This window comes from Streptomyces sp. NPDC060027 (assembly GCF_042737005.1).
In the GTDB taxonomy this organism is placed as follows: domain Bacteria; phylum Actinomycetota; class Actinomycetes; order Streptomycetales; family Streptomycetaceae; genus Streptomyces.
Genome location: NZ_JBHWVI010000050.1, coordinates 1 through 46,351, shown reverse-complemented (window position 1 = coordinate 46,351; position 46,351 = coordinate 1). Strand labels below are relative to the sequence as shown.

The following is a 46,351-nucleotide window of genomic DNA, read 5'->3' as shown; positions in this document are numbered from 1 at the left end:
GGCAGTTCGTGTCTGCCAGGCCCTGCTGATCTCGACTACGAGAGAAACCATAGCCAGACGATCTCCCAATGTCTACTCCAGCCAGCATAGATTTTCGTGTCCCTTGTGAGGAGCAAGTCGCTCTCGAACAACGACGACGGCCGGTGCACGCGAGAGCGTCCGGTCCTTCCTCAAGGATGGCGGGACGATGCTGCGGACACCGTGGTCCTGGTCGTGTCCGAACTCGTCACCAACGCCCTGCGCCACGGCGGCGGTGCCTACACCCTCGACCTGGCGGCACACCCGGACGGCATCGAGGTGGCCGTGCACGACCACAGCTCGCAGGCACCCCGCATCCGCACCCGGGACCTGAACGGCGGCGCCGACGGCTTCGGCTGGCCCATGGTCCACCATCTCGCCCGCACCACCACGGTCACCCGCCACCCCTCCCGCGGCAAGACCGTGAGCGCCCTCCTCGACCGGTAGGGCCACGCCGCCGCCCGAGGAACGTCGGGCACGGGCCACCACGGCCTTCACCGACACGGCATCCCGACGAGTCGGCGAGGCCCGTGTCGGACCACGCACGCCCGATGGGTTAGCCTCCCTTCCGCCTTCGCTCCTGAGGCGGGATCACGGAGTGGCGGATCCACCACGGAATTTCCTGGCATGCATGCCTCAAGTGGGGGTACGCCGTCTCTGGCCGCTCAGGAGCAGGCGGCATCTGAGGCTGGACCACGCAGGAGGGGACGAGCATGACAGTGACCGAGACGACCGGGGCGCGGACCGTCGTGCTGCCGGAGATCAGCGACCCGTCGCAGATCGCGCCGAAGGACGCCCGCGAGCTGTCGAAGCTGTTCTTCGACCAGCTCGCCGTCCTCGAAGAGGGCACGCCCGAGTACCAGTACGCGCGCAACACCCTCATCGAAATGAACATCACCCTCGTCCAGTTCGCCGCCTCCCGCTTCCGCAGCCGAGACCGGGACGAGATGGAAGACCTCGTCCAGGTCGGCACCATCGGCCTCATCAAGGCCATCGACCGGTTCGAGCTGACCCGCGAAGTCGAGTTCACCTCCTTCGCCGTCCCCTACATCGTCGGCGAGATCAAGCGCTTCTTCCGCGACACCACCTGGGCCGTCCACGTCCCGCGCCGCCTGCAGGAAGCCCGTGTCCAACTGGCCAAGGCCACCGAGGAACTCCGCAGCCGGCTCGGCCGCACTCCCACGGTCAAGGAACTCGCCCAGCTGATGTCCCTGTCCGAGGAGGAGGTCATCGAGGCCCGCAAGGCCGCCAACGGCTACACCTCGGCCTCCCTCGACGCCGCCATCACCTCCAGCGAAGACGGCGAAGCCGCCCTCGCCGACTTCATCGGCATCGACGACACCGCCCTCGAACTCGTCGAGGACTTCAACGCGCTCGCCCCTCTGATCTCCCAGCTCGACGACCGTGAACGCCGCATCATCCACATGCGGTTCGTCGACGAACTCACCCAGGCCCAGATCGGCGAACACCTCGGCGTCTCCCAGATGCACGTCTCCCGCCTCCTCAACCGCACCCTCGCCAAGCTCCGCGAAGGCATGCTCACCACCAACTGAGCACAGCAGCCCACAACACACCGGCGTTGCTCTCCTCCCCCCATGCGGCGGAAAGGGGACAACGCCGGTACACGCCACGACGCGTCGGCACGGACGCTCCCCCTGCTCGCGGTGCGGCACTTCGCCGCTGGCAGCAGCCGGACTCAGAACCTTCCTGGCCACACCGCCCGAGACCAACCGGGCCACTCCTGGGCTGAGTCACCATCCGGCAACAGCCCTGTTTGCGCTAGCCGGAGCAGGCGCCCCATGCGCGTCACCGGGAGACGAACGGCCTGTCGACGACCGTCTCTCTGCGTCGTTCAGTCGGCAATCCGCTCGCGTTTCCTGCCCCCAATCCCTCGCGCTCCCTGCCCGGCCTGCGACAGCACGCTTACGTGGCATTTCATCGGACGTCTTCCGTGAGACGGAAGTCGTGTTGCAGCCCAGTGATGTCTGCCCGAACGATGCCACCACCATCAGAGACGGGAGCCGGCCTTCATGCCTCACATGACGTCCTTCGCCAGGAACCAGTGGTACGTCGTCGCCTACACCTACGAAGTCGGGCGCGCGTTGCTCGGACGGACGGTCCTCGGTGAACCGCTCGTCCTCTACCGGGCCGAGGAGGACGGGTCGGCCGTCGCCCTGTCCGACCGCTGTGTGCACCGGCGCTTCCCGCTCTCGGAGAGCCGGCTCGACGGTGACCGGATCGTGTGCGGCTATCACGGGTTCACGTACGACACGACGGGCACCTGCGTGTACGTGCCGGGGCAGAAGCGGATCCCGCGCACCGCCCGTGTCGCCGCGTACCCGGTGGTCGAGCAGGACCTGTTCGTCTGGGTCTGGATCGGCGACCCGGCCCTCGCCGACCCGGCGGCCGTCCCGCGCGCCCCGCACATGGACTCGCCGGACTGGACGACGGTCAGCGGCATGGAGCCCATCGACGCGGACTACGGACTCCTCGTCGACAACCTCCTCGACCTCTCGCACGAGACGTATCTGCACGGCGGCTACATCGGCACGCCCGAGGTCGCCGAGACGCCGATCGCCACCGAGGTCGACGAGGGCGCGGGCATCGTGCGCGTCTCGCGGCACATGGACGACGCGGAGTGCCCGCCGTTCTACGCCCGTTCGACCGGGATCGAGGGCCGTATCACTCGCTGGCAGGACATCGAGTACCACGCGCCCTGCCTCTACCTGCTGCATAGCAGGATCGCGCCGACGGGTGTGCTGCCGGAGGCGGACGGCAGCGACCCGAACGCGTTCCACACCGAGATCACGTACGCGATCACGCCGTCCGGCGACGGCAAGGTCTACGACTTCTGGGCGGTCTCCCGCGACTTCGCCCGCTCGGACGACGAAGTCACCACCTTCCTGAGGGACTTCAACCACACGGTCGTGATGCAGGACGTCGACGCGCTCAACCTCCTCCAGAAGACCCTCGGCACCGAACGCGACGGCTACCAGGAGCTGAGCATCAACATCGACACCGGTGGCCTCGCCGCCCGCCGTATCCTCGCCCGGCTGGTCGAGCAGGGCGAGAAGCCCGTGGAGAGGGTCCTGTGACCGCCCCGACCGGCGAGATCTACCGCGTGGACTGGGTACCGGGCACCGACGTGCTGCACGGAACCTGTCACTGCGGCGCCGAGCACACCGCCGAGGACCCGATCGCGATGTGGGAGTGGATGCTCGCCCACCCCGAGGGTCACGAAGCACCGGGGAACGGCCTCGGATCACGGGCGGGCGACCGGGGACCGCGGGGCGGCGAACCCGGGCCGCGGGGAGACCGGGGCGGGCCGCGTGAAGGCGGCCCCGCACCGTGGGGGAAGGCATCATGACCGCGCACGGAGCCGAACTCGTCGTCGGGCGGCGGGAGTTTGTCGCCGACGGCGTGCTCGCCCTGACCCTGCGCCATCCGCTCGGCGCGGAACTCCCGTCCTGGGAGCCGGGCGCCCACATCGACGTCGTCCTCGGTCCGGACCTGGAGCGGCAGTACTCCCTGTGCGGTGATCCGACGGACCGCAGGGCCTGGCGGATCGCGGTGCTGCGCGAGCCGGACGGACGGGGTGGATCGGCGTACGTCCACGGGCAGTTGGCGGAGGGTGACCTGGTCCACGTTCGCGGTCCGCGCAATCACTTCGCGCTGGCGCCCGCCTCGCGCTACCGGTTCGTCGCGGGCGGCATCGGCATCACCCCGATCCTGCCGATGCTCGCCGCGGCCGAGGCGGCGGGCGCCGAGTGGTCGCTGCTGTACGGCGGGCGCACCCGTGGATCCATGGCGTTCACCGGGGAGTTGGGACGGTTCGGGGACCGGGTCACCCTCGCTCCGCAGGACGAGACCGGGCTGCTGGACCTCGCCCCCGTGCTCGACGAGGTCCCCGAGGGCACCCTCGTCTACTGCTGCGGCCCCGGGCCGCTGCTCGACGCGGTGGAGGAGCGGTGCCCGGCCGGACCGCTGCACGTGGAGCGCTTCCGGCCGAAGCCCGGGCAGGAGGGCGGGGAGACGGGGTTCGAGGTCGTTCTCGACCGGTCGGGGCGCACCCTGAACGTCGCCCCCGGCGTCTCCGTCCTCGACACCGTGCGCGCCGCCGGTGTCGAGGTGCTCTTCTCCTGCACCGAGGGCACCTGCGGGACCTGCGAGACGGATGTGCTCGAAGGGACGCCGGACCACCGGGACTCGGTGCTGACGGACGAGGAGCGGGAGGCGGGCGGGACGATGCTCATCTGTGTGTCCCGCTGCCGCGGGAAGAGGCTCGTGCTGGACCTGTGACCGCGAGGTCCCCCTCGATCCGCGCGACCGTCGCCAGCAGGTGGGGAAGCAGGTCGCGGCGGACGGATTCGAGGCTGTTGCGGCTGGCGTGGACGGGGATGTTCGCGGCCGCCACCACGGTGCCGTCCCGGTCCCGCACCGGGGCGGCGACCGAGCGCAGACCCTCCTCCAGCTCCTGGTCGACGATGGCGTATCCCTGCCGCCGCACCCGGCCGAGTTCCGCCTTCAGAAGGGCCCGCGAGACGATCGTGCGCTCCGTCAGGGACCGCAGATCGGCCCGCTCCAGCAGGGCGTCGATCTCCGCGTCGGCGAGGTGCGCGAGGATCACCCTGCCCACGGAGGTGACGTGCGCGGGGAAGCGGGTGCCGACGGTGATCGTCGCCGTCATGATGCGCCGGGTGGGGACCCGTGCCACGTACACGACGTCGTCGCCGTCGAGGACGCAGAGCGAGCTGGACTCCCCCACCTGTTCGGCGAGTTGCTTCAGATGCGGCAGGGCGATCTCCGGGAGGGTGAAACCGGAGAGGTAGGCGTAGCCGAGTTCCAGCACGCGCGGGGTGAGCCGGAAGACCCGGCCGTCCGTGCGGACGTACCCGAGATCGACCAGGGTCAGCAGAAAGCGGCGTGCCGCGGCGCGGGTCAGGTCGCAGCCGCGGGCGACCTCACTGAGTGTCAGTTCCGGTCGGTCGGGCCCGAATACGCGGATGACGGCGAGTCCGCGTTCGAAGGATCGGACGAAGTGGGGCGCTCGGGCTGCTGCAGGCATCGTCGCCTCCAGAGGGACACACGGAGCGCTCCCGCGGGTGCCGAGAGCGCGTTTCAGTAACTGTCAACAATATTGTTAGCCAAGGCCATTGACCCGGCACGGACAGGGTTCTACCTTCGCGCTGAGCACCATTGTGCGGTGTGCGCACAACCTGTCGGAACACTTTCGTCTGCACAGGAGGAGCCATGCGTCGTCTGCTCGCCGGTATCGCGGTCGGAGCCTTCCTGGTCGCCGCGTCGGCCTGCGGTTCGTCCGACGGCGGTGGCGCCTCGGACAAGAACTCTTCGTCCGGCGGTACCACCACCGTCAAGGTGGGGATCATCCCCATCGTCGATGTCGCCCCGGTCTATCTGGGCCAGAAGAAGGGCTTCTACAGCAAGCGCGGCCTGAAACTGTCGATGACGGCCGCGCAGGGCGGCGCGGCGATCGTGCCGGGTGTCGTCTCCAGCCAGTTCCAGTTCGGGTTCTCCAACATGACCTCGCTGATGATCGCCCAGTCCAACGGCGTTCCCGTGAAGGGCATCGCCAACGGCGTCGCGTCGACGGGCGTCGACGGCAAGGACTTCGGCGCCATCACGGTCAAGAAGGGCAGCGCCATCACCTCCGCGAAGGACCTGGAGGGGAAGAAGGTCGCCGTCAACACGGTGAAGAACATCAACGAGACGGCCGTCCGCGAGTCGGTGCGCAAGGCGGGTGGCGACCCGTCCAAGGTGAAGTTCGTCGAGCTCGACTTCAACCAGATGCCCGCGGCCCTCGACAGCGGCCAGATCGACGCCGCCATGGTGGTCGAGCCCGCCCTCGCCACGGTCAAGAGCCAGGGCGGCACCGAGATCGCCTCGTCCCTGGTCGACGTGGCCAAGGACCTCACCGTCGCCATGTACTTCACCTCGAACCAGTACGCGACACAGCACCCCGACGTGGTGAAGAAGTTCCAGGAGGCCACGGCGGAGTCCCTGGCCTACGCCGACGCCCACCCGGATGAGGTCCGCGACATCGTCACCACGTACACGAAGATCCCGACGGCCGTGCTGGCGAACGTGACCCTGCCCAAGTGGCCGGCCGAGCCGAACCGGACCTCGATCGAGGCGCTGGAGAAGCTGGGCGAGCGGGACGGCCTCTTCAAGTCGGCGCCCGATCTGGACAAGCTGCTGCCGTGAAGCGGAAGCAGGCGCGTGGCGGTGGCTCCGCCGGGTGGGCCGTGAACGCCGCTCTGGGCGCCGCCGGGCTCGCGGCCTTCCTCGCCCTCGGCGAGGTGGTGCCGCGGCTCGGCGTGGTCAAGGAGGAGTACTTCCCTCCGACCAGCCGGATCGCCCGGGCCCTAGGCGACGAGATGTCCGACGGCGCCTTCTGGACCGACCTCGGCGACACCCTGACCGGCTGGGCGCTGGGCCTGGCGATCGCGGTCGGTGCGGGCATCGTGGTGGGCGTGGTCGTCTCGGTGGTGCCGCATCTGCGCGAGGTGACCGCCTCGACGATCGAGTTCCTGCGTCCCATCCCCTCCGTGGCCCTGATCCCCCTCGCCGTCCTCCTCTACGGCACAGAGCTGCGGTCGGTGCTCCTCCTCGTCGTGTACGCGTCCTTCTGGCAGGTCCTCGTCCAGGTCATGTACGGCGTGCGGGACGTCGACCCGGTGGCGGAGGAGACGGCGCGCTCGTACGGGCTCGGCACCTGGGCCCGGGTCCGCCATGTGCTCTGGCCGACGGCCCTCCCGTACGTCATGACGGGTGTCCGGCTGGCCGCGGCGGTCGCGCTCATCCTCACCGTGACCGCCGAACTCGTCATCGGCGCACCGGGGTTGGGCGCGCGCATCGCGGTCGCCCAGACCTCGCAGGCCGTACCCGAGATGTACGCGCTGATCGTGGTCACGGGTCTGCTGGGACTGCTGATCAACGTGGGTGCGCGGTCGGTGGAGCGGCACGCGCTGGCCTGGCACCAGTCGGTGCGCGGGGAGGTGGCGGTATGACGGACGTCCCGCCCGAACCGACCAGTCCGAGCATGTGGGGAAGCCTCCCCCTGCGGGTGCTGTTCGTGGCCGCGCTCCCGGTGCTGCTGCTCGTCGTCTGGTGGCTCGCCTCGGACGGCAGCACCGACGTCTACTGGCCGCCGCTGCGCACGATCCTCAGAACGTTCCCCGACGTCTGGACCCGCGACCGGCTCCGCGCCGACCTGGTGCCCAGCCTGCTGCGGCTGCTCGCCGGCTACGCGGCGGCGGCCGTCGTGGGTGTCGCCCTCGGCACGGTCATCGGCTCGTACCGGAAGGTGCGGGCGGTGTGCGAACCGGTCCTGGAGTTCCTGCGGGCCGTGCCGCCGCCGGTCCTCGTTCCGGTCATCATGCTGTTCGCGGGCATCGGGGACACGATGAAGATCGTCGTGATCGCGAGCGGCTGTGTCTGGCCGATCCTGCTGAACACGGTCGAGGGCGTGCGCGCCGTCGACTCCGTGATGTCCGAGACGGCCCGCTCGTACGGCATCACCGGACCGGCCCGGATGCGCTCCGTCGTCCTGCCGTCGGCGAGCCCGCAGATCTTCGCGGGCCTGCGCCAGGCGCTGTCCATCGGGATCATCCTGATGGTCATCAGCGAGATGTTCGCGGCCAGCAACGGACTCGGCTTCACCATCGTTCAGTTCCAGCGCGGCTTCGCGATCCCCGACATGTGGACCGGAATCCTCGTCCTCGGCCTGCTCGGCTTCGTCCTTTCGGTCGTCTTCCAGCTGGTCGAGCGCCGGGTGCTCGGCTGGTACCACGGTCTTCGGGAATCCTCCCGGCGGTCCTCGTGACGCTCGCGAAAGGGCGGTCCATGCACGCGTCTTTGTTCGTATCCGGCCTGCGGAAGGTCTACGAGGGGTCAGGGCGCCGGGTGGAGGCGGTCCGGGACCTCACCTTCACGGTGGACGCGGGTGAACTCGTCTGTCTGGTCGGCCCGTCGGGCTGCGGCAAGACCACGCTGCTGAAGTGCATGGGCGGGCTGCTGACTCCGACTTCGGGCGAGGTGCTGCTCGCGGGCCGGCGGGTGAGCGGTCCGCCGCCCGGCATGGCGTTCGTCTTCCAGGAGTACGGACGCAGCCTGTTCCCCTGGATGCGGGTCGGCGAGAACGTCGAACTGCCGCTGAAGCAGAAGAAGCTGAGCAGGACGCGGCGGCGGGAGCTGGTCGCCGACGCGTTGGAGTCCGTCGGGCTGGCCGATGCCGCGGGGGCCTATCCGTGGCAGCTGTCCGGCGGGATGCAGCAGCGGGTGGCCATCGCGCGGGCCCTCGCGTACGAGCCCGAGGTCCTGCTCATGGACGAGCCGTTCGCGGCCGTCGACGCGCAGACCCGCGCCGATCTGGAGGACCTGGTGCGGCGGCTGTGGCGCCAGCGCGGCATCACGATCCTGTTCGTGACCCATGACATCGACGAGGCCGTCTATCTGGGCGAGCGGGTGCTGGTCCTCTCGGCCTCCCCCACCGTCGTGCAGGAGCAGCTGAAGGTCGATCTCCCGGAGGAGCGGGACCAGTTGCACACCCGCGTCGCCCCGCGCTTCGCCGAGTTGCGGACCCATGTGTACGAGCAGATCCAGGCGGCGAAGCGCGGGGAGCCGGTCACGAAGACAGATGCTCCTCCACCTCACTGAGCCGGCCGGTGCCGGCGGTGACGTTCAGCCGCCCGGCACGGGCAGGGTCCTGGTGCGGGCCAGCGGTGGCCGGTCCGGTGGTCTCAGGCGCGCAGCCATACCGCCGTGTCCGGCGGGAGGAACCCGTCGGCGTCCAACGGGCCGCTGCCGAGCAGGAGTTCGGCGTGCTCCGGCAGCTCGACCGGTCCGTCGGCCAGATTGACGACGCAGCGCAGACCGTCCGTACGGGCGAAGGCGAGGACGCCCTCCGGTGCGGGCAGCCAGCTGAGGGGGCCGTCGCCGAAACCCGGTTCGGTGCGGCGGATGCGGAGCGCGCCACGGTAGAGGCTCAGCATCGAGGCGGGGTCCTCGGACTGGCGATCGGCGGCGTGGGCGGGCCAGCCGGCCGGTTGCGGCAGCCAGGGGTCGCCGCCGAATCCGGCGTACGGCGCCTCGGCCGCCCAGGGCAGCGGGACCCGGCAGCCGTCACGGCCCGGGTCCGTGCCGCCGGACCGGAAGTGCATCGGGTCCTGGATGCTTTCGAGCGGCAACTCCACCTCGGGCAGGCCGAGTTCCTCGCCCTGGTACACGTACACCGAGCCGGGCAGGGCGAGCGAGAGCAGTGCGGCGGCGCGCGCCCGGCGGGTGCCGAGGGCCAGGTCGGTGGGCGTGCCGAAGGCCTTGGCGGTGAAGTCGAACCCGGTGTCGGTGCGGCCGTAGCGGGTGACCGTGCGGGTGACGTCGTGGTTGCACAGCACCCAGGTGGCGGGCGCACCCACGGGGGCGTGCTCAGCGAGGGTCTCGTCGATCGAGGTGCGCAGCCGCACGGCGTCCCAAGGGCAGGACAGGAAAGAGAAGTTGAACGCGGTGTGCAGTTCGTCGGGGCGCAGATAGCGGGCGAAGCGCTCGGTGTCGGGGAGCCAGACCTCGCCGACGAAGACCCCGTCGTAGGCGTCGGCGACCGCCCGCCAGGAGCGGTAGATGTCGTGGAGTTCGTCGCGGTCGACGTAGGGGTTCGGGTCGCGGCCCTCGACGAAGTCGGGCAGGTCGGGGTCCTTGGCGAGCAGCGCGGCCGAGTCGATGCGCACCCCCGCCACCCCCCGCTCGAACCAGAAGCGCAGGATCTCCTCGTGCTCCTGGCGGACGGCCGGATGGGCCCAGTTGAGGTCGGGCTGCTCGGGGGTGAAGAGGTGGAGGTACCAGTCGCCGTCGGGCAGCCGGGTCCACACCGGTTCGGCGGAGCCCGCGAACTGGGACGGCCAGTCGTTGGGCGGGAGTTCGCCGTGCTCGCCGCGGCCGGGGCGGAAGTGGAAGAGCTCGCGCTCCGGTCCGCCCGCCAGCGCCGCCCGGAACCAGGGGTGCTGGTCGGAGACGTGGTTCGGCACGATGTCGACCAGGGTGCGGATGCCCAGTTCCCGGGCCTCGGCGATCAGTTTCTCCGCCTCGGCGAGTGTCCCGAAGGCCGGGTCGATGGCGCGGTAGTCGGCGACGTCGTAGCCGCCGTCGGCCAGGGGTGAGAGATACCAGGGGTTGAACCACAGTGCGTCCACGCCGAGTTCGGCGAGGTAGGGGAGTCTGGCGCGGACGCCCGCGAGGTCGCCGGTGCCGTCACCGTCACCGTCCGCGAAGCTGCGGACGTACACCTGGTAGATGACGGCGGAACGCCACCACGCGGACTGATTTCGGGCAGGGCGGGGCTGTCCCACGGTGCGTTGCCTTTCGTTCGAGGAGGTCACGTACAGGCGTCAGCCCTTGGTGCTGCCCGCGCTGATTCCGGCGATGATGTGCCGCTGGAACACCAGGAACATCACGACCATGGGGATGCTGGCGATCACCATCGCGGCGATGAGCACGGTCAGTTGGATGTTCTGCGACAGCTGGACGAGTGCCACGCTGATGGGCTGCTTGTCGGTGTCGGAGAAGACCATCAGCGGCCAGAGGAAGTCCTGCCAGACGGCGACCAGGGCGAAGATCGACACGACTCCGAGGACGGGCCGGGACATCGGCAGCACGATCGACCACAGGGTGCGCAGTTTTCCGGCGCCGTCGATCTCGGCGGCCTCCAGGACGTCGCGCGGGATCTGGTCGAAGAAGCGTTTGAGGAGATAGAGGTTGAAGGCGTTGGCGACGGCCGGCAGCCAGATGCCCAGCGGGTCGTTGAGCAGGCTGGTGTGGATGAGGGGCAGGTCGGCGACCGTCAGGTACTTCGGGACGACCAGGGCCTGCGCCGGGACCATCAGGGTGGCGAGGATGCCACCGAGGATCACCTTGCCGAAGGCCGGCTTCAGTTTGGACAGGGCGTACGCGGCGGCGGTGCAGAGGACGAGCTGGAGGATCCAGGCCCCGGCCGCCTGGACGACCGTGTTCCACAGGTGCGTGGGGAGGTCCATCAGGTCCCACGCGTCGGTGTAGCCGGACAGGTGCCACTGGTCGGGTACGAGGGTCGGCGGTGTGCGCGTCACCTCGTCCGGCGACTTCATGGCGCCGGTCACCATCCAGTAGACGGGGAACAGGAAGGCCAGCGCGAACAGCAGGACGACACCGCAGAAGACGGTCCAGTAGACGGCCTTGCCGCGGGGGCGGGCCAGGGTGAGCGGGGAGACCAGGGTGCGGGTGCTCATGTGTCGTCCCCTTCCGAGCGGGTCAGCCGCAGGTACAGGGCGGAGAAGGCGCTGAGCAGGACGAGCAGCATGACGCTCAGCGCGCAGGCCCCGCCGAAGTCGTTGTAGAGGAAGGCGTACTTGTAGATCAGGTACAGCACCGTGACGGTCTTGTCCTCGGGTCCGCCACCGGTGATCACGAACGGTTCCGTGAACACCTGCATGGTGGCGATGATCTGAAGGAGCATCAGCATGAGGATGACGAAGCGGGTCTGCGGGATCGTGACGTGCCGGATCCGCTGCAGGAGGCTCGCGCCGTCCAGCTCGGCCGCCTCGTACAGCTCGCCGGGGATGCTCTGGAGCGCGGCGAGGTAGATGAGGACGGTGCCGCCGAGATTGGCCCAGGTGGCGACGATGACCAGCGAGACGAGGGCGGTGTCGGCCCCGTTGGACCAGTTCGAGGTCGGCAGGTGCAGGAATCGCAGCGTCTCGTTGGCTAGGCCCGCTCCGGGGTCGTAGAACCACTTCCACAGCAGGGCGCTGACCACCGGCGGGATCATCACCGGCAGATAGACCACGACTCTGAAGAAGGCCTTCGCGTGCCTCAGTTCGTTGAGCACCAGCGCCATCACGAAGGGGACGGCGAAGCCGATGAGCAGGGCGAGGACCGTGAAGGTGAGGGTGTTGCGCCAGACGGCGGTGAACTCCGGGTCGTGGAAGACCCGGGTGAAGTTGGCGGTGCCGACCCACTCGCCGCCGCTGCCCGGCGTGTACTCCTGGAACGCGATCACGACCGCACGGATCGCCGGGTACCAGGAGAACAGCGCGAAGCAGAGCAGGCCGCCGATCAGGAAGGCGTAGGCGCGGGACTGGTCGGCCAGGCGCCGGCGCCAGGGGGGCCCGGGCCGGCGTCCCGCCGACCGCGGCGCCTCCGGCACGCCGACGGCGGCCGGAGGGAACGCCGCGGGGGGCTTCGATGCGGTCTTCATGAACGGTGTCAGCCTCGGGCCAGAATGGAGTCGATCTTGCCGGAGGCGTCCTTGAGGAGCTGGTCGATGTCGGCGTCCTTCTTGGTGAGGACCGCGGACACGGCGCCGTCGAGGACGGAGTAGATCTGCTGGGCCTGCGGGGGCTCGATCTTCATCTGCAGGCTCTGGTTGCCGTCGAGGAAGGCCTGGTAGTTCTCCACCGGCACGTTCGCGTTGGCCTTCTTGACCTCCTGGTCCTTGGCGTCCGCGGCGCCGGTGAACAGGCGCGGCTCGGGCAGGCCGACCGGGGCGTCGTTCTGCTTGGCGCGGGCGTAGTCACCGAGGAAGCCGTCGCCTGGCGTCAGGAACATGTGCTCCAGCCACTTCAGGCCGGCCTTGATCTGCTCCGGAGTGGCCTTCTTGTTGAACATGTAGCCGTCGCCGCCGATGAGCGTGCCCTTGCCGCCGGGCATGGGCGCGAGGGCGAGGTCCTTGTAGTTCCCGCCCTTCTCCTTGACGAGGATCGGGATGTTGTCGGGCGCGGAGAGGTACATGCCGAGCTTGCCGGAACCCATCATCTGCTGGACGTCGTTGATGACCAGCAGCTGCTTGGTGCCCATGGAGTTGTCGCTCCAGCGCATGTCCTTGAGGTTCTGCAGGACCGCCTTGCCCTCGGGGCTGTCGATCGTGGACTTCTTGCCGTCCTCGCCGACGACGTTCCCGCCCTGCGAGTAGAGCTCGGCGGTGAAGTGCCAACCGCCCTGGTTCTGGGCGCTGTAGTCCGCGTAGCCGACCGTCCCCTTGCCGAGCGCGGCTATCCTCTTGGCGTCCGCGCGCAGCTCGTCCCAGGTCGTCGGGGGCTTGTCGGGGTCGAGGCCGGCCTTCTCGAAGAGCGCCTTGTTGTAGATGAGGCCCATCGAGTAGCCGGTGCGGGGGATGCCGTAGATCTTGCCGTCGACGGTGTAGATGTCGCGCAGTTGCTGCTGGATGGTGCTGTAGCTCTTGAGGTCCTTGACGTAACTCGTGATGTCGGCGGCCTGGTTGACGTCGACGACGTGCTTGGCGTCGGTGAAGTACGTGTAGAACACGTCCTCCATCTGGCCGCCGGCCAGCTTGGCGTCGAAGGTCTTGGGGTCCTGACACGGGAACGCGTCGTGGGCGACGACGTCGATGTCCGGGTTGGCCTTCTCGAACGCCTTGATGTCGGCGTCGAAGAACGAGCGGTCGACCTTGGCGCTCTTCGGCGGCTCGCAGTTGACCGTGATGCGGGTCTTTCCGTCGGCCGTGTCGTCGTCGTTCGAACCGCAGGCGGTGGCGGCGAGCGCGAGGGAGGACGCCATGAGCATGACGGCGGTACGGCGGAACCCGGTGCTTCTCATTGGTGGACCCCTTTGGGCAGGAGCGAGGAAGGCCCACGGCGGGTGTGCCGCCGTGTTCTGGCGCCGCACACTCAAGCACCGCCGACATCTGTCCGCAAGATGTCGCGCAGAATCTGTAATTATTTGACAGCAGAAGAGGTCCCTGCGGCGGGTGTTTGCGCCCTCAGCCGCGGGGCGCTTGCGCGGTCGACCCGCGCACCACCAACTCCGGTTCGAACAGCAGCTCTTCGGCGGTGACACTGCTGCCGCCGATCTGCGCGTTCAGCAGTTCCACCGCGGCGCGCCCCATCGCCTCGATCGGCTGGCGGACCGTGGTCAGCGGGGGTTCGGTGCAGTTCATGAACGCCGAGTCGTCGTACCCGACGACGGAGATCTCGCCCGGGACGCTGAGCCCCTTGCGCCGGGCGGCCCGTACGGCGCCGAGCGCGAGCGGGTCGCTGGCGCAGATGATGCCGGTCACCCCGCGGTCGAGCAGCCGGGTGGCCGCGGCCTGACCGCCCTCCAGCGAGAACATCGCCCGGGCGACGTGCTCGTCGGGCAGGTCCGGCGCGAGGGCGCGCGCTGCCGCCAGTTTGCGGCCCGAGGGCATGTGGTCGCCGGGGCCGAGGACGAGCCCGATCCGCTCGTGGCCGAGCGAGTCGAGATGGCGCCAGGCCTGCTCGACGGCGACGGCGTCGTCGCAGGAGACGCAGGGGAAGCCGAGGTGCTCGATGGCCGCGTTGACCAGCACCACCGGAATGTTGCGGTCCGCGAGCTGGCGGTAGTGGTCGTGCGGCGCGTCGGCCTGCGCGTACAGACCGCCGGCGAACACCACGCCGGAGACCTGCTGCTGGAGCAGCAGCTCCACGTAGTCGGCCTCGGAGACGCCGCCCTTGGTCTGGGTGCACAGCACCGGGGTGAGGCCGAGCTGCGCGAGCGCTCCGCCGATCACCTCGGCGAAGGCCGGGAAGATCGGGTTCTGCAGCTCGGGCAGGACGAGGCCGACGAGCCGGGCGCGTTCGCCGCGCAGCTGGGTCGGCCGCTCGTAGCCGAGGACGTCGAGGGCGGAGAGCACCGCCTGCCGGGTGGAGTCGGAGACTCCCGGCTTGCCGTTGAGCACCCGGCTGACCGTGGCCTCACTGACCCCGACCTTCTTGGCCACCTGAGCAAGTCGTCGCGTCATGTGCGCAAGAATAGCGCAAGAAATGCAAGCTGCTTGCGTAGAAGTTCGCCCACTTCACGCTCGCGTCAGCGGCCCTGTCAGGGTGCGGCCCACAGACCGCGGACATGGCCCAGGTGGCGCGTCATCACCGCGCGCACGGCGTGCTCGTCGCGGTCGAGCAGGGCGTCGAGGAGTTCCAGGTGCTCCTCGGCCGAGGCCTCCAGACGGCCCGCCTCGACCAGGGCGTTGAGCCCGTACAGGCGCGAGCGCTTGCGCAGGTCGCCGACGACTTCGACCAGATGGGAGTTTCCCCCGAGGGCGAGCAGACCGAGATGGAAGCGGATGTCCGCCTCCACGTAGGCGATGAGGTCACCGGCCGCCGCCGCGGTCACGATCTCCCGGGCGGCCGGACGCAGCGCCTCCAGCGAGACGGGGTCCGCCGTGGTGGCCAGCCGCACGACGGTGGGGATCTCGATGAGCGAGCGGATGTGGGTGTACTCGTCGAGCTGTTTCTCGGAGACCGCCGTGACCCGGAACCCCTTGTTGGGCACCGTGTCGACCAGGCCCTCCTTGACCAGGTCGAGCATGGCCTCGCGGACCGGTGTCGCGGAGACGCCGAACCGCGCCGCCAGCGTGGGCGCCGAGTAGACCTCGCCGGCGCGCAGTTCGCCGGCGATCAGCGCGGCGCGCAGCGCGTCGGCCACCCGCTCGCGATAGCTGCTCTTCTTGCCGCCCAGCGTGGGCAGGTCGGGAGCGGCTGAGGGTGCGCTGCTGCGCTGGGCGGCCATCGGGGTCTCCTCGTACGGGCCGGCGCGTCGTCTCGCCGCACCGGCCATGTGCCATATCACGTGTTACTCGGACTACCAGTATCTACGTCCCGGAGCGGGGCCGCTCACAGGACGAATCCGGCCGGGAACGGGTCCGTGGGGTCGAGCAGGTACTGGGCCGTCCCCGTGATCCACGCGCGCCCCGTGAAGCTGGGCAGCACGGCGGGCGTTCCGGCGACCTCGGTGGTGCCGAGCAGCCGGCCGGTGAACCGTGTCCCGATGAAGGACTCGTTCACGAACTCGGTGTGCAGCGGGAGTTCACCACGGGCGTGCAACTGGGCCATACGCGCGCTGGTCCCCGTACCGCAGGGCGAACGGTCGAACCAGCCGGGGTGGATCGCCATCGCGTGCCGCGAGAAGCGGGCCGTCGCCCCGGGAGCGTACAGGTGGACGTGGTGGCAGCCGCGGATGGACGGGTCCTCCGGGTGCACGGGCTCGCCCTCGGCGTCGATCGCGTCCATCAGCGCCAGTCCCGCCGCGAGGATCTCGTCCTTGCGGGAGCGGTCGAAGGGCAGGCCGAACTGTTCCAACGGCAGGATCGCGTAGAAGTTCCCGCCGTAGGCCAGGTCGTAGGTCACCGTGCGCCCGTCGGCGAGCGTGGCCCTGCGGTCGAGGCCGACGGCGAACGACGGCACGTTCTTGAGCGTGACCTCCCTGGCCGCGCCGTCCTCGACGGCGACCTCGGCGACGACGAGGCCTGCCGGGGTGTCGAGCCGGATCGTGGTGACGGGCTCGACGACCTCGACCATGCCGGTCTCCACCAGCACGGTCGCCACCCCGATGGTGCCGTGCCCGCACATCGGCAGATAGCCCGACACCTCGATGTAGATCACGCCGTAGTCGCAGTCCGGGCGGGTGGGCGGCTGGAGGATGGCGCCGCTCATCGCCGTGTGGCCGCGCGGCTCGTTCATCAGGAGCTGTTTGATGTCGTCGCGGTGCTGACGGAAGTAGAGCCGCCGCTCGTTCATGGTCGCGCCGGGGATCGTGCCGATCCCGCCGGTGATCACCCGGGTGGGCATGCCCTCGGTGTGCGAGTCGACGGCGTGCAGGACGAGTTTGCTGCGCATGGGACTCCTGAGTGGTGTCGGCGAGGGGCTGGAGGTCGGGACGGCTCAGGCGAGACCGGCGGCGACGGCCTGCTCCGTGGCCAGGCGCACGGCGGCCTCCTGCTCGGGCAACAGCGAAACGCGCGGTGGCCGGACCGGACCGCCGTGGCGGCCGACGAGGTCCATGGACAGCTTGATGGCCTGGACGAACTCGACCCGGGAGTCCCAGCGCAGCAGCGGGTGCAGCTGTCGGTAGAGCTTGCCCGCCGTGTCGAGCTCACCGGCGACCGCGGCGCGGTAGAGCTCGACGCTCGCGCGGGGCAGCGCGTTCGGGTAGCCGGCCACCCAGCCCTTGGCGCCGGCGACGGCGAGTTCGAGCAGCACGTCGTCCGCGCCGATCAACAGGTCGAGGTCCGGGGCGAGTTCGGCGATGCGGTAGGCGCGGCGTACATCGCCGGAGAACTCCTTGACCCCCTGGATGGAACCGGCGGCGTGCAGCTCGGCGAGGAGTTCGGGCACCAGGTCGACCTTGGTGTCGATCGGGTTGTTGTACGCGACGACCGGGACGCCCGCCCGGGCGACCTCTTCGTAGTGGGCGAGCACGGAGCGCTCGTCCGCGCGGTAGGCGTTGGGCGGCAGCAGCATCACGGCGCCGCAGCCCGCGTCCCTCGCCTGCTCCGCCCAGCGGCGGGCCTCGGCGGAGCCGTACGCGGCGACGCCGGGCATCACCCGGGATCCACCGATCGCGGCGACGGCGGTCTCGACGACCTTGGCACGCTCTTCGGGCGTGAGCACCTGGTACTCGCCGAGCGAACCGTTCGGTACGACGCCGTCGCAGCCGTTCTCGACGAGCCACGCACAGTGCTCGGCGTACCGGTCGTGGTTCACGGAGAGGTCGTCGTTCAGCGGGAGCGCGGTGGCGACGAGGACTCCGCGCCAGGGGCGGCTGTCGGGGCTGACGGTCATGAGCTGCTCATCCCTCTCGATAGGGTGTGACATTTTACTGTGGTCGACGTCAGGAGCGGGGTCGAGTGGAGCGGGGTCGTCGCGGGGCGGGTCACTCCCGGGCGGGGGGCGAGCCCGCGCCCGGGGTTCCGTCGTCGCCGTCGACACCGGCACGGGCCAGCACGCCGAGCGGCACCGGGCGCGCCAACAGCCTTCGTGCGGGCGTCTGTTCGCAGCCGACGAGCCCGGCGACCGCAGGTTCGCACACCCGGCCCTGGCACCACCCCATCCCGGCCCTGGTGAGCAGTTTGACCGTCCGTACGTCGCCCGCGCCGAGGTCGGTGACCGCCTCGCGGACGCGGCCGGCGGTGACCTCCTCGCAGCGGCACACGACGGTGTCGTCGGTGACCTGGTCCGTCCAGTGCGCGGGCGGCGCGTACACGGTGTCGAGCGCGGCGAAGAAGGTACGCGTCCTCGTACGGGACCTGACCGCCCGGGCCACCGCGCGCGGGTCGGGTCCGGTACCGGAGAGCCGGGCGGCGATCGACCGGCCCGCGAGGTGCCCCTCGGTGAGGGAGAGGGCGGAGCCGCCGATGCCGGTGGTCTCGCCCGCGGCCCAGACGCCGGGCACGTCGGTGCGCTGCTCGTCGTCCACATCGACCCTCGGTCCGTCGATTCGGCAGCCGAGCGCTTCGGCGAGGTCGGTGTGCGGGATCATCCCGTGTCCGACGGCGAGCGTGTCGCAGGGGATGCGGCGCCCGGTTCCGGTCCTGACCCGCCCGTCGGGGCCGAGCCCGGCGACGGTGACGGCTTCGAGCCGCTCCTCGCCATGGGCCTCGACGACGGTGTGCGACGGGACGAACGGCACGCGATGACGCAGGAGTCGAACGGCGTAGCGGGCTCCCTCGGCGAGCTTGCCCGGCTGAGCGGTCAGCGCCCCCGCCCCGCGGACGAACGCTCTCGGGTCGGCGGACTCCACGAGGGCCGCGACCTCCACTCCGGCGGCCGCCAGTCCGGTCGCCACGGGCAGCAGCAGCGGTCCGGTGCCCGCGACGACGGCGGTCCGACCCGGCACGACGAGGCCGCCCTTGAGCATGGCCTGGGCGCCGCCCGCGGTCACGACACCGGGCAGGGTCCAGCCGGGGAACGGCAGCACCCTCTCGTATCCACCGGTGGCGAGGAGCACGGCGTCGGCGCGCACGGTGACGGAGCGTTCCTGGAGCGGGCCGAGGAGGGAATGGACCGTGAATCCGGGTCGGGCGCCCGCCCCGGCCCGTTCCACCAGCCACACATGATGGTCCGTCAAGTGCTCGATCGCACCCGCCTCCAGGTGCCCCGCGAGCCCCTGTTCCAGCCGTTCCCAGGTACGCCACTGGTGGTGCAGCGCACGGGGCCGCCGGGCACCGAGACCGCTCGCGGGCCGGCGGTAGAACTGCCCGCCCGCCGCCGCGGCCGAGTCGATCAGCGTCACGTGGATGCCGCGTGCCGCCGCGGCGAGGGACGCGGCGAGACCGGCCGGGCCCGCGCCGATCACCGCGAGGCGGTGGCGTCCGTCAGTCATCGTGGCCGGTGCCTTCCTGCGTGCGGATCGTGTCGCCCGGCGCCAGCGGGACCAGACAGGCCCGCTGGTTGGGGCGGTCGTTGACGGTGACGAGGCAGTCGAAGCAGACGCCGATGCCGCAGAAGACGCCGCGGGGCCGGCCCGCGTCGCGGGTGGTGCGCCAGGAAGTGACGCCCGCGGCCCACAGTGCGGCGGCGACGGTCCGGCCGGGCAGTGCCTCGATGTCCCGGCCGTCGAGGGTGACGGTGAACGCGGGGCCGGGTTCGGCCCGTACGAGGTCCAGGGGGTTCACGCGGCCTCCTCGGGGAAGCGGTCGGGCCGGAACGGCGCGAGGTCGAGGTCGGGCGTCTTGCCGGCCAGGATCTGCGCGATGAGCTGTCCCGTGCCGGTGGACAGTCCGATGCCCGCCCCTTCGTGCCCGCAGGCGTGGAAGAGACCGGGCGCTCGGGGGTCGGGGCCGATCGCGGGCAGGTGGTCGGGCAGGTAGGGCCGGAAGCCGAGATAGGTCCGCAGGGCGCGCACCTCCGACAGGAAGGGGAAGAGCCGCGTGGCCCCCGCGGCCAGTTCGCGTACGACGGGCAGCGAGAACGACCGGTCGAAGCCGACCCGTTCCCGGCTCGCGCCGATCAGGATCGGGCCGGCCGCGGTCCCCTCCACCACCGGCGAGGTCTGGAGCGCGGCCGAGTCACTCGCGACATCGGCGACGTAGTCCGCGGCGTACACCTTGTGGCGCACCCGGCGCGGCAGGGGTTCGGTGACGAGGACGAAGCCTCGGCGGGGCAGTACGGGAAGGGTGACACCGGCGAGGGAGGCCACCGCGGCGCCCCAGGTGCCCGCCGCGTTGACGACGGCAGGCGCGTGCAGATCACCCCGGTCGGTGCGCACGCCGCGGACCGAGCCGTCCCGGGCGCGCAGCACCTCGGTCACGGTGCGCCCGGTCAGCAGCCGCGCGCCCGAAGCCCGGAGAAGATGCGCGGCGGCCAGGGCGGGCATCACCTGGGTGTCCTGCGGATAGCGCACGGCGCCCGCGAGTCCGGGCGCCAAGTACGGTTCCAGATCGTGGAGTCGGTCGGCGGTGACCGGTTCGGCCAGCACACCGGCCGCCCGCTGGCCCGCGGCGAAGGTCTCCAGCGCGGCCAGGCCCTCGGGCGTGGCGGCCACGACGACCCCGCCCTTGGCCTCGTACTCGATCGCCTCCGCCCGTTCCTGGGCGAGGTCGGCCCACAGGCGCCCGGAGAGCAGCGCGAGGTCGAGCTCGGGCCCGGGTTCCTTGTCGGAGACGAGCAGGTTCCCCTCCCCCGCGCCGGTCGTGCCGCCGGTCACCGGGCCGCGGTCCACCACGGCCACGTCGAGGCCCGCGCGAGCCGCGTACAGGGCGCAGGCCGCGCCCACCATGCCGGCTCCGACGACCACGACATCGCAGGTAAGTGGCTTGCTCACCTCAGTACTATGTCACATGCTTCTCTGGCACGGAACAGTCCACGCCCCGCCCGGACGCCCCACCCCGACGCCCCGTCGGGCGCGCCCCGGACGACGCGACCTGCGCGACACGACCTACACGAGAAGGTGCCTGACGTGGCCAAGGGCCGAAAGAACGGTCTCTACCGAGGAATCTCCGCCGAGCTGTCCGCCCTGATGCGCACGGGCTGGGCCGACACCGAGCAGCACGATCTGCGGCCCGACGAGCAGGCGGCCCACGCGGCCCGCCGCCGCGCCGCGCTCTCCGCCCTCTTCCCCGGCGAGCGACTGGTCGTCCCGTCCGGAGGACTCAAGACCCGGTCGAACGACACCCATTACCCGTTCCGCCCGTACTCGGGCTATGTCCACCTGACAGGCGATCAGACGCGTGACGGCGCACTCGTGCTGGAGCCGCGCGCGAAGGGCGGCCACGACGCGCACTGCTATCAGCTCCCCCGCGACAGCCGGGACAGCGACGAGTTCTGGACGGGTATGACGGCCGAGCTGTGGATGGGCCGCCGCCGCTCCCTCGCCGAGTCGGAGCAGGTGCTCGGACTCCCCTGCCGTGACATCCGCACGATCTCCGAGGACCTGGCGGACTCGGGGGTCCCGACCCGTGTCGTCCGCGGCCACGCCCCCGCGATCGAGGCCGCGCTCGGCACGGACGAGGAGCGGGACGCCGAGCTGGAGGAGGCGCTCTCCGGGCTGCGGCTGGTCAAGGACGCCTGGGAGATCGGCGAGCTGCGCCGGGCGGTGGACTCCACCGTGCGCGGATTCACCGATGTCGTACGGGAGTTGTCGCAGGCGGTCGCCACCTCGGAGCGATGGATCGAGGGCACCTTCTTCCGCCGCGCCCGTGTCGAGGGCAACGACGTCGGCTACGGCTCGATCTGCGCGGCCGGCGAGCACGCCACGATCATGCACTGGGTGGAGAACGACGGACCGGTCCGCCCCGGCGAACTGCTGCTGCTCGACGCGGGCGTGGAGACCCGCACCCTCTACACCGCCGACGTGACCCGCACCCTCCCGATCAACGGCACGTTCAGTCCGCTCCAGCGCGAGGTCTACGACGTCGTGTTCGAGGCGCAGGAGGCGGGCATGGCGGCGGTGAAGCCGGGCGCCCTGTACCGCGACTTCCATGACGCCGCCCAGTGGTCGCTGACCGAGCGGCTGGTGGCGTGGGGCTTCGTCGAAGGACCCGTGGAGCGCGCCTTCGGCCTCGGTCTCCAGCGCCGCTTCACCATGGCGGGCACCGGGCACATGCTCGGGCTCGACGTCCACGACTGCGCCCGGGCCCGCAACGAGGACTACGTCGGCGGCGTCCTGGAGCCGGGCATGGTCCTCACCGTGGAGCCGGGCCTCTACTTCCAGCCGGACGACCTGACCGTGCCCGAGGAGTGGCGCGGCATCGGCGTCCGGATCGAGGACGACCTCCTGGTCACGGCCGACGGCCATGAGAACCTGTCGGGCGCGCTTCCTCGCTCCGCCGATGAAGTGGAGGCGTGGATGCGGGAGTTCGCCGGATAGTCCCGGCCTGCCGGAAGCCCGGCCGTGGCCCGCTCACCGCTCGGAGCGGGCTCACCGGCCACTCACCGCCCGCTCAGATCCTGCTCTCGGCCGCCGTGTCGGCGGACAGCCGCTGTGCCGCGTAGATCGGAATCACCGAGAGCAGGACGAGCACGGCGGCCACGACGTTCACGACCGGTGCCTGCCGGGGTCTGGTCATGTTGTCGAAGATCCAGATCGGCAGGGTCTCGATGCCGGGCCCGGCCGTGAAGGTCGTCACGACGATCTCGTCGAAGGACAGCGCGAAGGCGAGCAGTCCGCCGGCCAGCAGCGCCGAGCGCACCAGCGGGAAGGTGACGTCGGCGAAGGCGCGGAAGGTGTCCGCGCCCAGGTCCATCGCGGCTTCCTCGTACGTTCCGGACGTACGGCGCAGTCGTGCGACGACGTTGTTGAAGACGACGACGATGCAGAAGGTCGCGTGGCCGACGATCACGGTGAACATGCCGAGTCCGACGCCGAGCGGTTCGAGCACCGTGCTGAACGCCGAGTTGAGCGCGATGCCCGTGACGATGCCGGGCAGCGCGATCGGCAGGACGACCACGAAGGAGATGGCGTCACGGCCGAAGAAGCGGTGGCGGGCGACCGCGAAGGCGATCAGCGTGCCGAGGACCAGGGCAATCGCCGTGGCCCCGAGGCCCGCCTTGACCGAGACCCACAGCGCGGCGCGGGCACCCTCGTTGGCCCAGGCGACCGACCACCAGTGGAAGGTGAGCCCGGTCGGCGGCCAGCTCGCGCTGCGGTCCGGGTTGAAGGAGTTGACCAGGACGAGCGCGAGCGGCACGTAGATGATCGCGAAGCCGAGCCCGGCGGCGACGCGCAGCGCGACGCGCGCGGAACGGGAGAGTTGCACAGCGGGCTCCTCAGAGACTGCTCAGGGCGCCCGTGCGGCGCATCGCGAGGAGGTACACCACGATGACCACGACGGGGACCGTGCCGAGTGCGGCGGCCATGGGCAGGTTCAGTTCGATGTTGGAGTAGACGACGTTGCCGATGAGCTGGGTCTTGCCGCCGACGATCTGCACGGTGATGTAGTCGCCGAGGCTGAGCGAGAAGGTGAAGACCGAGCCGGCGGCCACGGACGGCAGGACCATCGGCAGCACGACCGATCGGAAGGTGCGGCCCGCCCCTGCTCCCAAGTCCGCGGACGCGTCGAGCAGGTTGGCCGGCAGCTGCTCCAGCGCGGTGTGGATCGGCAGGATCATGTACGGCAGCCAGAGGTAGGTGAGCGCGATGATCGCCGCGACCAGTCCGTACCCGGGTCCGCTCAGCCCGAAGGGCTTCAACATCCAGTCGGCAAGGCCGCCTTGGGAGAGGATCAGCCGCCAGGCATACACCTTGACCAGGTAACTCGCCCACAGCGGCGTGAGAATGGCGACGACGAGCAGCGGGCGCCGCGCGGGCTTGGCGATGCGGGCGGTGTAGAAGGCGACCGGGAAGGCGATCACCGCGCACAGGACGGTGACCGCGAGGGCGACGCCGATGCTGCGAAGGATGACCTGCCGGTACACGGGCGTGGTGAACAGCTGGTGGAAGTTGTCGGTCGACCAGACCTTCACGACCTCGGAGGTGAAGGAGTTCGTCGTCCAGAAGGCCGAGACGAACAGCACGGCCAGGGAGCCGAGATAGAGGACCGCGAGCCAGAGCAGCGGTGCGGTCAGGAGCAGGGACAGCCGCAGCCGGGAGTGCCGGTGCAGGGTCCCGGCGAGCCGCCGGACGGGGGAGCGTCCGGCGGCCTGCGGGGTGGAGGTCATCGCTTGTTCAGCCCTTGATCTCGGTCCAGGCCTGGACCCACTTCGCGTACGGGACGCACTTGACGTCGGTGCGGCCGTCGAGGCACTGCTCGATGGGCGTGTTCCAGAACGCGATGTTCTTCCAGTAGCTCTCGTCGGTGGCGTGGAAGGTGTCGCAGAAGGTCTTGTCGCTGGTCTCCTCGCACGCCTTTGCGTTGGCGGGCGCCTCACCGAAGTACTCGGCGACCTGGGCGTTCACCTTCGGCGAGATGATCCAGTCCAGCCACTTGTAGGCGCAGTTGGGGTGCTTGGCCTCGGCGGAGACCATCCAGGTGTCGGACCAGCCGGTGGAACCCTCCTCGGGCACGAAGGCCTTGACCTCGGCGCCCTCGTCCACCGTGAGGTTGGCGATGACCTGCCAGGTGGTACCGACGACGGAGTCCCCGCTCTTGAACGCGGAGATCTCCTTGAGGTAGTCGCTCCAGTACTCCCCCACGTTCGCGCTCTGCTTCTTCAGCAGCTCGACGGCCGCGTCGAACTGCTTCTGATCGAGCGCATAGGGGTCCTTGATCTTCAACTCGGGCTTGGTCGCCTTCAGATACAGCGCCGCGTCGGCGATGTAGATCGGCGAGTCGTACGCGGTGACGTGGCCCTTGTTCGCCGAGGCGTCGTCGAAGACCGCCGACCAGGACGTGGGGGCGGGGGTGACCTTCTGGGTGTTGTACATCAGGAGGTTGGCGCCGCGGCCGTGCGGGATGCCGTACATCTGGCCGTCGACGGAGTTCCAGGCGCCCTTCTTCAGGCCGCTGAAGACGTTCTTGTAGTTCGGTACGAGGGCGGTGTTGACCGGGGCGGCGTCGCCCGAGGCTATGAGCCTCAGGGAGGCGTCTCCGGAGGCGGAGACCGCGTCGTACTGGCCGGTCTTCATCAGCTTGACCATCTCGTCGGAGCTTGCGGCGACCTTGGAGTTGACCTGGCAGCCGGTCTGCTTCTCGAAGTCGCCGACCCAGTCGACCGCGGGGTCGTTGGAACCGTCCTCGACATAGCCGGCCCAGGCGATCAGGTTGACCTGCCCCTCGGTCTTGCCGAGTTTCGACTGCGCCTTGAGGTCGGGCGGGTTGAGGCCGGTGGACGAGGAGGAGCCGGTGTCGGACGATCCGCAGGCGGTGGCCGCGAGGAGCACCGCGACGGCGGTGGCGGCCTTGAGGGTTGGGGTGAGGCGCACGGCGTACTCCATACGTGACGGGGGACTGAGCGTGGGAGTCAGCGGGGGTCGGGGACCTGGAAGGTGTGGCGGCGGTGCCACTGGAGCCGGACCCGGGTGCCGCGCAGGGCGGCGACGTCCTCGGAGGAGGTCTCCAGGTTCTGCTGGAGCGCGGCGAGGCGGCCGCCCGCGTCGAGGTCCACGAGGAAGCGGGTGGAGTCGCCCAGGTAGACGACCTCGGCGACGGTGCCGGTGGCGGTGGAGTGGTCCGGATCGTCCGCCTCGGCGGACTCCTTGAGGACCCGGATCTTCTCGGGCCGGATGCTGTAGGTGCCCGGGGCGCCGACGACCTGTTGCGCCGACTGGCCCTCCAGCAGGTTGGACGTGCCGACGAAACCCGCGACGAACGGGGTGGCGGGTCGTTCGTAGATCTCGGCCGGGGTGCCGACCTGTTCGATGCGGCCCTGGTGGAAGACGGCGATGCGGTCGCTCATCGTCAGGGCCTCCTCCTGGTCGTGGGTGACGAACACGAAGGTGATGCCGACCTCGCGCTGGATCGCCTTGAGTTCGACCTGCATCTGTTCGCGGAGTTTGAGGTCGAGGGCGCCGAGCGGCTCGTCGAGCAGCAGGACGCGGGGGCGGCCGACGAGGGCCCTGGCGAGGGCGACGCGCTGGCGCTGGCCTCCGGAGAGCTGGCCCGGACGGCGCCGGCCGAACCCTTCGAGACGTACGTCGGCGAGTGCCTTGCGAGCCCTGACGAGCCGCTCGGCCTTCCGCACCTTGCGGACCTTGAGCCCGTAGGCGACGTTCTGTTCGACGGTCATGTGCGGGAACAGGGCGTAGTCCTGGAAGACCGTGTGCACGTCCCGTTCGAAGGGGGCGAGGCCGGTGACCTCCTGGCCGGCCAGCTCGATCCGGCCCGCGGTCGGGCGCTCGAATCCGGCGATCATCCGCAGGACGGTCGTCTTGCCCGAGCCGGACGGGCCGAGCATCGAGAAGAACTCGCCGTCGGCTATCTCCAGATCGACTCCGGCCACGGCGGTCGTGTCACCGAACGCCTTTCGCAGGCCCTGGAGCCGGATCGCCTTTGCCTCCATGGGCGGGGAACCTTTCTGGTGCAGGTGTGCGTTGCAACACTGACCGGAAAGATATGAAACCATAGTTCAAATCTCAAGACCCCTTTAGAGTAAAGGTTGAGTCAACGCACAAGGTGGTGACCGTGAAGCAACACAGGGGCGACGGCGTCCGCAGAGCCGTCTTCACTCCCGTGGACAACCGCGCGCGCGTCGAGACGGTCGTACACCGGCTCAGCGACGCCATCGAGCTCGGGCTGCTCGCCGACGGCGAGCAGCTGCCCGGCGAGATGGAGCTGGCCGGGCAGCTCGGCGTGTCCACGGTCACCCTGCGCGAGGCCCTCATGGCCCTGCGGCAGCAGGGTCTGGTCACCACCCGGCGGGGGCGCGGGGGCGGCAGCTTCGTGTCACTGCCCGAAGTGCCGGGCGAGGAGCGGCTGAAGGCCCGGCTGGCCGGCTGGAGCACCGAGGAACTGCGGGACTTGGGCGACCACTGGGCAGCCGTGTCCGGAGCGGCAGCCCGGCTCGCGGCGCAGCGGACGGAACCGGACGACCTCAAGGCACTCCGCCGCACGCTGGACGACCTGGCGTCCGCCGAGGACGCCGCCGCCCGCAGCCGCGTCTACGGCCGCTTCCATGTCGAGCTCGCCGCGGCGGCGCAGTCCGCCCGGCTGACCCGTGAACAGGTCGTGCTCCAGACGGAGGTGGGGGCGCTGATGTGCCTCGTGCTCGGGGACGACGAATATCGTGAAGAAGTCGCAGACCGTCACCGCTCCGTAATCTCCGCCGTGCAAGATGGGGCCCACGATTCGGCCAGAGCGCTGGCCGAGCGGTGCGTACAGGACTCGACGGCGCGGCTCATCACCCTCCGCCTCGCGATGCCACGCGCCGCGTCCGGTCCCCGTCCGCTGGAGGGCACCCATGAGCAGGAGCCCAGGCCCGGCCGGCGCGACGGCGACGCTTGACGCCACCCCCGAGGCGGCCGTCGCCGCCCAGGTCCGTTCCACGCTGGAGGCCGTCTTCGAAGCGGTCGCCGAGACCCGCGCCGACACGACCGCTCTCCTCACCCGCGTCGCCGCGCAGGGCCGCCGCCCCGCGACGGCGGATCTGGCGGCACTGCGTCCGGGGCTGCATCTGCGGCTCACCCGGCAGGAGTTGGTGTCCGGCGCCGGCTTCGTGGCCGCGCCGGGCCTGCTCGGTGACGTACCGGCGTGGCTGGAGTGGTGGCAGCAGAGCTCCGACGGGGGCGTACGACCCCTGCTGCTCGACCTCGATCCGGCGCACTCCGCGTACTCCGACTACACGCACTGGGACTGGTTCGCGCTCCCCCGCGACACCGGGCGGCGCGCGGTCGCCGGGCCCTATGTCGACTACCTCTGCTCCGACGAGTACAGCCTGACGCTGTCCGCGCCCGTCCACATGGAGGGCCGGTTCATGGGGGTCGCCGCGGCCGACGTGTATCTGCGGCACTTCGAGGGCACGGTCGTCCCGCTCCTCCAACGACTGCCCGGAGCGGCCTACTTGGTGAACGCGCGGGGACGGGTGGCCGCGTCCGCCGACCCGGGCCATCTGGCCGGATCCCTCACCAGGGGACCGGACTTCGCGTCCGTGCTGTCGGCGGCCCGGAGCACTCGCTTCGAGGGCATGCGGCTCGTCCCGTGCGACGGCGTGCCACTCGTCCTCGTGACACCGGCCGACTGACTTCGACGGCGTACCGACCGGGGAGCGACGGTGCGGGGCGGGTCACACCGCCCGCAGCTCCGCCGCGCCATTGCGCGTGGTGCGGGCCTTGCGCGGCGGGCCCGCGACCGGCCGGACGGCCTCGCGCAGCACCAGGGTCATCCGCGTGTAGCCCATGTTCTGAAGGGTCTTGGGGGTGTCGTCGACGATCCGGCAGTCCGTACGGCCCCAGCGCGGATCGGGATGCACCAGCGGGCGGACGGCTCCGTCGTGCTCGACGGCGCCCGGACCGACCGCGCGGATCCAGTGCGGCAGACCGTGTCGGTAGGCGGCGTCCATGATCGGGTCCTGGGCGATGTCCCGGCGGATCGACTGGAGACCGCGGTCCTGGCCGTGCCGCTCCACCGCCGCGGCGAAGTGCGCGAGCATCGGCAGACACCAGCTCGACTCGTGCTCGCCGAGGATCGACCCCGCGTCCGGATGGAACAGGACGAACCGAAGGAAGTTGTCGCCCGGCATGGCGGTCGGATGGGTACCGACGCCGTCGAAAAGTGTCTCGAATGCGGCGTTGGACAGAACGACGTCCCAGCGGTGGTCGAAGACGACGGAGGGGAAGGGGACGGCCTCAAGCAGCGTGGCGTAGTCCTGGAGGTACGCCTGCGCTTCGAGACTCTCGGGGACAGGTCGCGGCTGGGACCGCTGCCTTCCTGCCTGGTACGCCATCGGGAGGTCACCCCTCTTGCCTCTGCGGCCTTCACGCGGCGCCCCGATCCTGATGCCCCGGGCCCAGGCGTGTCAACTATCGTGGCATTTGGCGCTTGTTGACGGCTGAATCTCGCCACAGTTGTGGCGAGACCTGGATGTGAGTTCGAGCGAGGGGCTACGCTCCGGATGGTCCCCCGGTCTTGGCACCGGGATGGTTTTCCGACCTTCGTGTCCACATGGTTCCCGACCTTCGTGAGAGCCACCTGAGAGAGACGTAGGAGATCTGTCGGTGACGGATGGCTTCGAGGTTCCGGGCGCCACGGCGACGGTTCTGCTGCAGGCCGTCGTGGCCCGGGTCACCGCACTCGCCGACCGGCTCGGCGTGCTGCACGCCGAAGTCTTCGACGTCCAGCGGCTGTCGGCCGGGTCCGGCGTCCCCGAACCCGTGGTGAAGGCCCTGCTCAGCGGCCGCCGCGCCGGGGAGCCCGATCTGCAGGCACGGTTCCTGCAGCGCCTGGACCTGCTGCGCCGCACCCGGCTCAAGCCCAACGGGCGCCGCTACACCCAGCAGGAGATCGCGGACGGCGCCGGCATGTCGCGTCAGCAGGCGGGCGCCCTCATCAACGGCGACCGGCGCCCCACCATGGAGCACTGCGACGCCATCCAGCGCTTCTTCCGGGTGCACGCCGGATTCCTCACGGCCGAGGACTCCGAAGCGCTCGTGGGCGCCCTGCAGCGCTCGGAACAGGAACTCCTGCAACGACTCGCCGACCGCGAACGCGCGGCGGCCACCGTCGCCGACGATCCCCTGGAGCGGCTGCTCCTCGACCACGGGGTCCGCGGAATCGCCTGGCGGGCCGCGCAGTTGCCCACCGACCAGCACCGGGACAAGGTCGCGGAGTGGCTGGACATGCTCCTGGAGAGCGTCAAGCGGCCAGAGTCGTGAGCCGGGGGAGATCAGTGGGCATCGGAAGGGAAATGCGCCGTCTGTGCGGCGAGTTGGTCTCGGAGCTGTCGCTCCCGGCGCCGGCCGCACCCGCCGACCTCTACACGGCGCTGTGCTGCGCGATGAGCCGACGCCGCGGCCGCCCCGTCCAGTTCCGTACGGCCGTGTTCCCGCCCGGCACCGCCAGCGGCCTGTGGCTCGACATGGCCGAGCAGGACCTCGTCGTCATCGAGGAACGCACCGCCCCCGACCACCAGTTGGTCATCCTCGGCCATGAGCTGTGGCACATGAAGGCCGGGCACTGCAGCCATCACGTCGGGGGCGCGGCCGTCGCGGCGCGCTTACTCAGCGACGCCGCGGACCTTGAGGCCACCGTCCTGAGCGTGGCCGCGCGCACCCGCTTCGACCTCGCGGACGAGAAGGAGGCCGAGAGCTTCGGTCTGCTGCTCGCGAGCAAGTGCCGTACCTGGCTGGCCGGTTCGTCGCTGCGCGGCCCCGTGCAGCAGCACGGTCTGGCCGGGCGCATCGAGGCCTCCCTGGGCTGTCGCGGGCCACGGGGCTGACGGTCCCGGAACCATGGACGGATCCAGCTACTACATCCCGGCCGTCGCCATGGGCGCCGCCCTCAGCTTCAAGGGACCCGCGCTCCTGCGCGGTTGGCGCGACCCGCTGCTGCGGTCCGTGGGTGTGCTGCTCGCCCTCGCCGGCCTGGTGTTCCTCTTCGCGGCCCCGCCGACCATCGCCGCGGTCAACGACATCACCGGGATACCCAACGTCTCGGCCCCCCTGGTCTACTGCCTGCTGAGTGCCTACAGCGCCTCATGCCTGGTGCTGATCATCAACTGGCGCGGCGGACCGCCCGAGGTGACCCGCCGGCTCTCACGCCGCTGGATCCTCGCCTACACGGTCGTCGGCGTGGCGCTGATCGTGCTGTTCGCCCTCGGGGACGCCTCCGTCGAACGGCTGCGGGACCTCGACACCTACTACGCCAACACCCCCTTCATCCGCGAGATGATCGTGCTCTACCTCGTCGCGCTCACCGCCGCGGGTGTCGCGATGAACGTCATGTGCTGGCGCTGGGCCGCCCAGGTGCGCGGCCGGCTGCGCGCCGGGCTGGCGATCATCGCGTTCGGTTCTCTGTGCAACATCCCCTACTCGGCGGCCAAGTTGACCGCCGTGGTGGCCCGCTGGAACGGCGGGAACCTCGACGGCCTGAGCACCGACGCGGCGCCCGTACTGGCCTCGGCGGGGGCCCAGATCACCGCCGTCGGGTTCTGCCTTCCGCTCGCCTGGCAGCGCATCGGGGACAGCTGGAACACCTGGTCGACCTATCGCACCCTCGGGCCGCTCTGGCGCGAACTGAGGCCGGTCTCCGTGCCGGAGGACCGCGCGGTGCGGATCTCCTGGTGGTCGCCCGCCGAACTCCAGGTCACCCAGCGGGAGTCCGACATCCACGACGGCATGCTGAGCCTCTACCCCTACTTCGACTCCGCGGTGCGCTCCCGGGCCTACGGCGCCGCGGTCGCGGCGGGCTCCTCCCCCACCGAGGCGCACGCCGAGGCGGACGCCGCCATGGTGACGGTCGCCGTGCGGGCCAGGGCCGCCGATCCGGAGGGCCGGGTCATCAGCTCGGCGGAGGAGGCCTCCGCACCGCCGACGGCCGGATCGACGTTCGCGCACACCGACGGCCCGCGGGACCTGGTGCGCATGTCCATCGCGCTGCGCCGGTCGCCCGTCGTCGCGGCGGCCCGGGGCCGGACGGCGAGCAGGTCGGCAGGCGGCTCCCGCGAACGAACGGGATAGCCCGGCGAGCAGGTCGGCAGGCGGCTCCCGCGAACGAACGGGATGGCCGCTCCGGGCACAGCGCCGCGTCCGAAGGACCCGCCGGTCGCAACGACGGGGTCACGGGTGCCGCCGGGTGCCCGGCGCGGCACCAGGCGCGGGCAGGCCGCATGGCGGCGTTCGCCCGGCCGCCGTCGGAAGCCCTCAGGTCGCGCTGCGTTCGCTCGCCTCGCGCAGGTCCTTCTCCGCCGCGCGGCTCTGGACGGTGTCCGGCTGCCCGGCCGCCGTACCCGGGCGTCCGGCGCGCAGCAGCCCCCGCCAGCGCTCGCGGCTCCAGTCGGCCGCGTTGGTGCCGGTCGTGAACTCCTCGACGAGGGCGAGGAAGCGCGCGGGATCGCTGTGGAAGGGGAAGTGACCGGCCCCCTCGAAGATCTCCAGGCGGCTGCCCGGCATGGCCTCGTGCGCCCCGTGGGCGTGCCGCACCGGAACCACGCTGTCCCGGTCGCCCCAGAGCAGCATGGTGGGCATGCCCTCGGTGAGGTAGCAGCGGTCGAGCATGGTGACCGCCTGGCCGCGCCAGTCGACCACGGCCCGCAGGGTCCGGATGAACGCGCTGCGGGAGGTCGCGTCGGGCAGGGCGTCCACGAGGTGCACCAACTCCGGCGCGTCCTGGGCAAGATCGGTGTCGAGCAGACGCATCAGACGCAGGAAGAGGCCCACTTGGAGGCGCATACCGGGCAGTCGCAGCGCGGAGAGCATCAGATGGGCACCCGGCAGCGACACGGCACGCAGGACGGGGTTGACCTCGCCCCCGACACCGCCCGCGCTGACCAGGATCAGCCGCTCGGTGCGCTCGGGGAACTGGTACGCGAACTGCATCGCCACTCCCCCGCCCAGCGAATGCCCCACCAGGGTGGCGGACTCGATGTCGAGCGTGGACAGCAGATCACGCACGCCGTTGGCGTAGGCCGCCACCGAATAGTCGGCGCGCGGTTTGTCCGAGGCGCCGTGGCCGAGCAGGTCGGGCGCGATCACGGTGTGGGTGCGGGCGAGGTCGGGGATCAGCTCCGCCCAGGTCGCCGAGGAGTCGCCTATGCCGTGGATCAGGACGAGCGCCGGGCCCTCACCGGCCATCCGGTAGGCGCGCCGGTAACCGTGCACGACGCGGTGGTGCAGCCGCAGTTCCCCGTCACCGACGGAACGCAGCCGCGGGACGCGCCGCGGATGGCGGGACTGTAAGTCGACCACGGGCAGACCTCCCGTTCCCAGGCCGCCGCGAAGGCGGCTCCCGAGCCGCCGGAACGACGGCTCCGGGGCCGTCCGGTAGGCGGCCCCGTCTCTCGTCACCAGCGTAGGGCCCCAGTCCCACAAGGGATTTCCGTGATGTTTCGCCTCCGCTAAGCGGGCGAACCTCCCCGCACCGAAACCGGATTGTCAGTGGTGGACGGCAAGCTGGGGTCAGGACCAGTGTCACGACAAGCCAACCGGGGAGAGCTGTCCGATGCCGACCGCCGTACTGACCGAACACGAACGCGCCGCCGTGCAGGCCTACCTCCGCCTCCTCCAGACGGTACGAGCGGCTTTCGACGGCCCGCCGGACGGGTCCCGGCCACCCATGGTGCCGCCCGCCGTGCTCGCCGAGGCGGAGCGAGCCCTGGCGGCGGCCGGCCTCGCGGGCAACGAGGAGTCGTTCTTCGAACTGCTGCACTCGTGGTGCCCGGAACCGGGCTGGGCGTGAGACACGGACGTCCGGTCCCTGCGCCGTACGGCCGAGGCCGGCGACCGGGACGCCTCCGCGATCGCGGGCACCCTCCGCCGGGCGGGCGGGGACAGCGAAGCCCCCGGGGCAGCGCCGCCGCGGGTCTTCGCCGTCATCCGAGTGGGCGGGGTCGGGCGCGCAGCGGACGCCTGGTGGCCGCGGGGCCGTAACGGGCGGCCGGGCCCTACGCGGCACCGCTGACGTCGGGGGCGACGAAGCGCCGGTGGAGCGGACTGAAGCTCGTCTCGGGCGAGCCGGCCATGCCCGCCTTCTGGATCGCGGGGGCGAGCCGCTCGGCGAAGAAGGCCTCGAACGCCTGCTGGGATTCCCAGACGTCGATCACATGCAGGCCCTGGGCGTCGAACCAGGCCACGTGCATCTGACCGCCGGCCCCCGGGACCTGCTCCCAGTCGACCGCGTCGCGCACCGTGTCGTACTGCTCCGGTGTGACTCCCGCCCAGTGCATCGACATCACCATCGCCATGTCCAGCCCCTTACCGCTCGTAGTGGTGTACGCCGTTCTCGGACCAGCCAACATCCACCCGCTGCCGCGCACATCTCCACGGCGGCCAATGGTGTCCCCCTGCGGGTGCCGGGCATCGGGATCGTTGCACCCCGCGAGCGGTGCCGGACAGAGCGTGCGGAGGCACACCGGAGCCCGCGGAATGCCTCGTACGCTCGTCGCGCGGTGCGCCTCTCCGCGCCGGGTCCGCCGTCGCCGACGCGTGCTGTCCCGCGAAGCGGTCCGGATCAGGAGTCTCCCGGTGTCCAGATCCACGGCGTGGCGGAGGTCGCGGCCCGGAAGCCAAGACGTCGGAGGGTCGGGGCGCTGTCCTCCGTCACGCCATCGAGGCGCACGTGACCGTCAGCTCCGTTGTTCCAGTGGCCTGTTCAGGAGTCAGGCCCGGACCGCCGGGCCCGGCCGTGTGTGCGGGACCGTGACCGCCGTCGCGACCAACCCCCGCTGGACGGTCCAGCGTCCGTCGAAGGCCGGGACGGGAACACCGTCCACCACGGGCCCCGGTACGAGGAGTCGGGCGTGGAAGGTTCCCGAGAGGTCGGGGGTGGACGGCGTCGGGCCCACGGAGATGTCGATGTCCGCCTCGGAGAAGTCGAGCCACTTGCCGGTGAGCGGGAACCACGCCTTGTAGACCGACTCCTTGGCGCTGAACAGGAGCCGGTCCCAGTGGACGTGAGGTGCCCGGGCACCGAGGCGGTCCAGGCGGCCCGTCTCGCTGGGCAGGGCGACGGCGGCCAGGACGTCCTCCGGGAGCGTCAGGTGGGGTTCGGCGTCGATGCCGAGGGAGGCCAGATCGGTGGCACGGGCGAGCGCGGCGGCGGCGTAGCCGTCGCAGTGCGTCATGCTGCCGATGAGGCCCGCGGGCCACTGCGGGGCTCCGCGCTCGCCCGGCAGCACGGGGCCCGGGGCCACGCCCAGCTTCTCCATGGCACGCCGGGCGCAGGCACGCACGGTGGCGAACTCGCGGCGCCGCTTCGCCACGGCGCGCGTCACGATCACCTGCTCCTCGGGGTACAGGGTCGCGACCGCGGTCTCATCGTCACCGTGGCTCTCCACCGTGACGACCGACCCCGGAAGCAGCTCCTCCATCACCGGCTTTGACCTCCATCGGCAGAATGCGGCGCAGCGTTCCGGGCGGCCCCGGTCGCTGACGCCATTCTCGGGGATAGCCGACCGACACCTCTTCGAACCGGACACCGTCGTGCCAGGTGGTCCGGGGGATGTGCAGATGTCCGTAGACCATGGCCTCGACGCGGAACCGGCGGTGCCAGTCGGCGGTCGCACGGGTGCCGCACCACATGGCGAACTCGGGGTAGCGCAGGATGTCCGTCGGGTGACGGTCCAGCGGGTAGTGGTTGACCGGGACGGTCGGCAGGTCGTCGGGGAGTTCGGCGAGTCTGCGCTCGGTCTCGGCGACCCGGGCCCGGCACCAGGCCTCGCGGCTCGGGTAGGGGTCGGGGTGGAGCAGGTGCTCGTCCGTGCAGACGACGCCGGTGCCGTGGGCGTAGGCCAGCCCCTCGTCCTTGGTGGCGCAGCCCTGCGGCAGGAACGAGTAGTCGTAGAGCAGGAAGAGCGGAGCGACGACGGCGGGACCGCCCGGTCCGTTCCAGACGGGGTAGGGGTCCTCCGGGGTCGTGACGCCCAACTCCCGGCACAGAGCGACCAGATGCTCGTAGCGGGCGACCCCGCGCAGCTGGACTGGGTCCTTGGGATGGGTCCACAGCTCGTGGTTGCCGGGCACCCAGACGACCTTGCGGAATCGGCCGCTGAGCGTCTCCAGGGTCCACCTGATGTCGTCGACGATCTCGCCGATGTCGCCGGCCACCAGGAGCCAGTCGTCGTCCGACTCGGGTCGCATCTTCTCGACCAGCGCGCGGTTCTCGGCGTAGCCGATGTGCAGATCGCTGATGGCCAGCAGGTTCCCGTCGCCGCCGTCTGTCGGCCGCACGCGCCACCCCCGTAGAAAGCGAATGTCAACACAAGAACACACCCGCCCGGCGCTGGACAAGGAGGCCCTCCGGCCGACACATCGGTGAATCCGTAACATGCCCGTAGCAGCACGGGGGTCCCGCGCCCTCTATGATCGCCCCAACACCACCGCCCCGAATCCGCTTTGGCGTACGGCGGCGCTCGGTGTACCTCCCCTACCCCTGGCCGGGCCCGGCCTGCTCCGCCGTGCCCGCGAACCGTGAAAGGTGGCTTGCATGGGCTCTCGCGTACGCGTCTGGCTCAACCGCACGTACGCGGAGAACGTGTTCTTCATGGATCAGCTGCGAAGTAATCCGCAGCACCGCGCGGTCGAGATCCATGCCACCCACGGCGACGCCGACTCTCCCGTACTGGCCGCCGCCGACACCGCCGAGATGGAGCCGGAGGGCCTGTCACCGCGGGCGTATGTCGAGTACGCCCTCGACATGTGCGCACGGCGTTCCGTCGACGTCTTCGTGCCCGTCCTGCACCAGGCCGCCATCGTCGCGCAGCGCGCCGAGTTCGCGGCGCTCGGTACGGCCCTGCTGGCACCGCCCTCGGAGGCGGTCGCGGTCTTCCACGACAAGGCGACCGCGTACCAGGCCGTCGAGGCCGTGGGGGTTCCGGTGCCTCCGTGGTGGCGGGTACGCACGGAGGAGGAGCTGGTCGCGGCGGTGGAGCTGTTGGAGGCCGCGGGTCAGCGGGCCTGCTTCAAGCCCGCGGCCGGAGCGGGCGGGGTGGGCTTCCGGGTGATCACCCGTACCCCCTTCTCACTCATGCACCTCAACGGGTTCCCGAGCCCGTACGTTCCGCTGGACCTGGTCGTGGAGGCGCTGCGCGCCGCCGACGAGCCCGTCGACTGGCTGGTCATGCCGCACCTCGGACAGCCGGAGGTGTCGGTGGACTGCCTCACCGGCCCGGACGGCCGGGTCCGCATGGCGATCGGCCGCACCAAGAACGGACGGCGCCGCGGATTCACCCTCGACGCCGCCTGGATCGAGCCCGCCACGCTGCTCGCGGAGGCGTTCGGGCTGCACTACCTGTCGAACATCCAGTTCCGGATGTACGGCGACGAGCCGGTTCTGATGGACGTGAACACCCGTCCGGCGGGCGGACTGCACCAGCTCTCCCAGTGCGGGGTCAACGCCCCTTGGTCCGCAGTGCAGTTGGCGCTGGGCGAGGAGACGGGCGAGGTGGTCCCGCCGTTCCTCGGGCAGGACTACACGGTGGTCTCGGGGCCGCGTCCGGTGCGTCCGGTGTCGCTGCCTCAGCAGCGTCCCGAGGTGCCCGTGCCGACGCTGTCCGAGGTGCCCGGACCGACGCTCCCCGCGGTGCCCGCGCAGGCCACGGAGCCCGCGGCTTCCACCTCGGTGGACGCGACCGCCTCCGCCGCCTCGGCCCAGGCCGGCACGCCCGCCTCGGCGGCCATCGCGCCCGCCTGACCCTCCGGGCCGCTCACGCCGCCCCTTCCGCCTCTACCGGTCTGGACCAATTCCCGCTCAGCGTCTTGACAGCGGGATTGGTCCATACCAACTTGGTTGCGCACCTCTCTGCACTCCCGAACACCCCCATTTCCCCAGGGAGATCGCGTGCGCATCACACAGCTCAGACGTTCCAGACATCGGTTCCTCGCCCTGCTGGGCACGGCCGCACTGGCCCTCGCCGGGGCGGTCGCCCTGCCGGGTACGGCCCAGGCGGCGAACATCCTGTCCAACCCCGGCTTCGAGACGGGCAGCCTGTCCCCCTGGTCCTGCTCCGGCAACCTGGGCTCGATCGTCTCCAGCCCCGTACACGGCGGCTCCAAAGCCCTTGCGGGAGCGGTGAGTTCGAGCGACAACGCGCAGTGCACCCAGACCGTCCCGGTCCAGCCGAACACGACGTACAGCCTCTCGGGCTGGGTCCGCGGCAGCTACGTCTACCTCGGCGTGGACGGCGGTGCCTCGACCTGGACGACGTCCCCGTCGGCGTACAGCCGGCTGAGCGTGTCCTTCACCACCGGTGCCGCGCAGACCAGCGCCAAGATCTATGTGCACGGCTGGTACGCGCAGGGCACCTACTACGCCGACGACGTCAGCCTGGACGGTCCCGGCGGCGGCGGTGGCTCCGACAGCCAGGCACCGACCACGCCCACCAACCTGACCTCCACCGGCAAGACCTCCTCCAGCGTGTCGCTGTCGTGGGGCGCGTCGAGCGACAACGTCGGCGTCACCGGGTACGACGTCTACAGCGGCTCCAACCAGGTGCTGAGCGTGTCGGGCACGAGTGCCACGGTCAGCGGGCTGTCCCCGAGCACGGCCTACTCGTTCACCGTGAAGGCGCGGGACGCGGCCGGGAACACCTCCGCGGCCTCAAACTCCGTGAGCGTCACGACGAGTGCGGGCGGCGGTGGCGGCACCGGCTTCAAGCAGGCCGCTCCCTACCTGTTCGAGGGCTGGGGAGACCCCCCGAACCCGACCACGGTGATGAACGCGACCGGGGTCAAGTGGTTCACGATGGCGTTCGTGCTCGACTCTGGCGGCTGCAACCCCGCCTGGGACGGCAGCCGGGCGCTGACCGGCGGCGTCGACCAGACGGCCATCAACCAGATCCGTTCCGCGGGCGGTGACATCGTCCCGTCGTTCGGTGGCTGGCAGGGCAGCAAGCTCGGCGCCAACTGCTCCTCGGCGAGCGCGCTCGCCGGCGCTCTGCAGAAGGTGATCGACGCCTACAGCCTCAAGGCGATCGACATGGACATCGAGAACACCGACGAGTTCGAGAACGAGGCCGTCCAGGCGCGGATCCTGACCGCGCTGAAGACCGTCAAGGCCAACAACCCCGGCCTGAAGACGATCGTCACCTTCGGCACCTCGACGACCGGCCCGACCTACTACGGCAACCGGCTCATCGAGCAGGCGCAGTCCCTCAACGCCAACATCGACGTCTTCACCATCATGCCGTTCGACTTCGGCGGCGGCTCCGACATGTACGGCAACACGGTCAACGCGACCGAGGGGCTGAAGGCCAAACTGAAGTCGACCTTCGGCTGGGACGACGCCACGGCCTACTCCCACATCGGCATATCCGGCATGAACGGCCTGTCCGACCAGCAGGAGAACACCACCCCGGCGATCTGGACATCGATCCGTGACTGGGCGAACGGCCACCACATCGCCCGGCTCGCCTACTGGGCGGTCAACCGCGACCGGCCCTGCCCCGGCGGCGGCGTGGTGAGCAACTGCTCCGGCATCAGCCAGAGCACCTGGCAGTTCACGTCGATCACGGCCGGCTTCACGGGCTGAGCACGACGAACGACGGCGGAACAGCGCGGCGGGCCGCCCAGGCGGCCCGCCGTGTCACGCTCCCCGCACGATCCACCGCGTTACGCTCCCCGGACCACCGGCGTCAGCAGAAAGGTCCGCGGTGACCATCCCCCGCTCCGGAGCGAACATCCCACCCCGCGCCCTTCTGGGCAGTTGGCCCACTCCCCTCGAACCGGCTCCGCGGCTGGCCCGTGCGCTCGGGCTCGGCCCCGACGACCTGTGGATCAAACGCGACGACCTCACGGGCCTGGGCGGCGGCGGCAACAAGATCCGCAAGCTGGAGTGGACCTGCGGCGCGGCGCTGGCGGACGGTGCCACCGTGCTGGTGACGACCGGCGCACCGCAGAGCAACCACGCCCGTCTGACGGCCGCCGCGGGAGCCCGGCTGGGGCTGAAGGCCGTCCTCGTCCTCGCCGGCGGGCCCGCGGCGCCGGACGCCGGTGCGCCCGGCGCCGACCCGGCCGGGGCACGGCCACCGGGTTCACCCGCGAAAGCCCCGTCCGCCGCGTCCGCCCCGCCCGCCTCCGGCAATCTCGCCCTCGACGGCCTCTTCGGCGCCCAGGTCGTCTGGGCGGGCGACCGCGAGTACCTCGACGCGCGGGCGGCGCGCACGGTCGAGGAGCTACGGGCGCGGGGAGAGGTGCCGGCGCTTGTCCCGTTCGGCGGGTCCAGCGCGCTCGGCGCCCGCGGCTACGCGGAATGCGCCCGTGAACTCCTCGACCAGGCACCGGACTTGGCGAACGTGGTCGTCGCGCTCGGCTCGGGCGGGACGATGGCCGGACTCGTCGCCGGGCTGGGCGCCGCGCGGGTCCTCGGCGTCCACGTCGGTGCCGTCGCCGATCCCGCCCGCGTCGTCGCGGAGCTGGCCTCGGAGCTCTCCGGCACGCCCTGCGACCCGCGCTCGCTGCGTGTGCGCCGCGACCAGGTCGGAGCGGGCTACGCCACGCTGACCGAGCCGGTCATGAGGGCCCTGACCCTCGCCGCGCGCGCCGAGGGCATCGTCCTCGACCCGATCTACACCGGGCGCGCGATGGCCGGCCTGGTCGCGGCCGTCGAGGACGGCGACATCACGCCGGGACAGCGCACCGTCTTCCTGCACACCGGCGGGCTGCCCGGATTCTTCGGCCACCCCGCGGCGGTCGCCCGCGCGGAGGCCGAACTGCTCGGCCCTCCGGACAGCCCCCTTCCCGCTCCGACGCCCTGACCGCACCCTGACTCCCCGGACAAGTACCGGGCGGACGTCTCCTCGGGGAGGTCTACTCCAGGTACGCCAAGCCGGGGTGGACGGCCGTATAGCCGTCGACCAGTGCGCGTGCCACGTTCACGGAGTCGACGAGCGGGTGGAGCGCGAAGGCCTTCACCGCGGTCGTACGGGACCCCGACTCGGCGGCGGAGAGCACCTCCCGCTCCACCGCCTTGACCGCGCACACCAGCCCGGCGGCATGGCCGGGCAGCGGGTCGACGGTGACGGGGTGCGCGCCGTTGGCGTCGACCAGGCAGGGCACCTCGATGACGGCCTCGCCGTCGAGGACGCTCAGTGTGCCGCGGTTGCGGACGTTGAGGATCAGGGTGGTGCGTTCGTCGCGGGCGATGGCCCGCATGAGGGCGAGCGCCACCTTCTCGTAGCCGCCGGAGAGATCGTCGGCGTCGCGCTCCCCGGCACCGGCCGCGTCCCGGTTCTCCGCCATGTACGTGGCCTCGCGCTCGGCGCGGGTGCGGTCCCAGGCGGTCAGGGCCGCGGCGTCTGGACTCTTCATCTCGTCGTAGAACCGGGCCTGTTGGTCGCGCAGGAACGCGCCGCGCGTCTTGTCGGCCTCCTGGTAGGCGCGGACGGTCTCGCGGTTGAAGTAGTAGTAGTGCAGGTACTCGTTCGGGACGGCGCCCAGCGACCGGAGCCACTCCGGGCCGAAGAGCTTGCCCTCCTCGAAGGAACCGAGCAGGCCGGGGTCGGCGAGCAGCCGCGGGAGTTCGTCGCGGCCCGCGACGCGCAGGCCCCGTACCCAGCCGAGGTGGTTGAGCCCGACGTAGTCGATCCACGCCTCGCGCGGGTCCGCGCCGAGGACCCTGGCGATCCGGCGCCCGAGGCCGACCGGCGAGTCGCAGATGCCGATCACACGGTCCCCGAGATGGCGCGACATCGCCTCGGTGACCAGGCCTGCCGGGTTCGTGAAATTGATGACCCAGGCGTCCGGCGCGAGCCGGGCCACCCGCCGCGCGATGTCCACGGCGACGGGCACCGTGCGCAGGCCGTAGGCGATACCGCCGGCGCCGACCGTCTCCTGGCCGAGGACGCCCTGGTCGAGGGCGACGCGCTCGTCCGCCGCGCGACCCTCCAGGCCGCCGACGCGGATCGCGGAGAAGACGAAGTCGGCGCCGCGCAGGGCCTCGTCGAGGTCGGTGGTGACGGTCACCTCCGGCGCGTCGGGGTCCCCCGCCGCCTGCTCGGCCAGGACGCGGGCCACGGCGGAGAGCCGTCCGGCGTCCAGGTCGTGCAGCACGACCCGGGTGACGCGGCCCTCGGCGCGGTCGCCGAGGAGCGCCCCGTACACGAGGGGGACGCGGAATCCACCGCCGCCCAGAATGGTCAGCCTCACGCGAGTACCACCTTTGCAGTTCGTGCGGGGACGCGGGTCGCGCGGCGAGGGATCACGCCACGGCCACCGGGACGCCCGCGTCGTCCGGGGACCAGCGTGTCACCACGTCCACCGGCTCGTTCGTCGCCACATGGAATCCTGCCGGAGTCGGCGCACGTCGATGTGATCCGGGGCGCCGTGCGGGGCCGGGCCGCCGACCGGGACGCCTGCCGGGCGCCCGACACCAAGACCGTCCGGACCGAGGACGTGAGCGGTCGCGAGGGGACGTACACGCCGCGCGTCCCGCTGGTAGCCGGCGACGTCAACGGTTGTTGCTGTCCGGGTCCTGCGGCATTCTGGGGCGTGCGTCGGAACCGCCCCGACCGGAGGACCGGCCCCAGGGAGCCCGTCATGGCAGGTCAGCCGTGCGCCGCGGAACATCCCCGAGGACGCGTCCGCATCGACGCCCATGAGCCGTGGACGCGTGGCCCGCACGCGGACACCGGCTGTCCGCCGTACCGGCTGGGGCCGCGCTCGGGAGAGCTGTTCATCGCGGACGCCGAACTGAACTCATGACCTCCCTGTCGGCTTCCGGCCGCCTCCTCGCCGTGCTCGCCGCCTTCGACCACGAGCACACGGCACTGTCCCTGACGGACATCAGCCGTCGGGCGGGACTCAGTCTCACCACCGCCCACCGGCTCGTGGCCGCGCTCACCGCATGGGGCGCGCTGGAGCGGGACGCCGACGGCCTGTACCACGTGGGCCTGCGCCTCTGGGAGATCGCGGCGCTCGCCCCGCGCGGCCTGGCGCTGCGGCAGCTCGCCCTGCCGTATCTGGAGGACCTGTACGAAGCGACGCACGAGAACGTGCAGTTGGCGGTCCGCGACGGCACCGAGGTCGTCTACATCGAGTGGATCTCCGGGCGTTCGTCGGTCGGCGTCCGCATCCAGGTGGGCGCCCGCTGGCCGCTGCACGCGACGGGCGTCGGGCTCGCGCTGCTCGCGCACGCGCGGCCCGCGTTCCAGGACGCCTACTGCGCCGGGCCGTTGGCCGCCTTCACGCCGTACACCATCACCGATCCCGCCCGGCTGCGGCGCGTTCTGGCCGAAGTCCGTCACACCGGTGCGGCGGTGAGCAGCCGCCAGGTCACCGACGACGCCCTGTCGGTCGCCGCCGCGGTGCGCGGCACGGAGGGGGCGGTCGTCGCGGCCGTGTCGGTCGTCGTGCCCCAGGCCGACGCGCAGGTACCGGCGTTGGTCCCGGCGGTACGCCTGGCGGCCCGCGGCATCTCACGGGCCCTCGGATGGCGGCCGACGGCCCCGCCGGGGCCGATGCCCCCGACGGAACCGCACGCCTGACGCCTGACGCCGACACACGCACCGGCACCCACACCCGTATGGCGGCCAACACCGGGACGGACACCGTCGGGAACCCGCCCTCGGGCGGGACGGGATATCACTCTCGCCGGTGAGGCGTCCGCGGGACCGGATCGGGATACTGGGACGGCCCTTGTCCAAAGGAGCCGCGTATGCGCGCCCAGTCCTGGTCAGCGCCCGTCGCCTCGCGGTGGCGGACGGCCGTGTCACCCGCCGTGTCCCGATGGCGGCCGATCGTCGAGCGGTTGCGGACGACGCATCCCTACGTCCTCGACACCGCGCTCGCCGCACTCGTGCTGTTCGCCGCCTCGCTCCAGTGGATGTTCCCCGACGAGGGTGACGACCGGCTCTCGTGGCAGGGGTTCCTGCTGGCGGTCGGGACGGCGGCGCCGCTGGTGTGGCGGCGGCGGGCACCCTTCCTGTCCGCGCTCGCGGTGTCGATCTGCACACCGGCCATGGCGCTGTACCACGCCCCGCCGCCGAACGTCGCCTACGGCGGACTGGTCGTGCTCTACACGGTGGCCACGCTCTGCCCGCCCGGGCAGCGCCGCTTCATGCTGGTGACCTGGCTGGTCGGCGCCTCGCTGACGATGACGACCAAGGAGCACGCGCAGCCCTTTGAGTACGCGTTCCACCTCACGAGCTTCCTCAGCGCGTACGCGCTCGGCGTCCTCACCCGCGTACAGCGCGCCTACACGGCGGAGTTGGAGGACCGGGCCCACCGGCTGGAGCGCGAGCGCGCCTCGGACACGGCGCGCGCGAAGACCCAGGAACGCGCCCGGATCGCCCGCGACATGCACGACATCCTGGCCCACGCGGTCAGTCTGATGGTGGTGCAGGCGGAGGCGGGACCCGTGGTCGTGCGCAGCGATCCGGAGCGGGCCGAGGCGGCCTTCGACGCGATCGCGACGAGCGGGCGCGACGCCATGACCCAGCTGCGGCGCATTCTCGGGGTTCTCAAGGAGGACCCGGTGAACGGCGCGTCGGCCCGGTTGCCGCAGCCCGGCATCGCCGCGCTCGGTGAACTCGGCGCGCTGGTCGCGGAGTCCACCGGACTGCGGGTCGACCTGCGGACCACCGGCGAGCGGCGCCCCCTGCACCCGGACACCGAGGTGGCCGCGTACCGGGTGGTGCAGGAGGCCCTCACCAACACCGTGAAGCATGCGTACGCCGCATCGGCACGGATCGAACTCGACTGGACGGAGGACGCGTTGACGCTCACGGTGACGGACGACGGACGGGGGCCGGTGCGTCCCCCCGGCGGACGGGATCTCGGACCCTCGACCGGCGGACACGGGCTGATAGGCATCCGCGAGCGGGCCGCCGCCTGCGGAGGCGGCGCGCACGCGGGCCGCGGCCCCGAGGGCGGCTTCCGGGTCACCGTGCGCCTTCCGGCCGCGGCCGACCGGCAGGCGGCCCTCGGGTGAGCATCCGTGTGGTGGTCGCCGACGACCAGGAGCTGGTCCGCAGCGGTTTCAGCATGATCCTGGAGGCCCAGCAGGACATCGAGGTGGTGGCCGAGGCGGGTGACGGCGTCCAGGCGGTGGCCGCCGTACGGGAACACGCGCCCGATGTGCTGCTCCTCGACATCCGCATGCCGCGCATGGACGGTCTGGAGGCCGCGCGCGTGGTGTGCGCGGAGTCCGGCTGCAAGGTCGTCATGCTGACCACGTTCGACCTCGACGAGTACGTGTACGACGCGCTGTACGCGGGGGCCAGCGGCTTTCTGCTCAAGGACGTCCGCCGCGACGACCTCGTCCACGCGGTGCGGGTGGTCGCGGCGGGCGACTCGCTGCTCGCGCCGACGGTGACCCGCCGGCTGGTCGCGGACATCGTGCGGCGCCGGCTGGCGGAGACCACCGTCGAGGTCCCGCCCCAGCGGCTGGACGTCCTCACGGCGCGCGAGGAGGAGACCCTGCGGCTGCTCGCCCGTGGGCTGTCCAACGCGGAGATCGCGAAAACCCTGTTCGTGAGCGAGCACACCGTCAAGACGCATGTCAGCAACATGCTGAGCAAGCTCGGGCTGCGGGACCGCGTGCAGGCGGTGATCTGCGCGTACGAGACGGGGCTGGTGACCCCGGGCTCCTCCTAGCGAGTGAACCGCCGGGGCGCCTCCCTCCTGCGAGGGATTCCCGGAAACCGCTCCCTCCGGCGATCCGGTGCCCGCCGGTCCGGTACGACGCTGAGTGCGTTGTCAGGAACCGCATCAACCGCCGGGAGGCGCACCGTGCTCGCCACGATCTCCCGGGCGGCGACCCGCCGCCCGATCACCGTGATGCTCGTCTGGCTGCTCATGCTGCTGATCGGCTTCGGCCTCGGCACGGGCGTCTTCGGCCGGCTCGTCGACTCGGTGCCCGACGTCCCGGGCACCGAATCGGACCACGCCGCCGCCCATCTCGACCGCGTGGACACGAGCGGTGAGTCGATCACCGCCGTCGTCGCGGGCACTTCCGTCTCGGACCCCGGACTGCGGTCCCAGGTCGTACGGGCGGTCGCGGACCTGCGTACGGTCTCGGGAATCGCCGAGGTGCCCGACCCGTACACCACCCGGGGCCTCACCTCCGAGGACGGCAGGTCGCTCGTCATCCCGGTGACGCTCAAGGGCGACATGAGGTTCCGGGACGAGAAGAAGGCCGTCGACACGGCGGCCGAGCGCATCAAGCGGATCGACGCGCCCGAAGTCCACGTCAGCGGTGGGCTGCTGCTCGGGCAGCAGATGAGCGGGCGGGCCCAGGAGGACGTGCAGCGGGCCGAGTTGATCTCCCTGCCGGTCGTGCTCGCCCTGCTCCTCGTCGTCTTCGGCGGTCTGCGGGCCGCGAGTCTGCCGCTGGTGATCGCGATCAGCGGAGTCGCGGGCGCGTTCCTCGCGCTGTTCGCCTTCAGCCAGTTCACCGACATCTCGGTCTACGCGATCCAGATCACCACCATGCTGGGACTCGGACTGGCCATCGACTACGCCCTGTTGATGGTGGTCCGCTTCCGGGAGGAGCGGCGCCGCACCGACGACGTCGTCGACGCCGTGCACCGCACCGTGGCCGGAGCCGGACGGACCGTCCTGTTCTCCGGGCTCACCGTGGCCGTCAGCCTCACCGGGCTGCTGGTCTTCCCCAGCCCGTTCCTGCGCAGCATGGGTCTCGCGGTGGCCGCCGTGGTCGTCGTCGACATGCTCGCGGCGATCACCCTGCTGCCCGCCCTGCTGGCCCGCTTCGGGGCGCGGATCGCACCGGCACGCGCGAAGACCCGGGCCGCCGAGGCCGGTCCGGACGCCGAGGGGCGCGTCTTCGCCCGCCTCGCCCGGTTCGCCACCCGCCGTCCGGTCGTCGTCCTCGCCGCCCTCGTCCCGGCCCTGATCGTCCTCGCGCTGCCCGCCGTCGGCATGAAGATCAGCATCGGGGACGCCAAGCAACTGCCCGCGAGCACCGAGGCACGGCAGTTGTACGACACGCTGGGCGCCCACTTCCCGCCCGGCACCGGGGTGTCCCCGGTGTCCGTGGTGGTGGGTTCCGGTGCCGGGGGGGGGGCGGGGGGGCCCCACCCAGCCCGCCCCCGCCCCCGGGGAGGCCCGGGCCGGC

Annotated in this window: 45 protein-coding genes and 1 pseudogene; 24 read left to right on the top strand and 22 right to left on the bottom strand. The window is 71.1% G+C overall.

Annotated elements, in window-relative coordinates:
* Nucleotides 1-186: 186 nt before the first annotated feature.
* The 5 genes and pseudogenes from ACFWBT_RS15625 to ACFWBT_RS15605 form a co-directional block, all read left to right on the top strand.
* Nucleotides 187-465, top strand: a pseudogene (locus ACFWBT_RS15625) (ATP-binding protein); the annotation flags it as partial.
* A 266-nt stretch (nt 466-731) separates the two neighbouring features.
* Nucleotides 732-1,571, top strand: coding sequence for an RNA polymerase sigma factor SigF (locus ACFWBT_RS15620; protein WP_385700147.1), 840 nt, complete (start codon nt 732-734; stop codon nt 1,569-1,571).
* A 477-nt stretch (nt 1,572-2,048) separates the two neighbouring features.
* Nucleotides 2,049-3,113: a Rieske 2Fe-2S domain-containing protein gene (locus ACFWBT_RS15615; RefSeq protein WP_385700144.1), complete on the top strand. Its 1,065-nt coding sequence runs from the start codon at nt 2,049-2,051 to the stop codon at nt 3,111-3,113.
* A complete protein-coding gene (locus tag ACFWBT_RS15610; RefSeq protein ID WP_385700153.1) occupies nt 3,110-3,385 on the top strand; it encodes a hypothetical protein in 276 nt (91 codons plus the stop codon). The genes ACFWBT_RS15615 and ACFWBT_RS15610 overlap by 4 nt, the downstream gene beginning before the upstream one ends.
* On the top strand, nt 3,382-4,317 hold the full coding sequence (locus tag ACFWBT_RS15605) for a PDR/VanB family oxidoreductase (protein ID WP_385700141.1): 936 nt from the start codon (nt 3,382-3,384) through the stop codon (nt 4,315-4,317). Before ACFWBT_RS15610 ends, ACFWBT_RS15605 begins: the two co-directional genes overlap by 4 nt.
* Here ACFWBT_RS15605 and ACFWBT_RS15600 read toward each other — a convergent pair.
* A complete protein-coding gene (locus ACFWBT_RS15600) occupies nt 4,268-5,083 on the bottom strand; it encodes an IclR family transcriptional regulator C-terminal domain-containing protein (RefSeq protein WP_385700140.1) in 816 nt (271 codons plus the stop codon). The genes ACFWBT_RS15605 and ACFWBT_RS15600 overlap by 50 nt on opposite strands.
* Before the next feature lie 185 nt (nt 5,084-5,268).
* Here ACFWBT_RS15600 and ACFWBT_RS15595 point away from each other — a divergent pair, with 185 nt between their 5' ends.
* The 4 genes from ACFWBT_RS15595 to ACFWBT_RS15580 are packed head-to-tail and all read left to right on the top strand — an operon-like array spanning nt 5,269 to nt 8,694.
* A complete protein-coding gene (locus ACFWBT_RS15595) occupies nt 5,269-6,240 on the top strand; it encodes an ABC transporter substrate-binding protein (RefSeq protein WP_385700138.1) in 972 nt (323 codons plus the stop codon).
* Complete coding sequence (locus tag ACFWBT_RS15590; protein ID WP_385700135.1) at nt 6,237-7,046, top strand: ABC transporter permease; 810 nt, start codon at nt 6,237-6,239, stop codon at nt 7,044-7,046. The genes ACFWBT_RS15595 and ACFWBT_RS15590 overlap by 4 nt, the downstream gene beginning before the upstream one ends.
* Nucleotides 7,047-7,078: 32 nt before the next feature.
* Entirely contained in the window at nt 7,079-7,861 is a 783-nt protein-coding gene (locus ACFWBT_RS15585) for an ABC transporter permease (RefSeq protein WP_385700151.1), read from the top strand.
* Nucleotides 7,862-7,881: 20 nt separating this feature from the next.
* Complete coding sequence (locus ACFWBT_RS15580) at nt 7,882-8,694, top strand: ABC transporter ATP-binding protein (RefSeq protein WP_385700133.1); 813 nt, start codon at nt 7,882-7,884, stop codon at nt 8,692-8,694.
* 83 nt (nt 8,695-8,777) lie between these two features.
* Here the strand turns inward: ACFWBT_RS15580 and ACFWBT_RS15575 are convergent, their stop codons facing one another.
* The 11 genes from ACFWBT_RS15575 to ACFWBT_RS15525 all read right to left on the bottom strand — a co-directional run bounded on the left by ACFWBT_RS15575 (nt 8,778) and on the right by ACFWBT_RS15525 (nt 20,580).
* Entirely contained in the window at nt 8,778-10,379 is a 1,602-nt protein-coding gene (locus tag ACFWBT_RS15575) for a glycoside hydrolase family 13 protein (RefSeq protein WP_385700130.1), read from the bottom strand.
* A 39-nt stretch (nt 10,380-10,418) separates the two neighbouring features.
* Nucleotides 10,419-11,294, bottom strand: a complete 876-nt coding sequence (locus ACFWBT_RS15570; protein ID WP_385700127.1) for a carbohydrate ABC transporter permease — start codon at nt 11,292-11,294, stop codon at nt 10,419-10,421.
* Nucleotides 11,291-12,262, bottom strand: a complete 972-nt coding sequence (locus ACFWBT_RS15565; RefSeq protein ID WP_385700125.1) for a carbohydrate ABC transporter permease — start codon at nt 12,260-12,262, stop codon at nt 11,291-11,293. Before ACFWBT_RS15565 ends, ACFWBT_RS15570 begins: the two co-directional genes overlap by 4 nt.
* Nucleotides 12,263-12,270: 8 nt before the next feature.
* Nucleotides 12,271-13,620 carry an ABC transporter substrate-binding protein gene (locus ACFWBT_RS15560; RefSeq protein WP_385700123.1) on the bottom strand — a complete coding sequence of 450 codons (1,350 nt, stop codon included), beginning with the start codon at nt 13,618-13,620 and terminating at the stop codon, nt 12,271-12,273.
* A 163-nt stretch (nt 13,621-13,783) separates the two neighbouring features.
* Nucleotides 13,784-14,782: a LacI family DNA-binding transcriptional regulator gene (locus ACFWBT_RS15555; protein WP_385700121.1), complete on the bottom strand. Its 999-nt coding sequence runs from the start codon at nt 14,780-14,782 to the stop codon at nt 13,784-13,786.
* A 77-nt stretch (nt 14,783-14,859) separates the two neighbouring features.
* Nucleotides 14,860-15,549 carry a GntR family transcriptional regulator gene (locus tag ACFWBT_RS15550; protein ID WP_385700118.1) on the bottom strand — a complete coding sequence of 230 codons (690 nt, stop codon included), beginning with the start codon at nt 15,547-15,549 and terminating at the stop codon, nt 14,860-14,862.
* Between the two features lie 104 nt (nt 15,550-15,653).
* On the bottom strand, nt 15,654-16,655 hold the full coding sequence (locus ACFWBT_RS15545; protein ID WP_385700116.1) for a proline racemase family protein: 1,002 nt from the start codon (nt 16,653-16,655) through the stop codon (nt 15,654-15,656).
* Nucleotides 16,656-16,700: 45 nt separating this feature from the next.
* Nucleotides 16,701-17,600: a dihydrodipicolinate synthase family protein gene (locus ACFWBT_RS15540; RefSeq protein WP_385700113.1), complete on the bottom strand. Its 900-nt coding sequence runs from the start codon at nt 17,598-17,600 to the stop codon at nt 16,701-16,703.
* A 91-nt stretch (nt 17,601-17,691) separates the two neighbouring features.
* Nucleotides 17,692-19,140, bottom strand: coding sequence for an FAD-dependent oxidoreductase (locus ACFWBT_RS15535; protein ID WP_385700110.1), 1,449 nt, complete (start codon nt 19,138-19,140; stop codon nt 17,692-17,694).
* Nucleotides 19,133-19,432: a (2Fe-2S)-binding protein gene (locus ACFWBT_RS15530; RefSeq protein WP_385700107.1), complete on the bottom strand. Its 300-nt coding sequence runs from the start codon at nt 19,430-19,432 to the stop codon at nt 19,133-19,135. The genes ACFWBT_RS15535 and ACFWBT_RS15530 overlap by 8 nt, the downstream gene beginning before the upstream one ends.
* Entirely contained in the window at nt 19,429-20,580 is a 1,152-nt protein-coding gene (locus tag ACFWBT_RS15525) for an NAD(P)/FAD-dependent oxidoreductase (RefSeq protein ID WP_385700105.1), read from the bottom strand. The genes ACFWBT_RS15530 and ACFWBT_RS15525 overlap by 4 nt, the downstream gene beginning before the upstream one ends.
* A 135-nt stretch (nt 20,581-20,715) precedes the next feature.
* On the opposite strand from ACFWBT_RS15525, the gene ACFWBT_RS15520 reads away from it, so the two are divergent.
* Nucleotides 20,716-22,125, top strand: a complete 1,410-nt coding sequence (locus ACFWBT_RS15520; protein WP_385700102.1) for an aminopeptidase P family protein — start codon at nt 20,716-20,718, stop codon at nt 22,123-22,125.
* 73 nt (nt 22,126-22,198) lie between these two features.
* Here the strand turns inward: ACFWBT_RS15520 and ACFWBT_RS15515 are convergent, their stop codons facing one another.
* Genes ACFWBT_RS15515 through ACFWBT_RS15500 form a run of 4 tightly spaced genes read right to left on the bottom strand, consistent with a single transcriptional unit; the run spans nt 22,199 to nt 26,195 of the window.
* On the bottom strand, nt 22,199-23,014 hold the full coding sequence (locus ACFWBT_RS15515; protein ID WP_385700099.1) for an ABC transporter permease: 816 nt from the start codon (nt 23,012-23,014) through the stop codon (nt 22,199-22,201).
* A gap of 10 nt (nt 23,015-23,024) precedes the next feature.
* On the bottom strand, nt 23,025-23,915 hold the full coding sequence (locus tag ACFWBT_RS15510) for an ABC transporter permease (RefSeq protein WP_385700097.1): 891 nt from the start codon (nt 23,913-23,915) through the stop codon (nt 23,025-23,027).
* A 7-nt stretch (nt 23,916-23,922) separates the two neighbouring features.
* Nucleotides 23,923-25,131 carry an ABC transporter substrate-binding protein gene (locus ACFWBT_RS15505; protein WP_385700094.1) on the bottom strand — a complete coding sequence of 403 codons (1,209 nt, stop codon included), beginning with the start codon at nt 25,129-25,131 and terminating at the stop codon, nt 23,923-23,925.
* Nucleotides 25,132-25,157: 26 nt separating this feature from the next.
* Nucleotides 25,158-26,195 (bottom strand): ABC transporter ATP-binding protein, encoded by a 1,038-nt coding sequence (locus ACFWBT_RS15500; RefSeq protein WP_385700092.1) that lies wholly within the window; start codon nt 26,193-26,195, stop codon nt 25,158-25,160.
* A 122-nt stretch (nt 26,196-26,317) separates the two neighbouring features.
* On the opposite strand from ACFWBT_RS15500, the gene ACFWBT_RS15495 reads away from it, so the two are divergent.
* Nucleotides 26,318-27,136 carry a FadR/GntR family transcriptional regulator gene (locus ACFWBT_RS15495; protein WP_385700089.1) on the top strand — a complete coding sequence of 273 codons (819 nt, stop codon included), beginning with the start codon at nt 26,318-26,320 and terminating at the stop codon, nt 27,134-27,136.
* Nucleotides 27,093-27,872 (top strand): cache domain-containing protein, encoded by a 780-nt coding sequence (locus ACFWBT_RS15490; RefSeq protein ID WP_385700086.1) that lies wholly within the window; start codon nt 27,093-27,095, stop codon nt 27,870-27,872. Before ACFWBT_RS15495 ends, ACFWBT_RS15490 begins: the two co-directional genes overlap by 44 nt.
* A 42-nt stretch (nt 27,873-27,914) precedes the next feature.
* On the opposite strand, the gene ACFWBT_RS15485 is transcribed toward ACFWBT_RS15490, so the two are convergent.
* Nucleotides 27,915-28,574 carry a hypothetical protein gene (locus ACFWBT_RS15485; RefSeq protein ID WP_385700084.1) on the bottom strand — a complete coding sequence of 220 codons (660 nt, stop codon included), beginning with the start codon at nt 28,572-28,574 and terminating at the stop codon, nt 27,915-27,917.
* Between the two features lie 271 nt (nt 28,575-28,845).
* Here ACFWBT_RS15485 and ACFWBT_RS15480 point away from each other — a divergent pair, with 271 nt between their 5' ends.
* From ACFWBT_RS15480 to ACFWBT_RS15470, 3 genes are read left to right on the top strand one after another with little or no spacing between them, the layout of a single operon-like run.
* Nucleotides 28,846-29,502 (top strand): helix-turn-helix domain-containing protein, encoded by a 657-nt coding sequence (locus tag ACFWBT_RS15480; protein ID WP_385700082.1) that lies wholly within the window; start codon nt 28,846-28,848, stop codon nt 29,500-29,502.
* Between the two features lie 32 nt (nt 29,503-29,534).
* Nucleotides 29,535-30,065, top strand: coding sequence for a toxin-antitoxin system, toxin component (locus ACFWBT_RS15475; RefSeq protein WP_385700079.1), 531 nt, complete (start codon nt 29,535-29,537; stop codon nt 30,063-30,065).
* Between the two features lie 13 nt (nt 30,066-30,078).
* A complete protein-coding gene (locus tag ACFWBT_RS15470) occupies nt 30,079-31,305 on the top strand; it encodes an MAB_1171c family putative transporter (RefSeq protein WP_385700076.1) in 1,227 nt (408 codons plus the stop codon).
* A gap of 183 nt (nt 31,306-31,488) precedes the next feature.
* On the opposite strand, the gene ACFWBT_RS15465 is transcribed toward ACFWBT_RS15470, so the two are convergent.
* Entirely contained in the window at nt 31,489-32,490 is a 1,002-nt protein-coding gene (locus tag ACFWBT_RS15465) for an alpha/beta fold hydrolase (RefSeq protein WP_385700149.1), read from the bottom strand.
* Between the two features lie 295 nt (nt 32,491-32,785).
* Here ACFWBT_RS15465 and ACFWBT_RS15460 point away from each other — a divergent pair, with 295 nt between their 5' ends.
* Nucleotides 32,786-33,022, top strand: a complete 237-nt coding sequence (locus tag ACFWBT_RS15460; RefSeq protein WP_266763971.1) for a hypothetical protein — start codon at nt 32,786-32,788, stop codon at nt 33,020-33,022.
* Between the two features lie 205 nt (nt 33,023-33,227).
* On the opposite strand, the gene ACFWBT_RS15455 is transcribed toward ACFWBT_RS15460, so the two are convergent.
* The 3 genes from ACFWBT_RS15455 to ACFWBT_RS15445 form a co-directional block, all read right to left on the bottom strand.
* On the bottom strand, nt 33,228-33,527 hold the full coding sequence (locus ACFWBT_RS15455; protein ID WP_385700073.1) for a hypothetical protein: 300 nt from the start codon (nt 33,525-33,527) through the stop codon (nt 33,228-33,230).
* Nucleotides 33,528-33,941: 414 nt separating this feature from the next.
* On the bottom strand, nt 33,942-34,655 hold the full coding sequence (locus ACFWBT_RS15450; RefSeq protein ID WP_385700071.1) for a 4'-phosphopantetheinyl transferase: 714 nt from the start codon (nt 34,653-34,655) through the stop codon (nt 33,942-33,944).
* On the bottom strand, nt 34,603-35,511 hold the full coding sequence (locus ACFWBT_RS15445; RefSeq protein ID WP_385700068.1) for a metallophosphoesterase family protein: 909 nt from the start codon (nt 35,509-35,511) through the stop codon (nt 34,603-34,605). Before ACFWBT_RS15445 ends, ACFWBT_RS15450 begins: the two co-directional genes overlap by 53 nt.
* Before the next feature lie 256 nt (nt 35,512-35,767).
* Between ACFWBT_RS15445 and ACFWBT_RS15440 the strand changes: the two genes are divergently transcribed.
* The 3 genes from ACFWBT_RS15440 (at nt 35,768) to ACFWBT_RS15430 (ending at nt 40,034) form a co-directional block, all read left to right on the top strand.
* Nucleotides 35,768-36,973: an ATP-grasp domain-containing protein gene (locus tag ACFWBT_RS15440; RefSeq protein WP_385700065.1), complete on the top strand. Its 1,206-nt coding sequence runs from the start codon at nt 35,768-35,770 to the stop codon at nt 36,971-36,973.
* Nucleotides 36,974-37,120: 147 nt separating this feature from the next.
* Nucleotides 37,121-38,809, top strand: a complete 1,689-nt coding sequence (locus ACFWBT_RS15435; protein WP_385700063.1) for a carbohydrate binding domain-containing protein — start codon at nt 37,121-37,123, stop codon at nt 38,807-38,809.
* 121 nt (nt 38,810-38,930) lie between these two features.
* Nucleotides 38,931-40,034 (top strand): D-cysteine desulfhydrase family protein, encoded by a 1,104-nt coding sequence (locus tag ACFWBT_RS15430; protein ID WP_385700061.1) that lies wholly within the window; start codon nt 38,931-38,933, stop codon nt 40,032-40,034.
* 52 nt (nt 40,035-40,086) lie between these two features.
* Here the strand turns inward: ACFWBT_RS15430 and ACFWBT_RS15425 are convergent, their stop codons facing one another.
* Nucleotides 40,087-41,424, bottom strand: coding sequence for a 6-phospho-beta-glucosidase (locus tag ACFWBT_RS15425; protein WP_385700058.1), 1,338 nt, complete (start codon nt 41,422-41,424; stop codon nt 40,087-40,089).
* A gap of 390 nt (nt 41,425-41,814) precedes the next feature.
* On the opposite strand from ACFWBT_RS15425, the gene ACFWBT_RS15420 reads away from it, so the two are divergent.
* From ACFWBT_RS15420 to ACFWBT_RS15400, 5 genes are all read left to right on the top strand, one after another.
* Nucleotides 41,815-41,979, top strand: coding sequence for a hypothetical protein (locus ACFWBT_RS15420; protein WP_385700055.1), 165 nt, complete (start codon nt 41,815-41,817; stop codon nt 41,977-41,979).
* Nucleotides 41,976-42,761 carry an IclR family transcriptional regulator gene (locus tag ACFWBT_RS15415; protein WP_385700053.1) on the top strand — a complete coding sequence of 262 codons (786 nt, stop codon included), beginning with the start codon at nt 41,976-41,978 and terminating at the stop codon, nt 42,759-42,761. The genes ACFWBT_RS15420 and ACFWBT_RS15415 overlap by 4 nt, the downstream gene beginning before the upstream one ends.
* Nucleotides 42,762-42,931: 170 nt before the next feature.
* Complete coding sequence (locus ACFWBT_RS15410) at nt 42,932-44,206, top strand: sensor histidine kinase (protein ID WP_385700051.1); 1,275 nt, start codon at nt 42,932-42,934, stop codon at nt 44,204-44,206.
* Entirely contained in the window at nt 44,203-44,871 is a 669-nt protein-coding gene (locus ACFWBT_RS15405) for a response regulator (protein ID WP_385700049.1), read from the top strand. The genes ACFWBT_RS15410 and ACFWBT_RS15405 overlap by 4 nt, the downstream gene beginning before the upstream one ends.
* Before the next feature lie 135 nt (nt 44,872-45,006).
* Nucleotides 45,007-46,351, top strand: a 1,345-nt coding sequence (locus tag ACFWBT_RS15400; RefSeq protein WP_385700047.1) for an MMPL family transporter, incomplete at its 3' end; no start/stop codon positions are given.

Bases quoted from the DNA above. Each gene is read 5' to 3' on its own strand.
- ACFWBT_RS15420 (WP_385700055.1), top strand. From the start codon at position 41,815: ATGGCAGGTCAGCCGTGCGCCGCGGAACATCCCCGAGGACGCGTCCGC.
- ACFWBT_RS15510 (WP_385700097.1), bottom strand. From the start codon at position 23,915: ATGACCTCCACCCCGCAGGCCGCCGGACGCTCCCCCGTCCGGCGGCTC.
- ACFWBT_RS15560 (WP_385700123.1), bottom strand. From the start codon at position 13,620: ATGAGAAGCACCGGGTTCCGCCGTACCGCCGTCATGCTCATGGCGTCC.
- ACFWBT_RS15475 (WP_385700079.1), top strand. From the start codon at position 29,535: ATGCGCCGTCTGTGCGGCGAGTTGGTCTCGGAGCTGTCGCTCCCGGCG.
- ACFWBT_RS15535 (WP_385700110.1), bottom strand. From the start codon at position 19,140: ATGACTGACGGACGCCACCGCCTCGCGGTGATCGGCGCGGGCCCGGCC.
- ACFWBT_RS15410 (WP_385700051.1), top strand. From the start codon at position 42,932: ATGCGCGCCCAGTCCTGGTCAGCGCCCGTCGCCTCGCGGTGGCGGACG.
- ACFWBT_RS15540 (WP_385700113.1), bottom strand. From the start codon at position 17,600: ATGACCGTCAGCCCCGACAGCCGCCCCTGGCGCGGAGTCCTCGTCGCC.
- ACFWBT_RS15455 (WP_385700073.1), bottom strand. From the start codon at position 33,527: ATGGCGATGGTGATGTCGATGCACTGGGCGGGAGTCACACCGGAGCAG.
- ACFWBT_RS15620 (WP_385700147.1), top strand. From the start codon at position 732: ATGACAGTGACCGAGACGACCGGGGCGCGGACCGTCGTGCTGCCGGAG.
- ACFWBT_RS15550 (WP_385700118.1), bottom strand. From the start codon at position 15,549: ATGGCCGCCCAGCGCAGCAGCGCACCCTCAGCCGCTCCCGACCTGCCC.
- ACFWBT_RS15555 (WP_385700121.1), bottom strand. From the start codon at position 14,782: ATGACGCGACGACTTGCTCAGGTGGCCAAGAAGGTCGGGGTCAGTGAG.
- ACFWBT_RS15580 (WP_385700133.1), top strand. From the start codon at position 7,882: ATGCACGCGTCTTTGTTCGTATCCGGCCTGCGGAAGGTCTACGAGGGG.
- ACFWBT_RS15490 (WP_385700086.1), top strand. From the start codon at position 27,093: ATGAGCAGGAGCCCAGGCCCGGCCGGCGCGACGGCGACGCTTGACGCC.
- ACFWBT_RS15595 (WP_385700138.1), top strand. From the start codon at position 5,269: ATGCGTCGTCTGCTCGCCGGTATCGCGGTCGGAGCCTTCCTGGTCGCC.
- ACFWBT_RS15605 (WP_385700141.1), top strand. From the start codon at position 3,382: ATGACCGCGCACGGAGCCGAACTCGTCGTCGGGCGGCGGGAGTTTGTC.
- ACFWBT_RS15615 (WP_385700144.1), top strand. From the start codon at position 2,049: ATGCCTCACATGACGTCCTTCGCCAGGAACCAGTGGTACGTCGTCGCC.
- ACFWBT_RS15565 (WP_385700125.1), bottom strand. From the start codon at position 12,262: ATGAAGACCGCATCGAAGCCCCCCGCGGCGTTCCCTCCGGCCGCCGTC.
- ACFWBT_RS15460 (WP_266763971.1), top strand. From the start codon at position 32,786: ATGCCGACCGCCGTACTGACCGAACACGAACGCGCCGCCGTGCAGGCC.
- ACFWBT_RS15570 (WP_385700127.1), bottom strand. From the start codon at position 11,294: ATGAGCACCCGCACCCTGGTCTCCCCGCTCACCCTGGCCCGCCCCCGC.
- ACFWBT_RS15545 (WP_385700116.1), bottom strand. From the start codon at position 16,655: ATGCGCAGCAAACTCGTCCTGCACGCCGTCGACTCGCACACCGAGGGC.
- ACFWBT_RS15485 (WP_385700084.1), bottom strand. From the start codon at position 28,574: ATGGCGTACCAGGCAGGAAGGCAGCGGTCCCAGCCGCGACCTGTCCCC.
- ACFWBT_RS15440 (WP_385700065.1), top strand. From the start codon at position 35,768: ATGGGCTCTCGCGTACGCGTCTGGCTCAACCGCACGTACGCGGAGAAC.
- ACFWBT_RS15500 (WP_385700092.1), bottom strand. From the start codon at position 26,195: ATGGAGGCAAAGGCGATCCGGCTCCAGGGCCTGCGAAAGGCGTTCGGT.
- ACFWBT_RS15600 (WP_385700140.1), bottom strand. From the start codon at position 5,083: ATGCCTGCAGCAGCCCGAGCGCCCCACTTCGTCCGATCCTTCGAACGC.
- ACFWBT_RS15470 (WP_385700076.1), top strand. From the start codon at position 30,079: ATGGACGGATCCAGCTACTACATCCCGGCCGTCGCCATGGGCGCCGCC.
- ACFWBT_RS15415 (WP_385700053.1), top strand. From the start codon at position 41,976: ATGACCTCCCTGTCGGCTTCCGGCCGCCTCCTCGCCGTGCTCGCCGCC.
- ACFWBT_RS15585 (WP_385700151.1), top strand. From the start codon at position 7,079: ATGTGGGGAAGCCTCCCCCTGCGGGTGCTGTTCGTGGCCGCGCTCCCG.
- ACFWBT_RS15505 (WP_385700094.1), bottom strand. From the start codon at position 25,131: ATGGAGTACGCCGTGCGCCTCACCCCAACCCTCAAGGCCGCCACCGCC.